This is a genomic window from Chryseobacterium sp. FH2 (genome assembly GCF_001045455.1).
In the GTDB taxonomy this organism is placed as follows: Bacteria; Bacteroidota; Bacteroidia; order Flavobacteriales; family Weeksellaceae; genus Chryseobacterium.
In genome coordinates this window covers 173,015-230,685 of record NZ_LFNE01000010.1, presented here as the reverse complement: position 1 = coordinate 230,685, position 57,671 = coordinate 173,015, and the positions used below count along the sequence as shown (strand labels likewise).

Annotated in this window: 54 protein-coding genes (1 of these 54 cut by a window edge); 21 read left to right on the top strand and 33 right to left on the bottom strand. The window is 33.8% G+C overall.

What is annotated here, in order from left to right; translation table 11 throughout:
• The 4 genes from ACM39_RS15545 to tsf form a co-directional block, all read right to left on the bottom strand.
• Window positions 1-2,737 carry the 5' portion of a T9SS C-terminal target domain-containing protein gene (locus ACM39_RS15545; RefSeq protein WP_048511953.1) on the bottom strand. The gene continues 116 nt to the left of window position 1, outside the view, so the window shows 2,737 of its 2,853 coding nt (coding positions 1-2,737); its start codon is at window positions 2,735-2,737; its stop codon lies beyond the left edge, outside the window.
• A 137-nt stretch (window positions 2,738-2,874) separates the two neighbouring features.
• Complete coding sequence (locus ACM39_RS15540; protein ID WP_048511952.1) at window positions 2,875-5,775, bottom strand: T9SS C-terminal target domain-containing protein; 2,901 nt, start codon at window positions 5,773-5,775, stop codon at window positions 2,875-2,877.
• Window positions 5,776-5,855: 80 nt separating this feature from the next.
• Window positions 5,856-9,200, bottom strand: a complete 3,345-nt coding sequence (locus ACM39_RS15535) for a T9SS type B sorting domain-containing protein (protein WP_048511951.1) — start codon at window positions 9,198-9,200, stop codon at window positions 5,856-5,858.
• 195 nt (window positions 9,201-9,395) lie between these two features.
• The gene (tsf, locus tag ACM39_RS15530; RefSeq protein WP_048511950.1) at window positions 9,396-10,223 is read right to left on the bottom strand and encodes a translation elongation factor Ts; all 828 of its coding nucleotides are present in this window, start codon (window positions 10,221-10,223) and stop codon (window positions 9,396-9,398) included.
• A 146-nt stretch (window positions 10,224-10,369) separates the two neighbouring features.
• On the opposite strand from tsf, the gene ACM39_RS15525 reads away from it, so the two are divergent.
• The 5 genes from ACM39_RS15525 (at window position 10,370) to ACM39_RS15505 (ending at window position 13,718) form a co-directional block, all read left to right on the top strand.
• Complete coding sequence (locus ACM39_RS15525) at window positions 10,370-11,086, top strand: DUF6759 domain-containing protein (protein WP_048511949.1); 717 nt, start codon at window positions 10,370-10,372, stop codon at window positions 11,084-11,086.
• Between the two features lie 270 nt (window positions 11,087-11,356).
• Window positions 11,357-11,623 carry a hypothetical protein gene (locus tag ACM39_RS15520; protein WP_048511948.1) on the top strand — a complete coding sequence of 89 codons (267 nt, stop codon included), beginning with the start codon at window positions 11,357-11,359 and terminating at the stop codon, window positions 11,621-11,623.
• A gap of 12 nt (window positions 11,624-11,635) precedes the next feature.
• Window positions 11,636-12,439, top strand: a complete 804-nt coding sequence (locus ACM39_RS15515; protein WP_082140621.1) for a GLPGLI family protein — start codon at window positions 11,636-11,638, stop codon at window positions 12,437-12,439.
• Between the two features lie 177 nt (window positions 12,440-12,616).
• Window positions 12,617-13,393 (top strand): GLPGLI family protein, encoded by a 777-nt coding sequence (locus ACM39_RS15510; protein WP_082140620.1) that lies wholly within the window; start codon window positions 12,617-12,619, stop codon window positions 13,391-13,393.
• A gap of 37 nt (window positions 13,394-13,430) precedes the next feature.
• Window positions 13,431-13,718, top strand: a complete 288-nt coding sequence (locus tag ACM39_RS15505) for a hypothetical protein (RefSeq protein WP_048511945.1) — start codon at window positions 13,431-13,433, stop codon at window positions 13,716-13,718.
• 343 nt (window positions 13,719-14,061) lie between these two features.
• On the opposite strand, the gene ACM39_RS15500 is transcribed toward ACM39_RS15505, so the two are convergent.
• From ACM39_RS15500 to ACM39_RS15485, 4 genes are read right to left on the bottom strand one after another with little or no spacing between them, the layout of a single operon-like run.
• On the bottom strand, window positions 14,062-14,418 hold the full coding sequence (locus tag ACM39_RS15500) for a helix-turn-helix transcriptional regulator (RefSeq protein WP_048511944.1): 357 nt from the start codon (window positions 14,416-14,418) through the stop codon (window positions 14,062-14,064).
• Window positions 14,419-14,426: 8 nt separating this feature from the next.
• Window positions 14,427-15,383 (bottom strand): acetyl-CoA carboxylase carboxyltransferase subunit alpha, encoded by a 957-nt coding sequence (locus ACM39_RS15495; protein WP_048511943.1) that lies wholly within the window; start codon window positions 15,381-15,383, stop codon window positions 14,427-14,429.
• A 48-nt stretch (window positions 15,384-15,431) separates the two neighbouring features.
• Window positions 15,432-16,937, bottom strand: coding sequence for a glutamate--tRNA ligase (gltX, locus tag ACM39_RS15490; RefSeq protein WP_048511942.1), 1,506 nt, complete (start codon window positions 16,935-16,937; stop codon window positions 15,432-15,434).
• A gap of 53 nt (window positions 16,938-16,990) precedes the next feature.
• Window positions 16,991-17,905 (bottom strand): hypothetical protein, encoded by a 915-nt coding sequence (locus ACM39_RS15485; RefSeq protein WP_048511941.1) that lies wholly within the window; start codon window positions 17,903-17,905, stop codon window positions 16,991-16,993.
• 101 nt (window positions 17,906-18,006) lie between these two features.
• Here ACM39_RS15485 and ACM39_RS15480 point away from each other — a divergent pair, with 101 nt between their 5' ends.
• A complete protein-coding gene (locus ACM39_RS15480; protein WP_048511940.1) occupies window positions 18,007-18,351 on the top strand; it encodes a phosphomannose isomerase type II C-terminal cupin domain in 345 nt (114 codons plus the stop codon).
• A gap of 314 nt (window positions 18,352-18,665) precedes the next feature.
• Complete coding sequence (locus ACM39_RS19115) at window positions 18,666-18,848, top strand: hypothetical protein (protein WP_131701468.1); 183 nt, start codon at window positions 18,666-18,668, stop codon at window positions 18,846-18,848.
• A gap of 68 nt (window positions 18,849-18,916) precedes the next feature.
• On the opposite strand, the gene ACM39_RS15475 is transcribed toward ACM39_RS19115, so the two are convergent.
• The 13 genes from ACM39_RS15475 to pdxA all read right to left on the bottom strand — a co-directional run bounded on the left by ACM39_RS15475 (window position 18,917) and on the right by pdxA (window position 32,056).
• On the bottom strand, window positions 18,917-19,729 hold the full coding sequence (locus ACM39_RS15475) for a DUF6492 family protein (RefSeq protein WP_048511939.1): 813 nt from the start codon (window positions 19,727-19,729) through the stop codon (window positions 18,917-18,919).
• A gap of 6 nt (window positions 19,730-19,735) precedes the next feature.
• A complete protein-coding gene (locus ACM39_RS15470; protein ID WP_048511938.1) occupies window positions 19,736-20,875 on the bottom strand; it encodes a glycosyltransferase family 4 protein in 1,140 nt (379 codons plus the stop codon).
• A complete protein-coding gene (locus ACM39_RS15465; RefSeq protein WP_048511937.1) occupies window positions 20,875-22,122 on the bottom strand; it encodes a glycosyltransferase family 4 protein in 1,248 nt (415 codons plus the stop codon). The genes ACM39_RS15470 and ACM39_RS15465 overlap by 1 nt, the downstream gene beginning before the upstream one ends.
• Before the next feature lie 87 nt (window positions 22,123-22,209).
• Window positions 22,210-23,490, bottom strand: coding sequence for a glycosyltransferase family 4 protein (locus ACM39_RS15460; protein ID WP_048511936.1), 1,281 nt, complete (start codon window positions 23,488-23,490; stop codon window positions 22,210-22,212).
• A gap of 1 nt (window position 23,491) precedes the next feature.
• Window positions 23,492-24,484 (bottom strand): hypothetical protein, encoded by a 993-nt coding sequence (locus tag ACM39_RS15455; RefSeq protein ID WP_048511935.1) that lies wholly within the window; start codon window positions 24,482-24,484, stop codon window positions 23,492-23,494.
• A gap of 90 nt (window positions 24,485-24,574) precedes the next feature.
• Window positions 24,575-25,531, bottom strand: coding sequence for a hypothetical protein (locus ACM39_RS15450; RefSeq protein WP_048511934.1), 957 nt, complete (start codon window positions 25,529-25,531; stop codon window positions 24,575-24,577).
• Window positions 25,532-25,556: 25 nt separating this feature from the next.
• On the bottom strand, window positions 25,557-26,561 hold the full coding sequence (locus ACM39_RS15445) for a glycosyltransferase family 9 protein (protein ID WP_048511933.1): 1,005 nt from the start codon (window positions 26,559-26,561) through the stop codon (window positions 25,557-25,559).
• Window position 26,562: 1 nt separating this feature from the next.
• Window positions 26,563-27,813: an ornithine--oxo-acid transaminase gene (gene rocD / locus ACM39_RS15440; protein WP_048511932.1), complete on the bottom strand. Its 1,251-nt coding sequence runs from the start codon at window positions 27,811-27,813 to the stop codon at window positions 26,563-26,565.
• 225 nt (window positions 27,814-28,038) lie between these two features.
• On the bottom strand, window positions 28,039-29,394 hold the full coding sequence (gene accC, locus ACM39_RS15435) for an acetyl-CoA carboxylase biotin carboxylase subunit (protein WP_048511931.1): 1,356 nt from the start codon (window positions 29,392-29,394) through the stop codon (window positions 28,039-28,041).
• A gap of 94 nt (window positions 29,395-29,488) precedes the next feature.
• Window positions 29,489-29,965, bottom strand: coding sequence for an acetyl-CoA carboxylase biotin carboxyl carrier protein (gene accB, locus ACM39_RS15430; RefSeq protein ID WP_048511930.1), 477 nt, complete (start codon window positions 29,963-29,965; stop codon window positions 29,489-29,491).
• A gap of 127 nt (window positions 29,966-30,092) precedes the next feature.
• Entirely contained in the window at window positions 30,093-30,296 is a 204-nt protein-coding gene (gene rpmF / locus ACM39_RS15425) for a 50S ribosomal protein L32 (protein ID WP_034678990.1), read from the bottom strand.
• A 65-nt stretch (window positions 30,297-30,361) separates the two neighbouring features.
• Window positions 30,362-30,880, bottom strand: a complete 519-nt coding sequence (locus ACM39_RS15420; RefSeq protein WP_048511929.1) for a YceD family protein — start codon at window positions 30,878-30,880, stop codon at window positions 30,362-30,364.
• Window positions 30,881-30,964: 84 nt separating this feature from the next.
• Window positions 30,965-32,056 (bottom strand): 4-hydroxythreonine-4-phosphate dehydrogenase PdxA, encoded by a 1,092-nt coding sequence (gene pdxA, locus ACM39_RS15415; protein WP_048511928.1) that lies wholly within the window; start codon window positions 32,054-32,056, stop codon window positions 30,965-30,967.
• A gap of 49 nt (window positions 32,057-32,105) precedes the next feature.
• On the opposite strand from pdxA, the gene ACM39_RS15410 reads away from it, so the two are divergent.
• From ACM39_RS15410 to ACM39_RS15400, 3 genes are read left to right on the top strand one after another with little or no spacing between them, the layout of a single operon-like run.
• Window positions 32,106-32,702, top strand: coding sequence for a riboflavin synthase (locus ACM39_RS15410; protein ID WP_048511996.1), 597 nt, complete (start codon window positions 32,106-32,108; stop codon window positions 32,700-32,702).
• Entirely contained in the window at window positions 32,692-34,146 is a 1,455-nt protein-coding gene (locus ACM39_RS15405; RefSeq protein WP_048511927.1) for a sensor histidine kinase, read from the top strand. The genes ACM39_RS15410 and ACM39_RS15405 overlap by 11 nt, the downstream gene beginning before the upstream one ends.
• Window positions 34,146-34,841 carry a tRNA1(Val) (adenine(37)-N6)-methyltransferase gene (locus tag ACM39_RS15400; protein WP_048511926.1) on the top strand — a complete coding sequence of 232 codons (696 nt, stop codon included), beginning with the start codon at window positions 34,146-34,148 and terminating at the stop codon, window positions 34,839-34,841. Before ACM39_RS15405 ends, ACM39_RS15400 begins: the two co-directional genes overlap by 1 nt.
• Window positions 34,842-34,874: 33 nt before the next feature.
• Here ACM39_RS15400 and ACM39_RS15395 read toward each other — a convergent pair whose 3' ends face one another.
• On the bottom strand, window positions 34,875-35,585 hold the full coding sequence (locus tag ACM39_RS15395; RefSeq protein ID WP_048511925.1) for a cell division ATP-binding protein FtsE: 711 nt from the start codon (window positions 35,583-35,585) through the stop codon (window positions 34,875-34,877).
• A 155-nt stretch (window positions 35,586-35,740) separates the two neighbouring features.
• On the bottom strand, window positions 35,741-35,899 hold the full coding sequence (gene rpmH / locus ACM39_RS15390) for a 50S ribosomal protein L34 (RefSeq protein WP_039365072.1): 159 nt from the start codon (window positions 35,897-35,899) through the stop codon (window positions 35,741-35,743).
• Window positions 35,900-36,137: 238 nt separating this feature from the next.
• On the opposite strand from rpmH, the gene ACM39_RS15385 reads away from it, so the two are divergent.
• Window positions 36,138-37,142, top strand: coding sequence for a DHH family phosphoesterase (locus ACM39_RS15385; protein WP_048511924.1), 1,005 nt, complete (start codon window positions 36,138-36,140; stop codon window positions 37,140-37,142).
• A 1-nt stretch (window position 37,143) separates the two neighbouring features.
• Here the strand turns inward: ACM39_RS15385 and ACM39_RS15380 are convergent, their stop codons facing one another.
• From ACM39_RS15380 to tilS, 7 genes are all read right to left on the bottom strand, one after another.
• Window positions 37,144-37,935 carry a patatin-like phospholipase family protein gene (locus ACM39_RS15380; RefSeq protein ID WP_048511923.1) on the bottom strand — a complete coding sequence of 264 codons (792 nt, stop codon included), beginning with the start codon at window positions 37,933-37,935 and terminating at the stop codon, window positions 37,144-37,146.
• Window positions 37,936-37,982: 47 nt separating this feature from the next.
• Window positions 37,983-38,807 (bottom strand): hypothetical protein, encoded by an 825-nt coding sequence (locus ACM39_RS15375; protein ID WP_048511922.1) that lies wholly within the window; start codon window positions 38,805-38,807, stop codon window positions 37,983-37,985.
• 9 nt (window positions 38,808-38,816) lie between these two features.
• The gene (locus ACM39_RS15370) at window positions 38,817-39,599 is read right to left on the bottom strand and encodes an alpha/beta fold hydrolase (protein ID WP_048511921.1); all 783 of its coding nucleotides are present in this window, start codon (window positions 39,597-39,599) and stop codon (window positions 38,817-38,819) included.
• A 12-nt stretch (window positions 39,600-39,611) separates the two neighbouring features.
• A complete protein-coding gene (locus ACM39_RS15365; RefSeq protein ID WP_048511920.1) occupies window positions 39,612-40,139 on the bottom strand; it encodes a hypothetical protein in 528 nt (175 codons plus the stop codon).
• Between the two features lie 63 nt (window positions 40,140-40,202).
• Window positions 40,203-40,727, bottom strand: a complete 525-nt coding sequence (locus ACM39_RS15360) for a biopolymer transporter ExbD (protein ID WP_048511919.1) — start codon at window positions 40,725-40,727, stop codon at window positions 40,203-40,205.
• A 256-nt stretch (window positions 40,728-40,983) separates the two neighbouring features.
• On the bottom strand, window positions 40,984-43,056 hold the full coding sequence (locus tag ACM39_RS15355; protein ID WP_048511995.1) for a protein-disulfide reductase DsbD family protein: 2,073 nt from the start codon (window positions 43,054-43,056) through the stop codon (window positions 40,984-40,986).
• Window position 43,057: 1 nt separating this feature from the next.
• A complete protein-coding gene (gene tilS, locus ACM39_RS15350) occupies window positions 43,058-44,377 on the bottom strand; it encodes a tRNA lysidine(34) synthetase TilS (RefSeq protein WP_048511918.1) in 1,320 nt (439 codons plus the stop codon).
• A gap of 86 nt (window positions 44,378-44,463) precedes the next feature.
• Here tilS and ACM39_RS15345 point away from each other — a divergent pair, with 86 nt between their 5' ends.
• From ACM39_RS15345 to ACM39_RS15330, 4 genes are all read left to right on the top strand, one after another.
• The gene (locus ACM39_RS15345) at window positions 44,464-45,297 is read left to right on the top strand and encodes an OmpA family protein (RefSeq protein WP_048511917.1); all 834 of its coding nucleotides are present in this window, start codon (window positions 44,464-44,466) and stop codon (window positions 45,295-45,297) included.
• 354 nt (window positions 45,298-45,651) lie between these two features.
• The gene (locus ACM39_RS15340; RefSeq protein WP_048511916.1) at window positions 45,652-46,299 is read left to right on the top strand and encodes an O-methyltransferase; all 648 of its coding nucleotides are present in this window, start codon (window positions 45,652-45,654) and stop codon (window positions 46,297-46,299) included.
• 69 nt (window positions 46,300-46,368) lie between these two features.
• The gene (locus ACM39_RS15335; RefSeq protein WP_048511915.1) at window positions 46,369-47,085 is read left to right on the top strand and encodes a C40 family peptidase; all 717 of its coding nucleotides are present in this window, start codon (window positions 46,369-46,371) and stop codon (window positions 47,083-47,085) included.
• Between the two features lie 15 nt (window positions 47,086-47,100).
• Window positions 47,101-48,333 carry a 3-deoxy-D-manno-octulosonic acid transferase gene (locus tag ACM39_RS15330; RefSeq protein ID WP_048511914.1) on the top strand — a complete coding sequence of 411 codons (1,233 nt, stop codon included), beginning with the start codon at window positions 47,101-47,103 and terminating at the stop codon, window positions 48,331-48,333.
• On the opposite strand, the gene ACM39_RS15325 is transcribed toward ACM39_RS15330, so the two are convergent.
• Genes ACM39_RS15325 through ACM39_RS15315 form a run of 3 tightly spaced genes read right to left on the bottom strand, consistent with a single transcriptional unit; the run spans window position 48,325 to window position 50,700 of the window.
• Window positions 48,325-48,951 (bottom strand): hypothetical protein, encoded by a 627-nt coding sequence (locus tag ACM39_RS15325; protein WP_048511913.1) that lies wholly within the window; start codon window positions 48,949-48,951, stop codon window positions 48,325-48,327. The genes ACM39_RS15330 and ACM39_RS15325 overlap by 9 nt on opposite strands.
• On the bottom strand, window positions 48,951-49,742 hold the full coding sequence (locus tag ACM39_RS15320) for a glycosyltransferase family 2 protein (protein WP_410470253.1): 792 nt from the start codon (window positions 49,740-49,742) through the stop codon (window positions 48,951-48,953). Before ACM39_RS15320 ends, ACM39_RS15325 begins: the two co-directional genes overlap by 1 nt.
• Window positions 49,723-50,700 carry an acyltransferase family protein gene (locus ACM39_RS15315; protein WP_048511912.1) on the bottom strand — a complete coding sequence of 326 codons (978 nt, stop codon included), beginning with the start codon at window positions 50,698-50,700 and terminating at the stop codon, window positions 49,723-49,725. Before ACM39_RS15315 ends, ACM39_RS15320 begins: the two co-directional genes overlap by 20 nt.
• A gap of 222 nt (window positions 50,701-50,922) precedes the next feature.
• Here ACM39_RS15315 and ACM39_RS15310 point away from each other — a divergent pair, with 222 nt between their 5' ends.
• The 6 genes from ACM39_RS15310 (at window position 50,923) to ACM39_RS15285 (ending at window position 57,618) form a co-directional block, all read left to right on the top strand.
• Window positions 50,923-51,393: a lipocalin family protein gene (locus ACM39_RS15310; protein ID WP_048511911.1), complete on the top strand. Its 471-nt coding sequence runs from the start codon at window positions 50,923-50,925 to the stop codon at window positions 51,391-51,393.
• A 187-nt stretch (window positions 51,394-51,580) separates the two neighbouring features.
• On the top strand, window positions 51,581-54,394 hold the full coding sequence (gene leuS / locus ACM39_RS15305; RefSeq protein WP_048511993.1) for a leucine--tRNA ligase: 2,814 nt from the start codon (window positions 51,581-51,583) through the stop codon (window positions 54,392-54,394).
• 240 nt (window positions 54,395-54,634) lie between these two features.
• The gene (locus ACM39_RS15300) at window positions 54,635-55,498 is read left to right on the top strand and encodes a MotA/TolQ/ExbB proton channel family protein (RefSeq protein ID WP_048511910.1); all 864 of its coding nucleotides are present in this window, start codon (window positions 54,635-54,637) and stop codon (window positions 55,496-55,498) included.
• A 60-nt stretch (window positions 55,499-55,558) separates the two neighbouring features.
• Window positions 55,559-56,167, top strand: a complete 609-nt coding sequence (locus tag ACM39_RS15295) for an ExbD/TolR family protein (RefSeq protein ID WP_048511909.1) — start codon at window positions 55,559-55,561, stop codon at window positions 56,165-56,167.
• Between the two features lie 12 nt (window positions 56,168-56,179).
• Window positions 56,180-56,749: an ExbD/TolR family protein gene (locus ACM39_RS15290; RefSeq protein WP_048511908.1), complete on the top strand. Its 570-nt coding sequence runs from the start codon at window positions 56,180-56,182 to the stop codon at window positions 56,747-56,749.
• Between the two features lie 23 nt (window positions 56,750-56,772).
• Window positions 56,773-57,618 (top strand): energy transducer TonB, encoded by an 846-nt coding sequence (locus ACM39_RS15285; protein ID WP_048511907.1) that lies wholly within the window; start codon window positions 56,773-56,775, stop codon window positions 57,616-57,618.
• The last annotated feature ends 53 nt before the right edge of the window (window positions 57,619-57,671 follow it).

The following is a 57,671-nucleotide window of genomic DNA, read 5'->3' as shown; positions in this document are numbered from 1 at the left end:
TTCCGACGTTTCCTGACCATTTATAGTCATTGCTTTTATCTCCCTGATAGATTTTGGTTCCGTATCTGTCGTAAATACTGAATACAAGATTTGTTTTACCCGCTAAAGCCGAATAATCAAGTACGTCATTTACCCCGTCACCATTTGGAGTGATTACGTTGATAATATTCGGGTTTGTATAATCTACTTCAATAGGCTCACAGTCATAAGCATCTTTTACATATACTACTCCGATGCCTCTTGGGACTTCTGTAAAGATATTAGAATCTTGCCAGTGTATATTATCTAAAGAATATCGATAAGGTGCTGATCCACCAATTACAGATACTGTAAGATTAGTGGTTGAAATTTCAATGCTTGTAATAACCGGCTGTTCTGCAGGATACACTTTTACAGTTTGTCTTGTGATACAGTCCCCTGTTTTTAGATTTACCCAATATGTTCCTACACCTACGTTTGAAATGGTCTGAGTAGTTGCTCCTGTGCTCCATTCATAGCCATTGAATCCTGGACCGGCGTCTAAAATAGTTGTATCTTCCATACAAATAATTTTATCTGCCAAAACTGTTGATTTCACTGGCGGAAGTACTACAAGTGTAACTTCTGCAATTCTATAACAGCCGTTAGCGTTGGTCACTTTCACGTAAGCTACACCATTTGGAGCAATATAGTTTGCCGGATTTGGTATCTGGTTTGTACCGTTGTGTGCATCTGTCGGAGACGGGAAATATGTCTTAGTAATTCCTGTTTGTGAAGTTACCAATGCTGCTGTAAGGTTGAATAAAGCCGTAGCGGGATTTGATTCAATGAAACAAGATCTTAAAATTGCATTTGTAACAATTGGGCTTTCAGAAATTGTTAAATTTAAAGTTACTTCTTCACAATCTGTAAAATTTGGATTATTTCCACAGAATTTATATTTAATCATATCCGGACCAATATATCCGAAAGTTGGGGCATAACTGATAACTCCGTTGGCAGGATCTATTACAGCATTTCCATTTGTAGGAGGTGTAATGATGGTTACTGTACTTGGAACTACTACCTGTGTTGAATTTGTAAACTCCGGAATGATTGTTTTCACGCCATCACAAACTGTTTCATTTTTTGTAGTTTCCACTAAACATGTATATGCTTTATATACAGGTGTCGTAATAGGAGGACAAGATCCAACCGTAATTTTTACAGTATAATTTCCGGATTGTGTGGGTGTGTATGAATTGGCATTAGCTCCCGGAATAGCAGTATTGTCCCTGTACCATTGGTAAGAATCAAAGCTGTCATCTACTTCGAGTACGATTCCCGGAATACAGTCTCCTGTTTGTTTTGCAATTACCGGAATTGAAGAGAATCCGGCGAAATATCCACCATATCCTACAACACCACTACCTCCGGAAATACCGGCTGTAACTGCTTTTGATGATGTAACGGTAACGTTTCCTGTAACTCCCGGGACCGAATAAGATACCCAAGACGTTGTTCCTAAAACAGGGTAAGGTCCTTGTGAAGCAGGAGGCGTAGCACCATTTACCGTAACTGCAGCTCCTGTTTCTGTCAGGATATTTAGTTTAACGTTGTTTGTAGTAGGAGGAAGGATGTTGATCATCCCTATTTCATCAATTTTTCTCGGCAAGTAGCAGTTCAATGGCGGGATATAGTTAAATCCAATGGTTGCATTACTTGCTGCAACTCCTGCCAACAACTGATAAACATATACATTCTTTGAAGTTTTAATGTACATATTATAATGTTCATTACCTTGATTGATGTAGTTATTATTATTCGTTTTGTTGACTCTGTAATACTCTCCTTCATTAAGGACAACTGCAGGTGTCGTTGAGTCATTAATGAAAACCTGTGTTCCGCCTTCTGTTGCAACAATTATGGCATCTTCCATTTTTTCACTGATGTTTCCGTTTCCTTTTACCACGACAAATTCATTTCCTAATCGGTCTACAGGAACAGATTGATCCATTACAATATCAGAACCATCAAAAGATCCCGTCAAAGCAAACTGTCCGTTGAAATTTCCATTGGTCACAGAAATAGGTTTGTCAGATTCTATTTTAGCTCCCATAAAACCATCTTTATTTCCGACACTGTTTCCCATGCCTTCAATAATATAAGATTGGCCTTTGTTTAATGTAAAAGTAAGGGTAGGATTAGTAAGGCCTGTATTTCCATTGGTGAATACCACATCAGGAGAATAATCTGAAACCGTAACGGTAGTATTGTCTTCGGTTGCCATAATGCCGGTGGTGAAATTCAAAAGAGGAGAGGTTGTTCCTACGGTAATATTTTCAATTGGAGAAACTACTGCATAGAATTTTGTTCCGATTCCTGCTTTTCCTTTCGAGGTTAAAATTTCACCGTGGCTTGTCACTGAGAATCTGAAGGTGGCAAAATAAGGTTTCGTCCCTTTTGTATACAATCCTTTGTTTATAGGGGTAAATAACTCTGATGAAGCTGATGTAATGATTGTATTCAAAGGAATAGTAAATGTCTGTGGGTTTCCTTTGCTGATAGTAACGGTACCAATGACGGCATTATTACTGTAAATTTCTACAGGAAACGGAGTTGTAGAATCTGTAGAAAAGTATAAAGCCTGTTGAGGGCTAGATAGAACACTTGATCTTGCTGCCATCGGTGCAAACCAGTGTTCTGTGTCTCTTTGTGCAAAAACAAAGAGTGGTATTGACATGAAAATCAATACAAAACTCAGTAAAAGTTTTTTCATAAAATCGGGAATTAGGATTGGTGCAAAAATAAAAGAATATTTAAGACTTTTAAGAAAAATTTTCAAAATAATTTAAAAAAAATAATAAAAAAACCACGATTTGATAATCGTGGTCCTTAATTTTCACTTTTAAGATGTTAGTCAATATTTTTCACTAAAATCCAGCCAGTGTATTTTATTGGGGTATTTTGCTTATTTGGCTCATTCCAGTTGATATGATACCAATATGTACCCGTTATAATTTTTTTGTCATAATGTTTACCGTCCCATTTATAATTGTTGAATTTGTCTCCGGTAAATATCTTATTTCCGTATCTGTCATAGATGACGAATGAAAGATTGTTTTTGTAAGCCAATTCGCTATAGTCAATGACGTCATTTACGTTGTCTCCGTTTGGAGTGATGGCATTAATCAAGTTAGGTACTGTAACCTCTACTGAAGTTGGTGTACAGTTGTATGTATCTTTGACGTAGAATGTATGTTGTCCTCTTGATAAACCTGTAAACACATTAGAATCCTGCCAGTTTGCAATTCCGTCTACGGCATACTGATAGGGTGGTTTTCCTCCGTTTACAATTACAGTTGCTGTATTATTTGAAATTTCGATTTGAGTAATTACCGGATCAGGTGCCTTGATTACTTTTACCGTTTGGGTAAGGAAACATCCGTTTTTACCTAAAATAACGGTATACAATCCTGGGCTGACACCCTGAATTCCCGAAGTTGTAGCTCCTGTATTCCATTGGTAAGAATCATAACCCGGACCTGCGTCTATGTTTGTCCTTGCATCAATACAGATATATTGGTCAACCAGAAGTGGAGACTTTGTGATTGGTTTTGCCACTAAAGTAATTTTAGCATTGGCTGTACATCCTTCGTTGGTCGTTACTTTCACATAAACCACTCCTCCTGCAGACTGATAATGTACAGGATCTGCAATCATATTCACTCCTGCGTTCAGGTTGGCTAATGTAAGGTAAAATTGTTTAGTTACTAAAGGATAATCTGTTACCGGTGCTGTTGTTAAATCAAATTCAGCATAAGGATTGGTGTCGTATTGACAAGATTCTATAGTAGCATCTTTTATAACGAAAGGAACTACATTCAAGTTTAAAGTCACTTGTTCGCAGTCTTTAAATTCGGCATCATTTCCACAGAATGTATAAACAATCTTATCTGGTCCTAAATATCCTGCATTTGGAGTATATGTAATGACACCTGTTGATGTATTTAAAGTTGCAGTACCATGGGTGGGAGCTGTAAGAATGGAAACAGTTCCCGGAACCGGGGTTTGCGTAGAACTCGTAAATGCAGGTGTAATAATTGTTGTTCCGCAGATTGTTACATCTTTGGTCGTCAATTTCAGACATGTCTGTACTTTATAGATTGGCGTTGTAACCGGAGGGCAGGTTCCCATTGTTACTTTTACCGTAAAGTTTCCTGATTGTGTAGGGGTGTATGTATTTACTGTAGCTCCAGTAATGGCAACACCATTTCTGAACCATTGATAAGTCTCATAGCTGTCATCTACTTCCAGTATAATGCCAGGTACACATTCTCCTGTTTTTTTTGCAATTACAGGAATTGAAGAGAATCCGGCGAAATACCCGCCATATCCTACTGCACCACTACCTCCTGCGATACCTGCAGTAACAGCTTTAGTTGAGGTTACCGTAATATTTCCTGTGGCGTTTGGTACTGAATAAGATACCCAGTCTGTAGTTCCGGCTATTGGATATGGACCTTGAGCTGGAGGTAGGGGAGCCCCATTTACAGTAACTGCCGCACCTGTTTCGGTCAGAATATTTAATTTTACAGTATTCGTAGTTGGAGGTAAAATATTTACCATCGCAATCTCGTCAATTTTTCTAGGTAAAAAACAGTTCAAAGGCGGAATATAATTAAACCCTTCTGTTGCATTATAGTTGGGAAGACCCGCTAAAAGCTGGTAAACATATGCATTTTTTGATGTTTTTATACGCATATTGTAATGGTCATTCCCCTGATTGATATATCTATTGATAAACGTACCGTTAGGACCTTCACTTACACGAAACCACTGTCCTTCATTAAGTGTAACCAAAGGAGTTGTACCATCATTTACATACACTTCAGTGCCATTTTCCGTAGCTACGATTATGGCATCTTCTACACCGTCAGTAATATTACCATTGCCTTTTACTAAAGCAAATTCATTACCTAATCTATCAGTAGGTACCGATTGATCCATAACAATATCTGTACCTGAAAAACCTCCGGGAGGGGATAATGCAAACTGGCCATTAAAATTACCGTTAGTTATTGATATTGGTTTGTCTGATTCTATTTTTGCACCAATAAAGCCTGTTTGGTTAGCACTTGGTGTACTTGGCATTTGCCCTTCAATGATATATGATTGCCCTCTGTTTAGGTTGACAGTCATTGTTGGAGTATTAGTTCCGTTTGTACCATTTGAAAATTGAACGCCTGCACCGTATCCGGAAACCGTTACAGTTGTGTTATCTTCTGTTGCAATGATTCCGGATGTAAAGTTTAAATAAGTAGCTGAGGTTAAACCTGTAACAGGACTTGAAACTACATAGAATTTCTTTCCTAATGCAGCCTTACCTTTTGAAGTAAGAATTTCACCATGACTTGTCACAGAGAATCTGTAGTTTACAAAATAGGGTTTCTCTCCGTGGGTATATATACCTTTATTTACTTTGGTAAACATTTCACCTGCGGTAGCTGTTACCATAGCAGTGGTAGGGTTTACACCCGGTATAGCTGGTGTAGTCGGGAAGGTGAAAACCTTTGGGTCACCTTTACTAATCGTAACAGTACCTATCACTACACTATTTCCGGAAGCATCATTGGTATAGATATTTACCGGAAATGGAGTAACAGAGTCTGTTGAAAAATATAAACCTTGATAAAAGGAGCTCAATGCGGATGACCTTGCTGCCATCGGCGCAAACCAGTGATCTGTATCTCTTTGTGCAAAGAGATTACTGGCTGTAAAAAAAACTAATACTAAGCTGAGTAGAAATCTTTTCATATGGGTTGGGAATTAGGATTTCTACAAAAATAATACAATATTTGAGATGTTTTTAAAAAAATGCAAAGAATATGAAAAAATTACTCACGATTCTTTACTAAAACCCATCCTGAATACGAAACTGGTAATTTCGTATCAGGCTCTGTCCACCTGATTACATACCAATATGCTGCCGTAGGAAGAGTTCTTCCGCCCGGTTTTCCGTCCCAGATATATTTTTTATCTGCAGATTTATAAACAACTGCTCCGTATCTGTCAACCACTTCGATACTGACATTTTCTTTTATCCTTAAATCAGAATAATTTAACACATCATTTATTCCGTCTCCGTTTGGAGTAATGGCGTTTACGAGATTTAATACTAAAAATTCTTTAGTCACAGGCGAGCATCCGTCTGCTCCCAAAACATATACTTTATGAGTTCCTCTTGGTAATCCTATGAAAACGTTAGATGGTTGATAATCAATTCCGTTTAGGGAATATCTGTAAGGAGGTGTTCCTCCGGTAACATAAACGGTAGCAGTAGTTCCCACGACATCAATTTTGGTAATAGTCGGAGCCTGGGCTGTATTTACATTTACATATTGACGATAGACACAGCCATTTAAGCCTAAATCTACATAATAGTTTCCGACTCCTGCGGTGATAGTTTGCGTTATTGCTCCTGTACTCCATTTGTAGGTTGTAAAACCTGCTCCTGCGTCCAAAAGTACTTGTTCATCCGAACAAATTACCTGATCATGAAGTGTATTAGATTTTTTTGGAGATTTAAAAATAATATTTAAAGTACCTACGTTCGGACATGAACTAGAGCTTGTAAATCGTATAAAATATGTGCTGTTTGAGTTAATAACCTGTGTCGCGGCAATTGCATTGGTTGCATTTTGTGCATTGGCAAGAGTGGTGTAGAATGTTAAAGTTACATTTGGCTCTGCTGTAAATAAGGCTTTATAATCATTAAGATTTACACTTTCAGAACCGGTAAGGTCATTATCACAAACATCCACATTGGCAGTATTTGTAAGTAATGTTATTTTATTTCCAATAGCAAAGTTGATTTGACCGAAAACGGTAGGGCAGTCTCCTGTCGTAGTATCTACTCTCACATATACGGTTGTATTTGTATTGAAGTTCCAGTTTACGGGAAGTGTATTGTTGTTTCCAACATTCGCATCGGCCTGGCTTAAATAATATCTTACGTTAAAGTTTGCGGGGTTTGTTACAATTTGAGGAGTAACATTGGCGAAATTCACCGCTACAATTCCATCAAAATTATCATCACAAATATTTGCATTAAAGGCAGCAGTGTTAATATTGGGAGAAGGACTTAAAGACAAGGTAATCTGGGCTACGTTTGAACATCCGTAAGCCGAGGCTACATTAGCGTAAATAGTCCCTGCCGGTCCCGTGTACGCTGTAGGAGTTGAGATCTGCCCAGTTAAGTTTGAGTTTGTAAAATAAGTAACCGTTGTTCCTGTATTGGGAGAAAGGTTTGCTGAAGTCAGGTTATAAGTTCCGTTTCCGTTTGCATTGGTACAAGATGTTAAAGATACATTATTGACCTGCAAAACATCTATATTGATGACTATTTTAAAATATTCAAAAGCAAAGGGATTTCCATTTCCTTGAATATAATAAACAAAAGTATCTGTAGTATTAGCTGTAATTCCTGCATTCGGAGTATAAGTAATTTGTCCTGTTGTAGGGTTTACGGTTGCTGTTCCTGAAGTAGGCTGAGAAATGATACTTGTAAGTGATGGAACGATAGTTTGTGTTGAATTTGTAAAAGTAGGCGTAATGACTTTTGTTCCACAAGAACCGAGAGTGTAAGTTGTTGTGGAAATTGGAGGGCACAATGTGTAATTGTATACCGCTGTTAATCTCGTTTCACAATTATTTTTCGTAACTGAACAAGTATAAGCTCCGGCTCCGTATAGTTCAGGGTTAATAGAAAAAGATGTCGCTCCGGGAATAGGATTTCCATTAAAATACCATTGATAGGCATCATAATTATTATCTACCTGAAGTAAAACTCCGGCATAACAGTCTCCTGTTTTTGTAATTGCCGGGACTGAAGAAAATCCTGCAAAATATCCTCCATAGCCCACTGCACCACTACCGGCTGCAATTCCTGCCGTCATGGCCTTGTTAGAATTTACCGTGATATTTCCGGTTACGTTTTGAATCGAGTAACTTACCCAATTTGGATTTCCTGTTACCGGATATGGTCCGTTTGCTGTTGCAATGGCATTTCCGTTCAGTGTTACCGTGGCCCCGGATTGTGTGATAATATTCAATCTTGTAGCGAAGGTTTGTCCGCCAATTCTGTTAATATACCCGATTTCTTCAATTTTATTAGGCATAAAACAACTCAACGGTGGAATAAAATTCATCCCCCCTGACGCATATTCGTTTCCGTTGGTTGCTCCTGATAATAATTGATAGACATAAACGTTTTTTGAAGCGGAAATATTCATATTGTAATGACCATTTCCCTGATTGATATATCTTGCGGACGGAACTAAATAATATTGCCCTGCATTAAGGTTGGTTGTAGCTCCTGTTCCGTTAAAAGTAACCTGGGTATTATTTTCTGTTGCGATGATAAGTGCCGTTTCCATTTGAGAGGTAACCGTTCCGTTACCTTTTACCACCACGAAATCTTTTCCTAATCTGTCCACAGGCACAGCCTGATCCATCAGAACATCATTATTGGTAAGATTTACACTTGTGTAGGCTCCGTTGAAATTTCCGTTGGTAACAGAAATTGGTTTAGTTGCTACAATTTTAGCCCCTACCAAACCTGTTCTATTGATATTAGACCAAGAACTTACAACATCTAAAATGTATGATTTCCCTTTATTAATGGTAAATGTTCTCGTAGGAGAAGAAATACCGTCTGAAAAAGTAATATTCGGATTATATCCTGAAATTGTAACAGTCGTATTATCTTCAGTTGCAGTAACACCGATAGTTGCACTCATGTGATCTTCAGAGCCTGAAATAGGTGCTACTCCTGCGAAAAAAGTGGTTCCTAGACCTGCTGCACCTTTTGAAGTAAGAATTTCAGCATGATTGGAAAGAGAGAACCTGTAATTAGCAAAGAACTTTTTAGTTCCCTTCACATTCAATCCCATATTATTTTGAGTAAATAATTGTGACTGAGTGGCCGTAATCATAAACTGATTGGGAATAATTACCTGTGCGGGATTTCCTTTACTTACGTTTACGGTTGTAAAAAGTGTATTATTATTAAAAATTTGTACAGGAAACGGAGTAGTTTCGTCTGTTGAAAGGTACAGGTAACCTTCAAGGCCATTGATTCCTGCTTTTGCAGACATTGGAGCAAACCAATGTTCTGTATCTAATTGTGCATTAGCAAATAAACAAAGAAAAGTACAAATAGTTAGTAGAAATTTTTTCATGCTTTTTAATAAGGGGCTGCAAATGTAAGTATTAATAACCAAATTTTTATATAATATTTACCTTGAGTTTGCTTAAAAGCCAGAATTGTTAAATATTTAATAATTTGTTAATAATGGATGTGTTTTCATATTTGGTGAAATAAAAAGTCCCGATGAATTTTTTTCATCGGGACTGGTATTTGTCTGAAAGATTGATTAAGCTAAGCTTACTCTTATAAATCCTGTTACTTTAAGGTCTCCGCTTACAGATTTTACATAGTCAGCAACTGAGATACCATTATCTTTGATGAAAGACTGGTGTACCAAAGTGTTGTCTTTGTAGAATCTCTGCATTTTACCTTTAAGGATATTTTCAATAATATTCTCAGGCTTACCTTCTTTTACTAAAAGTTCTCTTTCGATTTCCAATTCTTTGTCGATAGTCTCCTGAGAAACTGAAGTTTCGTCAAGAGCGATTGGGTTCATCGCAGCAACCTGCATAGAAACAGATTTTGCAGCTTCGTCACCTCCGTCTACTTTAGCAGAAAGAGCTGTGATAGCAGCGATTTTGTTTCCGGCGTGGATGTAAGCTCCCAGGAAAGGACCTTCGATTCTTTCGAAAGCACCAATTTCAATTTTTTCACCGATAACACCTGTTTGCTCGATTAATTTCTCAGCAACAGTGATTCCGTGGAAATCTGTAGCTAAAAGCTCTTCTTTGGTAGCAGCAAAAACAGCCATTTCAGCAATTTCGTAAGCCAGCTCAATGAAAGCTTCGTTTTTAGCAACAAAGTCAGTCTCACAGTTTAGAGAGATGATAGCACCTAAAGTGTTATCTTCGTTTACTCTAGCGATTACAGCACCTTCAGAAGACTCTCTGTCAGCTCTGTTAGCTGCAACTTTCTGTCCTTTTTTTCTAAGGATATCTACCGCTTTTTCGAAATCTCCTTCAGCTTCAACTAAAGCTTTTTTGCAGTCCATCATACCTGCACCTGTTTGGTTTCTTAATTTCGCTACGTCTGCAGCAACTGGTGTATAAGACATAATATCTATTTATTTTTTTATTGTAAGGTTAGTATTAATTTTTAGCTTAATTTTAAAGCAGTGCAAAGATAATGATTTTAATGACAAACTAAAAAATGACTTTTTGCGTTATTTGTATATTTAATAAATTTTTAAATAATTGATTGATGAAAAAAATCTTTCTCCTTATATTTTTATGCATTTTTACTCTAGGCTTTTCGCAAAAGAAGAAAAAATCAAAATCTAAGGCTGTTGCTGAAAAAGAGACACTTATTATCTATACTGAGCAAGATGCCGAGAGTACGAAAGAAGCCAGAATCATTGCCGGGTTTTTAAAACAAAATCCGGGACATGCCAAAACAGATTATTTTAAAAAGAAACTGATTGAAATAATTATGGCAGATAATTCTCCTGAAGCCAAACCTACCATTACTCCGCTTAACAGAGAAGAGGTGGCAAAAATTGTAAAAAATGAATCAAAAGATACTAAAACGATTGCTTCAAATGCCAAACCGGTATCCTCATCTACAGCTTCAGCTCCGGAAAGGACGGTAAATTATGCAAGTGTAGGAAATACAAGTAAAAAATCTGAACCTAGCGAAAAAAATAAAAAAACTGCTGCGATGCTGACGCATATGTTTAATAATGATCCGATGGACAAGGAAGCTTACATCAATATTAAGAACAGATCAAAATGTAATTTAATTGTAAAAATCTCCGGAAAAAAATACTACAATCTCGATGTTCCCGCAAATGGGCAAAATTTTATTTTGATTGATAAAGGAGAATATGTTTTGACAACAATGGTCTGTGATGCCAAATATTCTTCATTAAAGAATATCAGAAAGGATATCGAAATTGAATTGAATCTAAGAGATGACTAGATTAAAACTAAACGATATGTAAAAAGGTTAAGAAATTTTCTTAACCTTTTTTATTTGAAAAATAATTGAAATAAATTTTTAACACTTACAATTGATTAGGATGTTTTTATCAATGTATAAGGATAGAATAGTTGATTTTTTTAATTGTAATTGTTTGATTTGTAAAATGTTGTAAAAGCACAACAAAATTTGTTGAATTTCTTTTACAATAATGATGAGACTTTTATTCTTATGTTTGTGAAACAATAAACAGATAAATTTTATACAATTATGAAAAAAATTATTTTATTAGCAGCTTTCACAGTTGCAGGATTAGTAAGTGCAAAAACAACATCCATTACTTACAAAATTGAAGAGCCTAAAAAGGATCGAGAACAAAAAATAGAATGTAAAGATAGACAAGGAATTCAGCAACAAACACAGTTTAATTGTATTTCTTATACTTTATCATGTGGATGGCCGAGCTTTGCCTGTGGATACAGTACCATAGAAATTTTAATGGCTGTATGGGAAAATGATAGTAATGTTTGTGGGTAATTTATTAAGACTATGCGATTACTTCTTTATATAATATTTCTTTTAAATATTTGCTTTTTTAAATCACAAAATTTAAAAAGCGATGGTATGAAAATCTTTACTTATAGACTGACTTATCTTTCCGATTCAATGGATACTAATAGTAGGAAACAAGAAGATTTTGATCTGCAAATCTTGGGAAATAAATCGTGCTTTGTAAGTAACAATTATAAATTTGGATTTCAAAATATAAGAATGATGGCTGCAAGTGGACAAGGATTGGCTACTGCTACAGGAAATATTATGAAACTTCCTAAAAGTTCATTTAGATATTCTTTATATAAAGAAAATAACAATGTCATTTATTATGAGAAAGTATATTCATATGGATTAAAATATAATGAAAAGATTTCTTTTAATTGGAAATTAACAGGAGAAAAGAAAAAAATTGATATTTACAATTGTAGTGAAGCTATTACAAATTATGGGGGTAGAACTTGGATTGCGTGGTATACCGACGAAATTCCAATATCTGAGGGGCCTTATAAATTTAAAGGTTTACCAGGAATGATTATTCAGCTATATGACACGAAAAATCAATATAACTTTTCTTTAATAGAAGTACAGCTAAATAAAGATTATTCAATTTTTTATGATGATACCTTCAATAATTATAAAGAAATTTCAAGAAAAGAATTTTTTGAATCCAGCATGAATTTAAAAAATAACTATGTTAATAATATAGAGAATCAAGGAATAACTTTTTTGGTTAAAGATAAAGCAGATATTCAACGAAATATTAATAGAAAAAGTAATAATCCAATAGAATTAAAGTAATAAGGAAAGATTAAAGCTATCTCAATATTTTTGAGATAGTTTCTTTTTATAATGACTTATTAATTTTTTTTGATTTTCAATGTGTTATAAAGATATAGCAAAATTTGTGAAATTTCTTTTATAATGGTTATGAGATAAATAATATTGAACCGACAATCCTGTTAAAATAGTGTTTATATGAAAAGTAAATTAATATATATGTTGGGTTTTATTTTGAATTTTCTTCTTTTTTCCGCCCAAAATAATAGGGCAGTTATGGAAATAAATTATGAAACAAAAATTATTTCAGATAGCTTAAATAGGGACAAAATAAATATTTTCGCTTCGGTTTTAGCATGCAATAATATAGAATCAGTTTATTACAGCAAGGAAGCTAAAGCATTTTATAATGGGATTTCATCCCAAACAATAAATACAAGTTACGGAGCAATTCCCAAATATCCTAAATCTGTTGGAAGCGTTTATAAATCAAATGAAAAATTATGGGTTTCTTTACCCGTTGGGAAATACATTTTTACTTTTGAAGAACCTAAATTGAAATGGGAAATTCTTGATGATACCAGGGACATTAAAGGTTTTAAAAGCCGTTTGGCTAAAACCATCACTGATACAGGTGATTCTTTTTTTGCATGGTTTACAAATGATATTGCTATTCCTGATGGTCCGTTTCGTTTTAAAGGGCTTTCTGGATTGATTCTGGAGGTTTATAATAAAAATAAAACTATTGAAATCTATGCAACTGATATTAAGAAATCTGATGAAGTTATAGAACCATTAAATTATGGAGATGATGTCAAAACTAAATCTAAAAAACAGTTCTTAGAAGCAAGAAAAAATTACCATGAAAATCCTTCTATGTATAATGGAAATATAAGACTTTTAGACGGAAACGGTAATGATAAGACTAAAAGTATGACGGATAGAATAAAACGTATCAATACTTTTCTTGATTAAAATAACAATACAATACTTTAATTTTAAAAATTCAACTATGAAAAAATTATTTTTTATCGGAGCATTAGCCTTTTCAGCGTTTACATTTGCTAATAAAAAAGAACTAAAAACTGAAGTTAGACAAGAAAAAATTTCTGTAATGAAAGAGCTTACAAAAGAACAAAAAAATGTATTAGCCTTACTTATTCAGTGGTGGTCTGTTTCATATACCAATGCTTGTGGAGGAACCAATACTGTATTTTTTCAATCGAATAATGCAGATGGGAGCGCTGGATTTATTAGAGAATTAGCTTTTGCTGTAAATTCAACTTACGGAGATTGTTAGGGTTAAATTTGTTTATCTCAATTAAAAGGCATGAATGGTTTCGTTCTGCTTTTAGTATTTTTATGAAAACATTACTTGTGTTTTATTATTTATCTTTTCAACCAAGTCTGAACAAGAATTTCTACTTTTATGAATAGCAAAATAAAATAGAAGCTATTTCAATGCCTTGTATGAGCTCATCGGAATGATCTTCTATGAGCCTAATGAAAAAAGAAGAGCAGAGCAATTCAATCAAAAAGAATAAAAGAACCACAACTATATATTGAATATGGTTGATATAATAAAAGCCTTGCAAAATTTGCAAGGCTTTTATTTTTATCTTTAAGTCAAATCAATGAAAAAATTATTTCTGATTGATAAGCTTTTCTAATTGTTCGCTAAATTTTATGGCGGATGACTCATCAGTAATTATCATATTTATTATGACTTTTCCTTTTTGCACTCCAACACCTCCTGCACCAGTTTTATCCTTGTTTTCAATATTATTGGTAACCTGAATTTTCTGGTCATCTTTAAAAAGATCAGAGATTTCCACATCAAGAATTTCCGCTAATTTGGGAATATATTGAGATTTTACATCAAAAGTTTCGTTTTCCCAATTGATATAAGTAACTCTATCAATATTTAACCTGTCTGCAATTTCTTGCTGAGAAAGTTTAGTTTTGTTTCTTAATCTTTTAAGATTTGTGCCTATTCCCATAATTATTTTTATCCTTTAAACTGGCCCATTGCGATGAATTTATCCTGTCTTTGGGTTTCAAGCTCTTTTCCTGTGAATTTTGAGAAAGCTTTGATATTCTGTAAAATAGAAGTCTTTAAGTTCAGATAAGCAATCTCAGGATCGTAGTGTGCTCCTCCAAGTGGTTCCTCAATGATTCCATCAATGAATTTCTCTCTTAAAGCATCTTTTGGAGTAAGATTCAATGCATTGGCAGCATCTTCTTTGTGATCCCAGTTTCTCCAAAGGATTGATGAGCAGCTTTCAGGTGCAATTACAGTATACCAGGTATTTTCAAGCATATAAACTTTATTTCCCACACCAATTCCCAATGCTCCGCCACTTGCTCCTTCACCAATGATGTATGTGAAGATTGGTGTTTTTAGCTGTACCATTTCGAAAATATTTCTCGCAATAGCTTCACCTTGTCCTCTTTCCTCGGCTTCCAATCCCGGATAAGCTCCCGGTGTATCAACTAAAGTCACCACGGGGATCTGGAATTTTTCAGCAAGTTTCATTAATCTTAAAGCTTTTCTGTATCCTTCAGGATTTGGCATCCCGAATCTTCTGTGTTGTCTTTCTTTAGTTGTTCTCCCTTTTTGGGTTCCTATAATCATTACTCTCTGACCGTCAAGAGTGGCTAATCCACCTACCATTGCCGGATCATCAGCAAAATTTCTGTCTCCGTGAAGTTCTAAAAAACTTCCTTTATCTGCGATCCCTTTGATATAATCGAATGCGTAAGGACGATTCGGGTGACGAGATAGTTGTACTCTCTGCCAAGGTGTAAGATTGCCATAGATTTCTTTTTTCTTTTCTATGATTTTATCCTCTATTTGGCTGCATGCTAATTTTACATCAACACCACTTTCTTCTCCTACCAAAGAACATGTCTGAAGTTGATCTACTAGTTCTTTTATAGGAAGTTCGAAACTTAAATATTCCATTTCTTGAAGTAAATTAAATCTTTCAAATTTATGAAAAATTATGAGAACCTATTTAAAATTATTTATGGCATTGTTTATTCTGGTGATACTTTCTTGTTTTCCAAGGATTTCCAGGATATCCGGAACATCCGGTCCCTTCAATTCTCCTACTAAAGCTAAACGTAGCGGCATCATCACTTTACCCATTCCTAAACCTTTTTCTTCGGCCAGCTCATGCATTGTTTGTTTTAAAGTTTCGGCTTTAAAATCTGCAAGTTCTAATTTTAAGATAAGATCTCCTAAAATTGCTGAAGTTTCATCGTTCCATGCTTTTTTTGATGCTTTTTCATCATAGGAAGCCGGTGCTTCGAAGAAAAACCTTCCGTTTTCATAAATATCGTTCGGGAAAGTAGCTCTTTCTTTCATCAAATGAACGATTCTTAAAAGCTTTTCGTCTTCAATATGTATATTTAAATCAGAATTTTTTAGAAGTTGTAGCAGCTCTTCGTCAGATTTCATCTGAATATACTGATGGTTAAACCATTCTGCTTTTTCTTTGTTGAATCTTGCTCCTGCTTTGTGAACTTTATTTAAATCAAATTCTTTGGCCATCTCATCTAACGATAAAATTTCTTTATCATCAGCAGGCGACCAGCCCAGAAGAGCAACCATATTGATGAATGCTTCCGGAAGATAACCGCTTTCTCTGTACCCTTGAGAAATATTTCCGGTTGCTGGATCCGTGAAATTCAACGGGAAAACAGGAAAACCGAATTTGTCGCCGTCTCTTTTGCTTAATTTTCCTTTTCCTTCCGGTTTTAAAATTAGCGAGAGGTGCGCAAACTGTGGCGCTTCCCAACCCATTGCTTCATACAATAAAGTATGCAGGCCTAAAGACGGCAACCATTCTTCGCCACGAATAACGTGAGAAATTTCCATTTCGTGATCATCGATGATATTGGCAAAATGGTAAGTCGGCATTCCGTCATTTTTTACCAATACTTTATCATCTAAAGTATTGGTATTCACTGACGATTTTCCGCGAATAATGTCTTCAAGATTTAATGTTCTGTCAACCGGCATTTTGAATCTTACAACGTAAGGTGTTTTTTCTGCCAATAATTTTTGAACCTCCTCTTCAGAAAGTGCAATGCTGTTTCTTAAACGGTTTCTTGTTCTGTTGTCATAAGAGAAAACATCTCCCTTAGCTTCATATTCAGCACGAATGGCATCCAATTCTTCCGCTGTATCAAAAGCGATATAAGCATAATCTGTTTTTAGGATCTGCTCCGTATATCTGTCATAAATATCTCTTCTTTCAGATTGCCTGTAAGGAGCAAATCTGCCCCCTTTTTTAGGACTTTCGTCAGCGATGATTCCACACCATTCCAAAGCTTCTTCAATATATTCTTCAGCGCCTTCTACATATCTTGCGGTATCAGTATCTTCTATTCTTAATACAAATTCACCTCCCTGATTTTTAGCGAAAAGGTAATCATATAATGCGGTCCTTACGCCTCCTAAATGCAAAGGTCCTGTGGGACTTGGTGCAAAACGCACACGGATTTTACTCATAATTATATCTTAATGATGCAAATTTAAATAGAGTTTCTTGTAAAAAAAGAATTCTATTTTGGATTTTTGATAAGAATATAGTTTTTATATTCTCCAAAACGGATATTTAATAAATCTTCTATCGGTTGCAGATATTTATCTTTCTTTTTCCAGACAGCCTGAGAAGTGTCATGATTAAAAACAAAATCATAGTTGGCAATAGCTTCTGCCATTACTTTTGGGTGGCTTCCTTTGAATTTTGTAACTCTGTCTACTGTATTATAATTGAATTCATCTTTTGGGGCTTTCTCTAATTTCTTTTCAGTATGACCATAATAGTATACAAAATTATTAGCCTTTAGAGACATGGTTCTTTTAGATTTCACAGAACTGTAATGGTATACAGGTGCATTTAACGCTAATACTCTCAGTTTTTCACCTTTTTCAAAGCCATTTTCATAATTTTCGACAGAATTGAATTTTCTGAATCCCTGAGAATCTATGTAAGCCCTTATATTCGGATTGTATTTGAAAATTCGTATTTCATTTTTATGGACTCTTCTGCTGTTGCGAATACTGTTGTAATCTCCCCAAAAATGAATGAAAGGCTGAAGTAATCCTTCAATTTCTTTATATTGATTGGCTTCCTCTATTTTTTTTAAGATTAAAGGATAGTCATTTTCATGTAGCACTTCATCTGCCTGAATATGAATCACCCAATCTGTTGGTTTTGAAATATTAGTGAATGCGATATTGCATTGTTGAGCAAATATTTTACCTCCTTTGGTCATAGAATCATCCCAAACTGTGTCAATGATTTTGATTTTTGGATCTCCAATATTTTCAATAGCTTCCCTTGTTCCGTCTGTAGAATCTCCCACAGCAATTACAAATTCGCTACATAAAGGAAGAACTGATTTGATTGATTCTATGAAAGGAACTCCATAGGTAAAGCCATTTCTGACATAGCTGAATGCACTGATTTTCATTTGAAAAAATTTGGAATTAGCAAAGGTCTTATTTTTTTCCTAAATTACAATTTATTTATAAAATTTAATTTTATTTTTGTTATCAATAAAAAGTTACAGATATGTTAGAAATAGGAGAGAGACCTTGGGGAAAGTATTATGTTTTAGCTGATGAACCAAACTATAAGCTAAAGAGAATTGAGGTAAATCCTGGTCAGAAATTATCTTATCAATATCACCACAAAAGACAAGAGCAATGGACTGTGATTGAGGGTGATGCAACTGTTGTTTTAGATGATAAAGAAATCAAATTAGCTTATGGTGAGAGTATTTTTATTCCATTAGGAGCAAAACACAGAATGATGAACCTTTCTGACAAACCTGTTGTTTTTATTGAAGTGCAGACCGGGACTTATTTTGGTGAGGATGATATTGTGAGGATTGAGGATGAGTATGATAGAGAATAAAGCATTCATAGACTAAGAATGTCAATTCATAATAAATAAGCAAAATTTGTCATTGCTTTTGCTTCTATTCTTTTCGCTTTTTTGCTCAAAACAAGAAGAGAGTTATTCGCTGAAAATATAGAGTCTCTATCAAACAATAATAAAGGTTATATGGGGCACAGATTATCTGACCGATATTGGGACTATTAATGTTCTTGCGAATGGGAATTATCCTAGACAAAATAATGTTGGAGTAGCCGGTGCAGATACTAATACTACGAGATATGAAAGCTCTACTGTTCTCTCAAATGATGGATTAAACTGGGCTTCTTCAAATGGAACTTTATTATTCAACAGCTAATGCTAGTACAGTAGGTGGTGAATGTAAAAACAATGGCATTTTATTCTATGCTTATTCATATCAGAAAGTCGGAAGTGTTCCGATTTATCAATATTGGAATACTAATAATAGTGATCATTATTATAATGTAGATAATTTACCTATTTACTGTAGGTGAAGGTGTAAATGGGTGAATGAAAGGTATGACATTTTATGCTTATCCTGCCAATTAATTGTTTATAAATATTAAAATAGTTTAAATCTTTTTGTTTTCTTTTTCCAATTACTCTGAAAAATAATACCTAAGTACATTTTTTTTAATTTATCAATATTGTGAAACTTTTTTTCTAATATATATTGTTTTTCATAATGATATACTTTAAAAAAACCTTCAATAGGATAAATGTCTATAAGTTTGCTTTTTAAAAGATATTCTCCATAAATTACACATTCAGAAGGAGATGTTACTGCATCAATTTCATTAAAGAAATCTATAAAGGTTTTATTACGTTGTTTTAGATATACTTCTATAAAATGATTCCAAACCTTGCAGCTCCATAAATAAGGAGAAGGTCCATAATCCCATTCCTTACCTTTATTTCCGAATAGAGTACGAGTAGTTCTTAAAGCTTCCTTAAAAAAAATATTTTCAGAGTCGAGTCCTATATTTTCCATGGTTTCTAAAAACGGCTTGGATTCATGCATTATTGTATAAGGGGTTTCGTCATCATAAAGGAAATCTGAATAATAAAAATCTTTAATAAATTCTGAGTCAGAGTCGATACATAAATAATTTTTGCAAATATCCAATCGGTATACATGAGATTTGATTATCTGTTGATACCTCCATCCATCAGTATTATTTGCTGTAATGATATCAGAATCTTTATAAAGATTATAATCTTTAAATTCGCTTTTAAAAAAATCAAAATCTTCATCATTAACAGAAATAATGACTGGAATTTCATCTTTATTGTACTTTTCTATTGATTCAATAAGATTTTTTACCCTATCAAAATCAGGCCTATATGTCTTAATAAATAAAATTAAAGAATGCATTGGCTATTAGTTGTTTATTATGCTTTCCCAAAGCTTTGTTATCTTATTTTCAGAAAAATTACTTTTAAAAAAATCTACAGCTTCCACCGCTAACTTCTGGTATTCTGTTTGATTAGAGAGAAGTTTTATAATCATTTCTGCAAAATCATTTTCATTATATGCAGTACAGCAACCATTTGCTATTTTTTGAGAAAAGCCGTCAAAAGCTTTTTCATTCCCTACAACAGGTAATCCAAAAGAAAGTGCTTCAACAACTTTTATTTTTATACCAGTTCCTCTCAACATCGGGCAGATAGCAATTTTGCTTTGTTTATAATAAACTTTCAGATCTTCTGCAAAATCGATTTTTCTTATATTTTTATGCTTTGGAATATATTTACAAACTCTTCCTATTACACATATTTTTACTGTTGCAGGAAGTAAGGGCAAAACTTTCTCTAAAAACCAGCCGATTCCTTCTATATTAAAAGGATTATCAGAGCCTGTGAAAATAAGGTCATAGTGTTTTTCCTCATTTTCATAAGAAAGATTTTCTGGGAAGCTTGGAGGGATATTAATTACTTTATCCCCAAAGAAACTTTTGAAAATAAAATATTCATCATTTGAAATGGTAACTACTTTATTAAACTTGGAAAGATTGTTTATTTCCTCATTAAATCGCTTACCAATGTCTAATGATTTATTTTTGTAAAACTCATTTAATGTAATCCAGTCATGAGTATCTATGATTTTTGTGCTGTTTTTCATCGAGTCATCTAATAATCCGGCCCAAAATTCATAATTAATGATAATTACATCATATTTTTTCTTAGCAAAAATATCTTTGAATTCTTTCTTGATAAAGTTTGTTAAAGAAGGATTAGATTGATTTGTCTTTTTATAAGATTTTAAGATTTTATACTTCCAATATTCTATTGATGTTTTTTTCTTAGGAGGTCTTGGAGTAATGAAAAATAAATTATCAACTATATTTCTATCAACCTCAATAGTATCCTGCATATCATTATAGATATGTCTGACTCCTACCAAATCAATTTGATGTCCCAATTTTTTTAAAATAGAGAGCGTACTTTTTGCCCTTGTCACATTTCCCGCTCTATTAGAAAACGGATTTTCCGGGAAAAAAAATAGAATTTTTTTTGACATTACATTGATTTAATAGCTGAATTGAATTTGGTTATTATAGTATTCCATGAATAATTTTTCAAAACATAATCTTTTGCTTTATCACCTTCTAAAATTATATCATCCTGTGTTTGTTTCATATAAAAAGTGAGAGCTTGAGAAAACTCTGTGCTGTTAGTAAAACTTTTCCCAGTTTCACTTTTTTTAATATGAGAGTACAGAACGTCACATTTTCTGTTTACAATTACAGGGATTTTCAATAACATCGATTCTAATGTTATTAATGACAGGCTTTCATAAAATGATGGCATTATAAGTGCAGCAGCATTTGTCAGCAAAGTGTTTTTTAAGATGTGATCTACAAATCCGGCTAAGATAATATCGTCACCTTCGGTAAATTTTTTATCAAGAGAATTGTTGCCAACCAACACTAGCTTTATATCTTGGTATTCCGGATGTAGTTTTTTGAAGTTTTTAAAATATTCAATCATCATCACACAACCTTTGTCCTCGACAATTCTTCCGATATAGATAAAATATTTTTTAGGAGAAAGATATTCAGGGAGTTTGCTGACAGTAGCATCATAATCGTCAAACCCAATTCCCGCAATCTCTGATTTTGTGTTTTTTGCTTGAGGATATACCTTTTCTACAAAATCTTTTTCAGTCTGCGTATTATACACAATAAATTTTGGCGAAGAGAATAGTAATGCGTAACCGTCAAGATAGAATTGAGGCTCGTCGTGAGCTGTTGGAATGAGAATGCTTTTTTCAGCAACCTCTTTGATTCCGAAATTAGTGGGATGGTATAAATAGGTGAAAAAAATAAAAGCCTTATAATCTCCTTTTTTTGCTTTTATAAAATGAATTAAATCAATAGAAAATGGGCCTTGTGTTTCCAGCCATTCATTAAAATTGAATGTTTTTTTATTGTATTTTATCCTTTTATAAAGTAAATAAGGAAAATTTAAAATATTTAATTTCCGGTTATTATATTTATATAAGTTACGGACTATTTTGCTAAGTTGATTAAATCTTTTTAAATCTTTTTTTGAAGTTTTAAACCTTCTTACTTTAATATTGTTTATAATTTCAATTCCTTCAGGATAATGGTTATCCCAAAATTCATATTCTACTGCACAAGTTGTTATAATTTCAACATCGTAAATAGCAGATAACTTTTCAGCAAGCAACCGTGCATGAAGCTCAGCTCCTCCATTTATCTCTAAACCATATCTCTGGACAACTATAGCAATTTTATCTTTCATATAAAATTATAAGCACTTTAATTAAGATAATTCATTCATTATTAAGCTTTAAAATAAACGAACAATGGTAATCATTCTCTTCCGGGATTAACTTCTGCCTTTTATTTTTTTTAAAATTTCGTTTACTTTTTTTCTTGCTTTATTATAAAACCCTTTTTCTAGATATTTGACTCTTTTTTCTAAAATCTTGTTTTCGCTTACTATTTTTAATAAATTATTTTTGGCTTCAAAGTCATCTCTTTCTGATAAGATTGTTTTTTCAATAATATCCAATCTTGTTTTCATTCGTGTTCCTATGGCCTCTAAGGAAAAATAAGTTTGTATGTCTTCTTTTGCTTTTTTTCCTATTTCAAATGCCTGATCTTGATTTTCAAATACAAATTTCATTAATTCGGCTGCATGATCTGTATTGGGTTCAGACCAATAATTATTTTTAGGAAGAACGCTTAAATCAACCTCATGCTTTACCATTTTATACTTAACAAGGAAAGAGTTATTTGTATTTGTAAAGTCTAAATTTCCCGAATAACCGGTTGCAATTACAGGTTTTCCAAGAGCCATAGCTTCTGCCATAGTAAGCCCAAACCCTTCAGAGCGGTGCAGTGAGATATAGCAGTCGGCCTTATTGATTAATGCTAGTAATTCGGGTCTGCGAAGCATTTCTTCTTTGTAGATGATGCTTTTGTTATCTCCAATTCTTTCAACAACTTTTCTTTTAGATTTTGAGTGCTGATTAGAAAGCGATGTCTTTAATATAAGTTTTACCTTTTGATTATTTATCCCAAATGCCTTTTCATAAGCATCGATTAATCCTACAGGATTTTTTCGTTCAATTAAACTGTTATAATCAAAAACAAATAAAAAATTAAAACAGTCATCCGGTATTCCCGTTTCAAAATTGGTATCGATATCTTCTGTTTTAATATCAATCGGATGGGGAATATTCACAACCGGAATAGGTGATTTTAATGACATTGAATCTAAACAATACCTGGAGCAAGTCCATATTTCATCGTAAAATTTGAAATATTCAGCATATATATCAGGAAACTCTTCCATTTCCCAGGCCCAATATCCAATATTATATTTTCCTTTGAAATAATCTGAAGATTTTTCCTGAAGAAAGCTTAGAATAGCATCCATATTCAGGTGTACAATATTAACGGGATAATTGTTGACATTGTCATCAAAACTTACGGAAGTATCATTAAGACGATTTCTAACATTTAAATTGAAATTAATTGGTTTAGCGGGAACACCTACTTTTTTCAATGCATTCAAATTGCTGCGGATAGCTTCTCCAAATCCAATTTCTGCATTAAAAAAGCCAGACATATTTACACCAAATACTTCTTTATTATTGTCCATATCAATCAATTCTAAAAATTTCCTTTAATTTTTTTTCAAATAAGGCCTCTTCGCCCAAAACTACATCTTTATAAACTTTAAACTGAGAAATATGTTGCGGATAATTCTCCAAAACATCTTTTATTTTTTCTAAAATTTCAGGAATTTTATTCTCGCTGAAATCAAATTTATATTCTTCGGGAATCATAAGGTCTTCATAATAAGCAGAGGAACCATTTCTTCCTGAAACAATACAACAGCCTTGGGAAACAGATTCTCTCAACATTTTATCTCTTCCCGGATTCTCCCCAAAATCAACATATAACAGTGATTTTGCCATTAAATCCTTTATTTGACTGGCATTCATGTTTTGAATAGGAATCCATGTCAATTCGGGTGAGTTTTTAATTAATCCTGATATTTCTTTTTTTCCTTTTTTAGGGTTATATAATATAGTTTTGTTAGACAGATCTTTTTGTATAGGCTGACTATTCTCTAAAAAGATAGGATTTATATAATCGCATACATAATCTATCTTACTTTCCGGAATATGATGTTGTTTTAAATAAACACCGGATCTATATGATTGTGCCCATTGGAAGACATTGGGAAGTTGCTCAAAATGATATTCCCTATCATCTTGGTTATAAAATAATTTTGTAAAAAAGCTTTGTTTCCTTATTCTGTAATCCATTAAGATTTTGTAAAAATCAACACTCAGCCACCATATTATTTTTTGACTGAGAGGATATTTTTTTATCAAAAATGTCATAGATTCCGGAATTATCAGAATGTTTTCCGGGCTGTCTTCAATAGTATTTATTTCCTGGGTTTTATAAATATCATAATTTTTTGGCTTTGCATTATTTCTTTTAGGAATATAATGCATAAACACATTTTTATAATCCAGCTGATACAGTTTATTTGATAATTGGTGCAATGCTTCCGGACCGCCTGTGACTTTTCTTGGGGGACAGAATATGATGATTTTGGAAGTATTTTTATACGAAATCATAAAGAAAATGAATTAAAAAATAGGTTTTTGAAAATATTTCATCAATTACCAAGCGCTATAATACCATTTAATTTTCAAAATTACAATATATTAATCAATCAATTCATTTACCCAGTTATCTATCAGGTATTTATTAAAGATATCTTTTGGGATTTCAATATAAGGCGTTTCGAAGAAAGATTCAGGGATACTGATATTGTCAATATCTTCAATGACAAAGATATTTTCAGGACTATAAAAATCGTAGGTTACGATATCTTTATTGGTAGTTATCAATTTTTTCTTTAATCCCATACTTTCAAAAACTCTGAAGCTCAAACCTTGTTGTCTGCTTCTGTTTACATCAAGCATTATCTCTGACTGTTCCAAAAAATCATTAATCTCCGTAATAGATAATGTACATTTTGAAAATTCTATATAAGGTTCTTTATTTTCCTTTTTCGTAAAAATAATTATTTTACTTTTTACTTTCATTTTATATAAAGCTTCGGCTATTTTCTTTAGAATAGGAAACCTTTTATCGTATGAGCTGATATTGAATACTTTATATTTGTACTCCGTTGGTATTTTATCAACAGTTTTATAAATAAAATTTGTTTTAAAGCTTAAATTATATTTTTTGCAGTCCTTTTTTTCAAAAGAAAAAACCTTATCAAAAAGAGAAAGTATATTCTTTGTTTTCGGATACCTGTTAATAGAATCACTGATTATGAAAACTGATTTACGTGATTTTTTATTAATAGCTTCTATCGTTTGTTGAGATAAAAAGTCTGCTTTTATGTAAATACTGGTGTCTATTGACTTAATATCCTTAATTTCATTCAAAATAATTTCATTATAATGAATATGTTTAAGATTAGAAATTCCCAAATTTTTTGTGAAAAAATTAAGTGCTTTATGTTGGAAGCTAGGATATGTATAACGGAAGCTATGGAAATTAATATGTTTTACTTCATATGATTTTCTCTCCAGAGCATCAGCAATGTATTGGTTGTATCCCCAATTATCGTAGGTGATTAGAAGTATGAGCTTTTTGTTTTTCTGCATTCTATCTTTCTATTCTTACAATTAATTACATGAGTGTTTTGTCCAAAAATTCTTCTAAATCATTTTTCAAAAATAAAGGTTTGAAATCTGAGTAGTTTTTCGAATCAGGTACAAAATCTGTAACATGCAAAAATCTATCCATTTTTGGATTACTGCTCCACGCCCAATCTGATAGTTGAATGTGAGGTGAAAAAATTGTAAAAGTAGGAATATCTAACGCTTTACTGACATTAGTTGCGCCTCCTTCATTGCCTATGAGACATTTGCAAAGACTTGTCACGGCAGCAAATTCACGTAAATTTTTAGTATCGAAGTTTTTTATAATTGATTTTTTAGTGTCAGCAGATATCAAGGCAAACAGTTTTTCAAACAGTTCCTTCTGAGAGGGAAGATAATTGCATAGAATTTTAGCATCTGGCTTGTAATTGGCAATATAATCCAGCAATTCTGCCATATATTCTATCGGGTACGTTTTTTCTTCAGAACTCCCGAAGGTACTTATCATAATCAGATTATCATTTGCAGATAAGCCGTTATTAGCAAGAATTTTGTGAGCAGCCTCAACTTCTTCCTCCAATAAATATACTTTGGGGAAAACTTCCTGGAAGGGAATATGTAATGGTTCTAATAATAGTAAGCGATGTTCAATACCTAAAGTGGTATTTTCTGATTTTACTTTTTTATCTCTTTTTACGGGAAAGTTATAAAAAAACTGAGTGTATTTTTTGAAAAAGCCGATTCGTGTTTTTGCGCCTGAAAATAAAGTGATAAGCCCCGTTTCTACTTTTGAATAAAGGTCAATGACTAAGTCAAATTTCTGTTTTTTTACTTCTGATAAAGTATTAATCATGCTATCTTTAAAAAAGATAACATGATTAATATAAGGATTTCCAATTAAGATTTGAGCATGTTTCTCATCGAGAAGGAAACTTATTTCTGCATTGGGATATTTTTTTTTCAGTAAGGGTAAAATTGTACTCGTGACAAGCACATCGCCCATGAATTTTTTTTGAATTATTAAAATTTTCATATTATCCTCCAAACTCCAAGACTGTTTTTTCAATAATTTTCACACAGTCTAATAATTGCTCTTCCGTAATTACCAATGGTGGGGCAAGTCGGATGATATTTCCATGAGTTGGTTTCGCCAATAATCCGTTTTCTTTTAATTTTAAACAAATATTCCATGCTGTACAGCTGTCTGGAGTATCATTGATTAAAATAGCATTTAATAAACCTTTACCTCTTACTTTCGTAATAAGGGTTGATTTATCAATCACTTTTTCAATTTCAGCTCTGAATAATTGGCCCAATTCTTCGGCTCTTTCGGAAAGTTTTTCTTCAGCAACAACATCCAAAGCAGCAACTGCAACAGCGCAGGCAATCGGGTTACCGCCAAAAGTAGAGCCGTGTTGACCGGGTTTAATAACGGTCATAATTTCGTTATTTGCCAATACTGCAGAAACAGGGTACATTCCTCCGGAAAGTGCTTTTCCTAAAATTAAGATATCCGGCTGAACATCTTCATGATGACAAGCAATTAATCTACCCGTTCTTGCGATTCCTGTTTGTACTTCATCGGCAATGAAAAGTACATTATGTTTTTTACAAAGCTCAGAAGCATTTTTAAGGAAATTTTCATCTGGAACATATACTCCGGCTTCCCCTTGAATAGGCTCAACCAAAAATGCGGCAATATTCTGGGCGTCCTGAGCCAAAACTTCTTCCAAAGCTTGAATATCATTGTAAGGAATTTTAATAAATCCCGGAGTAAAAGGTCCATAATTCTGATTGGCATCAGGATCGTTTGAGAAAGAAACAATTGTAGTGGTTCTACCATGGAAATTATTTTCGCAAACGATGATTTTTGCAGCATTTTCAGAAATTCCTTTCACCTCATAACTCCATTTTCTGGCTAATTTTACGGCGGTTTCCACAGCTTCAGCTCCGGAGTTCATTGGTAAAACCTTATCAAAACCGAAAAGTGAAGTGATTTTTTGTTCATATTCTCCCAACTTCGAGTTGTAAAAAGCTCTTGATGTTAATGCTAATTTTTTAGCCTGCTCTACTAAAGCTTCTACGATTTTTGGGTGAGAATGCCCTTGGTTAACAGCAGAATATGCTGAAAGAAAGTCATAATATTTTTTGCCCTCCACATCCCAAACAAAAACGCCTTCTCCTTTGTCTAAAACTACCGGAAGGGGATGATAATTGTGTGCTCCATGTTTATCTTCAAGGTCAATAAAATATTGTGAATTTTTTGCTGTTTCTACTGTTGACATATATTTTGGTTTTCTACAAAGTTAAACATTCTTATTGAAATTCATAAACAGAAACCTTATGCTGTAGAAAGGCTTGGTTTAAGATGTATTTTAATGTTGATCAATGTGGAAAGGGTATCTTGTTCAAATTAATTATTTATTAAAGTTATATTATTTTTTTTTGAAATGATATAATAGAAAACTGCCTCAAAATGAGGCAGTTTAAAGTTTTTATTTTAAATAATCTTAGTGATTATCATATTTTCTATCCATTACAAAATCTTCCATGAATTTTGTAGTATAGTTTCCTGCAAGATAATCTTCGTTATCCATCAATTGTCTGTGGAACGGAATGGTAGTTTTTACTCCTTCAATATAGAATTCTTCCAAAGCACGTCTCATTTTTGCAATTGCTTCCTCACGAGTTTGAGCTGTCGTAATTAGTTTTGCAATCATTGAGTCATAGTTAGATGGAATTGTATATCCCGAATAAACGTGAGTATCAACTCTTACACCGTGTCCGCCCGGAATATTTAATCCTGTGATTTTCCCCGGAGACGGTCTGAAGTCTGCGTAAGGATCTTCTGCATTGATTCTACATTCGATTGAATGTAATTTCGGATAATAATTGATTCCTGAAATAGGAGTTCCTGCAGCAAGGAGAATTTGTTCTCTGATCAAGTCATAATCAATAACCTGCTCGGTAATTGGGTGTTCCACCTGAATTCTCGTATTCATTTCCATGAAATAGAAATTTCTGTGCTTATCAACCAGGAATTCGATTGTCCCTACACCTTCGTATCCAATAAATTCTGCGGCTTTTACAGCTGCTTCACCCATTTTTTCACGAAGCTCGTCAGTCATAAAAGGAGAGGGAGTTTCTTCCGTCAGTTTCTGATTTCTTCTTTGAACAGAGCAGTCTCTTTCAGAAAGGTGGCAAGCTTTACCAAATTGGTCTCCTGCAACCTGAATCTCAATATGTCTAGGCTCTTCAATCAATTTTTCCATATACATACCTCCGTTTCCGAAAGCAGCTACAGCTTCTTGAATTGCAGATTCCCAATGATCTTTAAGGTCTTCAGCTTTCCAGACAGCTCTCATTCCTTTTCCGCCACCACCTGCAGTAGCTTTGATCATTACAGGGTATCCTGTTTCTTCAGCTACTTTTACAGCGTGTTCGTAAGATTCAATAAGACCGTCAGAACCAGGTACACAAGGAACACCTGCCGCTTTCATGGTAGCTTTGGCATTCGCTTTGTCTCCCATTTTCTCGATTTGCTCTGGCGAAGCACCAATGAATTTGATACCGTTCTTTTGGCAGATTCTTGAGAAGTTAGCATTTTCAGATAGGAATCCGTAACCTGGGTGAATTGCGTCAGCATTTGTAATTTCTGCGGCAGCAATGATGTTAGGAATTTTTAGATATGAGTCTTTACTCATTGCAGGGCCAATACAAACAGCCTCGTCAGCAAATCTTACATGAAGGCTGTCTTTGTCGGCAGTAGAGTATACTGCAACAGTTTTGATTCCCATTTCTTTACAAGTACGTAAAATACGCATTGCAATTTCGCCACGATTGGCAATTAATATTTTTTTGAACATCTCTCCGAAATTTTAAATTATAAATTTTGAATTTTTAAATTATTTTAAATGAAAAGCATTCATCTAAAATTTATAATCTTTAATCTAAAATTCCTTAAGATGGATCTACTAAGAATAAAGGTTGGTCGTATTCTACAGGCGTAGCATCGTCTACTAAAATTTTAACAATTTTTCCGCTTACCTCAGATTCGATTTGGTTGAATAATTTCATTGCTTCGATTACACAAACTACTTTTCCGTTAGAAACTTCGTCACCAACATTTACAAATACGTCTTTATCTGGGGATGGCTTTCTGTAGAAAGTACCGATCATTGGAGATTTAATTGTTACATACTTGCTGTCATCAGATGCAGCTTCGGCTTTTTCAGCAGGCGCAGCAGTTGCAACAGGTGCAGGAGCGACTGCTTGCTGAGGTGCAGTATGGTAAACTGCAGGTTGTGCATAAGCAACTTCGCTTCCAGCTAATGGAGTTTTAATAGTGATTTCGAAATCTTTAGTTTTATATTTCACTTCAGAAACCTCTGCCTTAGATACAAACTTAATAAGATTTTGTATGTCTTTAATGTCCATAAATTTAATATTTGATTTTGTCCCAAAGATACCAAAAAAACACAAAAAACAACAAAAAACCGCCAAATTTTATCAAAATCGGGCGGTTTTTGTATTAAAACGAGTGTTTTTCAGTGAAAATCGACTCTTAGTTTTCTTCAGTAGTTGCTACTTCTTTTTCCAATACTACTTTACCTCTATAGTAAAGTTTTCCTTCATGCCAGTGAGCTCTGTGGTAAAGGTGCATTTCTCCTGTTGTTGCATCTTTAGCTAATTGAGGAACTACAGCTTTGTAGTGAGTTCTTCTCTTATCTCTTCTTGTAGACGACTGTCTTCTCTTTGGATGTGCCATTTTGTAATAACTTTTTTAATTTGATGAGCGATGAGATTCATCATCTCATCATCTTTAAATTATTTTTAATTTTTATTCTTTAAATTTTTTAACGCGTCCCATCTGGGATCACTTTTTGGTTCTTCTTCAGCTTCTTTTGGACTGAATTTTTCAAGAATTTCCAAATCTTCATCACTTATGTTGGGCGAAACCTTTTTCATCGGAATGGAAAGGGCAACATTTTCATAAATCAGTTGTGCAATATTAAAAGCATGGTCGTTAGAAGGAATGGTGATAACATCTTCTTCGCTGTCGTCATATTCCTCTCCAAATTTTACCAATACACCGATTTGGTTTTCAATAGGATAGTCAAAGTTTTCATTTGTGATATCACAAACCAATTCTACCGTCCCATTTACTTTTATTTCAAATTCTAAAAAAGTTGTGTGCTTATCCAATAAAACATCCACCGTTATTCTAGGATTTGTAAATTCCTGTTCAGTATCAAATAATTGAAAGAACTCTTTATCTATCTCAAACCTGAACTCGTGCTTGCCGGTTTTTAATCCGGAAAAGCTTACGTCATAGTTTCTTAACTTGTCCATAAAATGAGTGTGCAAAAATATGCAATTTTTTTATAATAACAAATAATTTCTCTAACAAATTAATTTAAAATTTGTTTCAAAGATTTAACCTTCAGCTTCCTCCGGCAAATCTTCATCTATTCCGTTATCCACAGCCATTTTTCTTGGCTGTAGGCGGTTGCTCATCAAATCATTGTATTCACTTCTATTCTTGAAAATTTTAATAGCCGTGAAAATTGCTTCGGTAAAACTCTGTTCATCGGCAATGTTTTTTCCTGCAATATCATATGCAACTCCGTGATCGGGAGAAGTTCTTATAAATGGAAGTCCTGCTGTATAATTTACACCTTCTTCATATGCTAAAGTTTTGAATGGAGCCAGACCTTGATCATGATACATCGCTAAAACAGCATCAAAACTTTTATATTTACTAGGCTGGAAAAAGCTGTCTGCAGGGAATGGGCCAAATGCCAAAATTCCATTATCCGAAAGTTCTTTGATTGCCGGAGAAATGATTTCTATTTCCTCGTTTCCGATTACACCGCCATCTCCGGAATGTGGATTTAATCCCAAAACGGCAATTTTGGGTTTTGAAATATTAAAATCCTCAATTAAAGTCTGATTTAAAACTCTGATTTGTTTTTTTATTTTTTCTTTAGAAATGTTTTCGGCAACTTTTGCAATTGGGATATGATGAGTAGAAACAGCAACTTTTAAATCTTCTGTTACCAAAAACATCAATCCTTTTCTGTTGAATTTTTCTTCAAAATATCCTGTATGACCTGTATGTTTGAAGCCCATTTTTACCATTTCATCTTTGTTGATGGGAGCAGTCACAAGAACGTCGATCTCCCCTTTTATTAAAGCTTCGGTTGCTGCTTCAAGAGAATCAATTGCCATTTTTGTAGACTCTTCTGTAGGTACGCCCAATTCTACATTTACGTTTTCTTTCACCAGATTCAGCATATTCAGTTTTCCGGGCTGCGCTTGTGAGGCTTCATTGATATAATGGAAGTTTAAATTTTGCTTAAAAATATTTTTTTGATAGGTAAAAAGTTTTCCCGAACCAAAAATTACAGGTGTGAAAAAATCCGTAATGGTTTTGTCTTTCAGGGATTTCATGATGATTTCGGGACCGATGCCATTGAAATCGCCGATTGAAATTCCTACTCGTACTTTATGGTTTTTTGGGCTCATTTTGATTATCTTTGAAGATTATAATTTTACAAATTTAGCAAAAAATAATATGTTCACAGGAATTATTGAAGCGGTTGGAGTTATTGAGAAGATTGAAGAAAATGGAAGTAACATTAATTTTACTCTTACTTGCCCTTTCACCAACGAATTAAAAATAGATCAAAGTTTAGCTCATAATGGTTGTTGTCTGACGGTTGTTGGGATTGAAGGTGATAAATATGTTGTAACAGCCATTAACGAAACCCTGGAAAAAACAAATCTTGGAAAATGGGAAGTAGGAACTGTTGTGAATCTTGAACGTTGTATGAAAATGGACGGAAGATTAGATGGGCATATCGTTCAGGGTCACGTTGATAAAACGGGTGAAGTTGTCAGTATTGAGAATAAAGATGGAAGTTATTTTATTACCATAAAATACGAAAATAATGGAAGTTTTGTGACGGTTCCTCAGGGTTCAATTACTGTAAACGGAATTAGTTTAACGGTTGCAAAAAGTGAAGATTCTCAGTTTTCCATAGCAATTATCCCTTATACTTGGGAGTTTACAAACATGCAACATTTAAAAGCTGGTGATAAAGTTAATCTGGAATTTGATATAATTGGTAAGTATATTGCTAGGTTAATTAATAAACAGAATGTCAATTAATATTTATAAAGGATATAGCTTAAGAAACCGGGTATTCTTCGGTTTCTTGCTGGTATGTCTTTTGAGTGTGGCGGCTTCTTCGTTGGTGCCTTATTTTGTATTGAGAAACAACTCTTTAGAACAGAGTAAAATAGACATGCAGGATAAAACCAATGCCGTAATGGGCTATCTGGATTATGCTGTGAGCAGGTCGGTTGTTCAGACAAAAGATCTTCCTTCGGTTTTGGGGAGTAAAATTCTTGAAATTGCGGATATCAATCAGCATGATATTGTTATTTATGATTTAAAGGGAAATTACCTTCTTTCTAATAGAGATCCCAGTTTGATCGAACAAAAAGCAATACCTATCAATATTGTTAACAAAGTTTTGTCTACTGATGCCAGAGTAGATATTCGGGGATATGATCAGGCAAAGGATGCTGTTTTTACATCTTCTTATTTGTTGTTGAAAAACAATGTGTTAGAGCCGGTTGGTATTGTTTATATTCCTTTATATCATAACGAATCTGCTTATCTTGAAGTTCTTCATAAATATGTAAAATATATTCTTTTAGTTGATATTTTTTTAATTCTTTTCAGTATTTGGCTGAGTTGGGTAACTTCTAATAATTTGGCTAAAACAATTACCAAATTTTCTGATATGATTACACGTATAACGCTGTTTGAGAATGAGATGAGGCCTATACGGTATTATAAAAATGATGAATTAAATGCTTTGGCGAGGGCTTACAACAGAATGATCCTCCAGATTCAGGATCAAAAGGAGAGACTCCGTTTTAAAGCTTCTGAAGAAGCCTGGCGAGAAATGGCAAAACAGGTTGCTCATGAGGTGAAAAACCCTTTGACACCAATGAAATTGACCATTCAGAATTTTGAAAGAAAGTTTGATCCGGAAGATCCAAATATCAGGGACAGGGTAAAACAGATGAGTAAAACAATGGTTGATCAAATAGATCTAATTGCCACTGTTGCGTCTGCATTTTCAGAATTTGCCAAACTTCCTGAAAAGAATAATGAGATTATCAATCTGAATTCTGAGGTGGAAGATATTCTTCGTGTTTTCAATGACGATAGTATTTTTATGCATTCGAATAAAAATAATATTATGATTAATATGGATAGGATTTATCTTTCCAGAATCATTACAAATCTTGTGACCAATGCAAAACAGGCCGAAAGCGACAAACGAAAATTAATCATTAATGTAGATGTAGAACAACATCAGAGGAGGGTGATGATTTCCGTCCAGGATAACGGAATCGGAATTGATGACAATATGTATGAAAGGATTTTCGAGCCTAATTTCACCTCTAAAAACAGCGGAATGGGTCTTGGTTTATCAATGGTAAGAAAAATGGTTGAAGACTATAAAGGAGAAATTACCGTAAAATCTGAGCTTGGAAAAGGTTCTACATTCACCATCACTTTGCCTACAAATTTATAGTGAAGCCTTTTAAGTTTAAACAATTCGAAATCCGGCAGTCTAAAGATGTCTTCCGTGTAGGAACAGACGGTGTTTTGTTAGGTGCTTTGGCGAATGTTGATAATGCTTCCAAAGTTCTGGAAATCGGCACAGGAACAGGTTTGATTTCGTTAATGGCAGCTCAAAGAAACTTAACTGCAGAATTTTTGGGAATTGATATTAATGAAGAAGCAGTACATATTACTCAAATTAATTTTGAAAATTCACCTTTTAAATCGAGGCTGAAAAGTATTCATCAGGATTTTAAAACTTTTGTAACGAAAAACAAATTTGATTTAATTATTTCAAATCCTCCATATTTTGAAGAATCTGGTTCTGAAAAAGATAAAATTGCGAGGCAAACGGTTGAACTGAATTTTAGTCAATTAATTTCAAAATCTGCAAAATTACTTTCTGAAAAAGGAGTTTTTTCAGTGATAATTCCTGTGGAAATTGGCGAAGGTTTTATTGAAATTGCTAAAGAAAATCAATTGTTTTTAATAAAAAAAATCAATATTAAAGGTATTGAAAATTCAAAAACAAAAAGACTTATTCTTGAGTTTTCTTTGATTGAAAAAGGAATTGAAGAACAGGAATTTGTAATAGAAAAAAGTCCGAGACAATACTCGGACCAATATCTTAAACTCACTAAAGAGTTTCATGTTTTCGGTAAATAATATGAACAAACGATAATTCGTAATGTTCTGTTTTTATTCAAATAACTCCGCCGTATCCAGCACAGACACTTTTCCGTCTTCACATCTGATGGCTTCACCGGGGAAGTTCTGAATCATATGGTAATCATGTGTTGCCATTACTACAGCAGCTCCGTTTTCAAGGGCAACCTGCTTCAATAATGTCATAATTTCGTTTGATGTTTCAGGATCGAGATTTCCTGTTGGCTCATCTGCTAAAATCAGATCCGGATGATTCAGTAAGGCTCTTGCTATGGCAACACGTTGTTGTTCACCTCCGGATAATTCATGAGGCATTTTGTGTTTTTTACTTTTCATATTTACGCTTCCAAGAACCTCATTAATGCGGTCTTCCATCTTTATTTTGTCACTCCAGCCTGTTGCTTCAAGAACGAATCTCAGGTTTTTCTCAACCGTTCTGTCAGAAAGCAACTGGAAATCCTGGAAAACAATTCCTAACTTCCTTCTCAAATTTGGAATATCTGAAGTTCTCATCTTTTCCAAATCGAAACCGACCACTGCTCCATGCCCTGAAGCTAATGGAATATGTCCGTACAATGTCTTTAAAAGTGAACTTTTCCCGGAACCGGTTTTTCCGATAAGATAACAGAATCTCCCTTTTTTGATGTTAAGATTAACGTCAGAAAGAACAGTAAAGTTTTTTTGTGCAATTTTTGCGTGTTGCAGACTTATGATGTTATCTCCGGATATATTTGTATGTGGCATAATTCAATTTTAAAGTAGCTATTTCTAACAATATTTTTCAGCTTTTAAAAATAATAAAAAGAACTCTAAGGAACGTAAATTTTAGGAAAATTTAACAACAAAAAATGCTTGAAAAACTTCTTTTCAAGCATGATTTGTATATGATAACTAAAGAATTATCTCTTAGCGCGTGCAGCACTTACAGTTAAACTCTTTCTGCCTTTAGCTCTTCTCGCAGCCAAAACTCTTCTTCCATTTGGCGTAGACATTCTTTCTCTGAAACCGTGTTTGTTTCTTCTTTTTCTTTCTGATGGCTGGAATGTTCTTTTACTCATTACTATATGTTTAAATCGTAATTATCTATTAATTTTCAGGTTGCAAAGATATAGATTTTTTTATTAGTTACAAATTTAATTATCTTTTTTTTACAAATAATTAGAATGTTTTTCAGTGAAATATTAATAACATCCGTCTGCAAAACGAATTCTGCTATATGTAAAAATAATATTAATGATTTGTATAAAAGCTCTATCTTTGGAAACTCAAAATTAAAGAAAAAAAATAAACATAATGATGTTTACACCTGTAGAACTTTTAGAAATCAATACATTACTTACTCCAGAAAATAAAATAGTAATTCTTACTCATTATAATCCTGATGGAGATGCTATTGGTTCTAGTTTTGGGTTAAAACATTATTTAAAAGCAAAAGGGATCCAGGCAGAGGTGGTTGTACCGAATGACTTTCCCAAGTTTTTGAAATGGATGCCTGAATCTAAAAAGGCGGTTATCGGTGAATACAAAAGAAAAGCAGCATTTGATTTAATCAATGAAGCGGATGTTATTTTCTGTCTTGATTTTAATTCACCCTCAAGAATAGGTCTGTTAGGAGATTGGTTGACAAAAGCTAAAGCAAAAAAAATTCTTATTGATCATCATCAGCAGCCGGAAAACTTTGATTATGTTTATTCAGATACAATAATCCCTGCGACTTGTCAGATGATTTATCATTTTATTGAAGCAATGGATGATGAAAAATTGGTGAATAAGGATATTGCGGAATGTCTTTATACCGGAATCATGACAGATACAGGCGGTTTTAGATTCCGATCTACGAGTGCCACAACCCATAGGATTGTAGCAAATCTTATTGAAAAAGGTGCCGATCCTGCGATGATCACTTCTAATACTTGGGATACCAATACTGTTTCACGTCTTCATCTGTTAGCTTTGATTTTAGGAAGAATCGAGGTTGTGAAAGATGGAAAAGTTGCTGTTTTATATCTTACAAGAGACGAGCTTAAGGAATATGGATTCCAGAAAGGAGATACTGAAGGCTTTGTAAATTATGGACTGAGTATTCTTGGTGTGAAAATGGCGGCCTTCTTTATGGAAGATTTGTACGAAGACTTTATCAAAATTTCTTTCAGAAGTAAAGATGATATGGATGTAAACCAATTTTCCAGGAAATATTTCAATGGAGGAGGGCATATTAATGCGGCCGGAGGAAAATCTGATGAATCTTTACTGGATACTATTGAGACTTTCAAAGAAAAAGTAGAGAAGGAAAATTTATAATTTAAATTTTTCGATATCCTTTATCTTCCAGTTCTTTACAGGTGTATTCGTACACTTTCTCAAACATGATATCAAGGGATTTTTTATTGAATAAACTGAATTTTGTCATTTTTGGGGGATCCAGAAAAATATCACACGAGCTTACTTTAGAATAAACAGATTTGGCTATTGCTAAATGCAAAATCCTGTCAAATTCTTTCATTAAGCTCATCTTTCCCAGACTGTCATAGCTTATTGAATTTACATGGGAGGCAATCAAAAAATCACATTTGTCAATAATTGGTTCTATGGGAAGATTGTCTAAAACCCCGCCGTCCACATATATTTTTTCACCAACCCGTACCGGAGGAAGTACAAACGGAACGCTTGAAGAGGCGAGAAGAGGCCAAAAAAGCTCGCCTTCTGAAAAGAAATCTACAATTCCGTGAGTCATTTCTGTGGCGGTTACATATACCGGAATTTTTAAAATTTTAAAATCATCTTCAGGAAAATGATCTTTGAACAGTTTTAGAATAAAATTTGAACTAAAAATCCCGTTTTTTGATAGTCTTAAATAAGATCTTGAGAAAAATGTAGTCTGTCGTACGATTTCCATCATTTCGTCAGGTGTTTTGCCAAAAGAGTAAAATGCTGCGATGATAGAGCCTGCGCTGGTTCCTGAAATAATCTGCGGTTTCAAATCGTATTCTTCCAAAGCTTTTAAAACTGCGATATGTGCTATTCCGCGCATTCCCCCGCCCGAAAGAGTCAGGCCGATAATTGGTTTCTTTTTTTTGAAAGTGAAAATCCCCATCAAGACAATTAAACTTTAAAGATACAAGATTTTTTGATAAAGCTTTACTAAGGTTCATCACATTCTGAATCTATCTTTATGAAAAGCGAATTGAATTTTTCATACATTTTTTCATCATGTTCAATTCTTTTAAGCCCGTCATTGGCACAGTTTTCCCATCCGAAAGTAATCAGATCAATAACCGCGTAATCTTTTTTATTTGGAGAATTGAGATGCTCTTCAAATTCATCCATGATTCTTTGCGGATTTCCGTTTCTTTTGCTCATCTCTTTGCGAAGTTTTCTCCATTCTTCAATCATTTGAGCATCGTTGGAATTTAATGCTTTTGCAAAATTTTCACAGCCTTTTGAAAGTTTATGATTGAGGAGGATTGACGGATTTGAAAAAGCCTGAATTTCAGTTTTTCTGAATTCATATTCATCGATAAGCTCCTGTATTTTTTGAATTTTTATATTTTCCCAATAAGGATCTTTTACAATTTTTAAGTTTTCTAAAATTTTTTTTTGCCTGGTGAAATCTTCATCAAGCTTAGCTAAAATTTTATCTTTTTCCGCTCTGACTTTCTGAAGACTGTTACTATTAAAAACAGAAGGCGTACTCAATAAAACTCCGCTCATTGTGAACCAAAGTTTGTAAGTACCTTCCAGCTCTTCTTTTGAGTATTTATAAGAATCGAAATGTCCCTTATTATCACAAAGCTCAGTCGTGAAATTAAATATTCCTTCTTTGGTTTGTGGAGAAATTGCTGTAGAATCTTTTTTAGTGTCAGAAATATCTTTGACAGCATCATGTTGCGGAATATTGGAAATGGTATTTTCTTTTTTACAGCTTAAAACAGTAAGAAAAAGGGTGAAGAGCAGCCAATTTTTCATAAACGAAATTTATAAAATCAATTTTTTAGGAAGATTATGAAGAAGTTCCGTATTAATTATTTCTGCACAAATGCTTGGCTTTTCCCAATGACCGTTGTGTCCGCAATCTAAAACGTAAGATTTGATATTAGTCCTGTCCGGAAGGTTTTTTATCATGAGTTCTGTTTTTACGGCATTATCATGTTTTCCTGCAAGAACCAGAATTTTAGCTTCAAGATTTTCAAGAACATGTTTTTTGTCGGTTCTTTCCACCATTCCTTTTACAGAAGCCAAAGCTCCCAGATTATTTGTAGAAAGCGCAGTTTCCAGGGCAGTTTCTATTTTTCCTTCTAAAACATCTCTCTCGTTAGGATTAAATAAATTGGGAACACCGGCTCTTACATAGTGTGGAAAAGCATCTTTTATGATTCTATAGCTTTTGATGCGCTGTTCTTTTTTTTCAGCGTCATCGGGAAGATATGTGGAGAAAAATAATGTTAAACTTTTAAGGTATTCAGGGTACTTTTCAGCAAATCCTAAGGAAATATAACCTCCCATAGAATGTCCCAATAAATGAACTTTCTCTAGTTTTTGGTCCTCTAAAACTTTCTTTACTTCTTCTGCAACCAATTCCATGGTCTGAACTTCGGCAATAATGTCAGACTGGCCATGTCCCGGAAGATCAATCTTTAATAGTGAAAAATTTTCAGAAAGATGAGGCTCCATGTCGCTCCAGATAGAAATGTTTTCCATGAAGCCATGAAGTAAAACCAAGGTTTCTTTTCCGTTTCCTTTTTTCTCAAAGTTTAGCATGATTTTCAAATATTAAAAGTGAATGTCAATATAATCAACAAATCCCGAACCATTTACCATATCCTGAAGTCTCCACGTTTTTCCGCCGTCTTGAGACATGAAAGTTTTAGTGCCTTTTCTTGTATATGGTTTTCCGTTGTTGTTTTCAGAAATACTTTGAGTAATTTCTCCGGTAAAATTCATGTGTTTATCAGAAACGACAGCCATAAAACCTTTAATATCAACATTATTTTTAGCGGATTTTATATTTCCGGACAGTGTATAATGGTCTCTTTCGCCGTCAACCTTTGTAAATTTTACAAATCCGGAGTATTGGGGTGAACTGTCATTCTGATAAGTAAATTGATGCGTTCCGTTAAAATCTTTAAAACGGTTTTCGTTGTTTTTAGCTTTGGTAATGTCGTTGATCTTTGTCCTTGCAGCGTTGATGGAATCAATGATTTTTGTGCTGTCTGTTTGTTTTTGAGTAGATTGTGTTTCTTTTTTAGAACACGAAATAAGTAAAGCTGATAAAGCAAGTACAGTTATTAGGTTTTTCATCAAAAAATAAATTAAAACTCAAATTTAAATAAAAAAAGAGCATTGTTGAAATGCTCTTCTGTATTATTTGGTTAATTCTTCGTAAACTTTCTTTTCCCAAGGTTTTATATCTGTAATTCCGTATCTTTCTTTCTTGGAAATTGCGATATTATCCAGTACATCTACAAAATTTTTATAATTTGCATCGTCTGTTGGTTTTATAATAATCGTAAAAATATCTTTTCTTGGAGCTTTATTATATGCTTCAGAAATAATTTTTGAAATTTTTATTCCGCCAAAATCTGTCTCTTTTAGATTGTTTTTATTCAAACTCTGTGCATCATTTTGATGATAAAAAACTCTGTCGTTTTTTCCTAAAATGAAAGTCACCTGATTTCTTAAATCAATTACATTCTCTTTTATTCTTCGTTCAGGATCTTTTGCAGGTAATCCCAAATCCATCACGTTCGGTTTGGTAAAATTGGTGGTAAACATAAAAAATGTGATTAATAAAAACCCTAAATCTACCATTGGAGTCATATCTACACGAATTGGTTTTTTTCTTTGTTTGCTTCCTCCTTGTTTTTCTTCTGCCATTACTTCAGCCATAACTTTATATTTTTAATGTTAAAAATTCTTGATTTAAAATGTTGAATCAATATTGATATGTCGAAATTAATACAAAGTTTGCGCCGATAGATAAAGATTTTTATTGGCTTTACTTGTTTTTATAAATTACAGTGTAGATGGTGTTATGGATTTATAAATTCATTGATTTTTATATGTTATTGTAATTCAATGAAAGTCCGTAATATAAAAAAAACTCATACTTCTCAGCATGAGTTTTAAATAATATTTAAGGTTTTTACTTATTTTTTTTGTAATAATTTACCCCACATTCAAGGAACTTTTTAAAATCCTCTTTTGGCATATACCCGGAAACCGGAGTGTTAATTACTTTTCCGTCCGGAGTTACCAATACATAATGAGGTTGTGAGTTATTATTAAAATTCACCTGTTGGAATAAACTCCATCTGTCACCGATAGTTTTTACTTTTTTCACCTGTCCGTCCCCTAAATCAATTTTAGTTTTTTGCTCTTCAGGTAGTTCTTCTTTATCATCAACATATAAAGATGAAAGAACAACATCATTTTGAAGAATTGGTAAAATATCCGGCTCACTCCAAACGAATTCTTCCATTTTTCTACAGTTTTCGCAACCGTAACCAGTGAAGTCAATTAAGATAGGTTTGTCTTCTTTTTTAGCTAATTCAATCGCTTTAAAGAAATCATGTTCTGGATGCATTCCCAAAATTCCGTCTTTCTCGTCATGGAAATAACTTACATTCAGAGGAGGTAAAATTCCGCTTAATAATTGCAGTTTCGGACGTTCAGAAGGAATTAGGCCCTGAACTAAATATATAACAAATCCGATTCCCAAAGCTCCTAAAATTTTTCTTGTCAACGAAATTTTAGGCTTTTTATCATCATGCGGGAATCTGATTAATCCAAATAAATATAATGCTAATCCAACTGCAATAATAATCCAGAAGGCGATGAAAAGTTCTCTTTTTAAGAAAAACGTTTTAGAAACTAGGTCTGCTTTTGATAAGAATTTTAATGCTAAAGCCAATTCCACAAAACCTAAAACAACTTTTACGGTATTCATCCAACCTCCAGATTTTGGGAGGCTTTGTAGTGCTTGTGGGAATAAGGCCAACAATCCAAAAATAATTGCCCAAGCCAATCCGAAACCTGCTAAAGCAAATGTCAATAACATCGGAACGTTTGCAGAACCAGTTACCGCACTTCCTAATAAACTTCCCAAAATAGGCCCTGTACAAGAGAAAGAAACGATTACCAACGTCAATGCCATAAAGAAAATCCCGATGATTCCACCTGCTTCTTCCGCTTTTGAAGATTTATTGGCAATCGAACTTGGTAACGTAATATCGTAATATCCGAAGAAACTTCCTGCGAAGAAAATGAATATGATAAAGAAGGCAATATTCAGCCAAACACTTGTAGAAATTTCGTTGAAGATATTTCCTGCAATTCCATCAATAATATGGAAAGGAATACTTAATAAAACAAAAATTAAGAAGATAAAAAATCCATAAATCAGGGCATCTCTTTTGCCTTTTGCTTTGTTTTTACTTCCTTTTGTAAAGAACGAAACGGTCAAAGGAATCATTGGGAAAACGCACGGTGTCAACAATGCAATCAATCCTCCGATAAAACCTAAAAATAAATAAGTCCAATAATTTTCGTCAACTTTTGTAGAGCCTGTCCCGCAATCTGTCAAAGGTTTTTTGAAATCAATTGATTCAATTTTTAAATTTTTGGGGTCAAGTTTTGAAGTTTCTGTTACAGCAGCTTCTCCTTTTGCAGGATTTTCTGCAACAGTCTCAACCGTTGTTTTTACAGAATCTTTTGCTGGTTCTGCAGTAATTTCCGCGACAACTTCTTCAGTTGCTCCTTTGGGTGTAACTTTTTGGTTAAACTCTAAGGTATTCGGAGCTAAACAAACTCTGTCATCACAAGTCTGGTATGTAATTTCAGCAATTACATCTCCTGGCTTTGTGTCATCCTTTAGCTTAAATTTTTGCTTGAAACCTGCCGAATTGGAGTAAAAAACAATCGTCCCTCCAAAAGCTTCGGAAAATTCTTCGTGCTTTTTACCCGTTTCGGTGAACTTCCCAATTAGCTCAATATTTTTTCCCGAAACTTTATATTCAGTCGGAATTCCTGTATCTTCCGGAATATCTTTAGAATAAATATGCCACCCTTTTTCCATGGTTGCATTCAATACAGCTTCGTATTGATTATTTCCTAATTCGTTAATTGTAAATTTAAATTTTACAGGATTTTTGATTTGTGCATTAATTCCTGACGCTAAAAACAGCAGAATTAATAAAAACCAGTTTCTAAATTTCATGTTACTTTTCATAAAAAATTTTGAGAATTTTATTTGTCTTCTCATCCCTCGCATTCCTTCTATCTTGTCTGAACGGGATAATCCCCAGTACGGAATCATTGCTGTCAGTCAGTATCCAAATTTTTTGCCTCGCTAAAATAGATAATTTTTTGTCCCTAAAAAACTTAGAAACTTTCTTTTTCCCTGAAAACCCCGACGGATAAAACTCATCGCTATCCTTTTGTCTCCTCAATCGCAATGGGAAATGGAGTTTCTCGGCATCAAAATTCCATTCAAAAGATTTATTGATTCCGTCAATGTCTTCAATAGTATCTTCGAGATTAATGGTGATTTGGTTTTCGGAAAAATCAAAATTTTCAATCAAAAGGATTTCTTCTTGCTTCCAAATTTCAGCTTGTGCCCTTTTGCTGATAATCAATTCATCCCGATAAATAATTAATTGAAAGTCTTTTGAAAAAAAAGAACTTCCGCTTTCAGCTTTAAAAATTTTTGGTATTTCCTCTTCTTGGTTAAAACCATACTTTTTTAAAATTTCAAACTTTACAAAGCCGCTTTCCAGGTTCAGCTGGTCTTTTGATAAGATTTTATGGTCTTTGTTAAATGTTGTTAGCCGATTTTCTATTTCCTGAATCTGTTTTTGAACAAAATCTTTGGTGTGATTGATATATAATGAGCTTTTTTTGAAATTTTCCAAAAAATGTTCGTTGGTTTCAAGAAGTTTCGGAATAATTTCGTTTCGGATTTTATTCCTTAAATAATCACTTTTTTTATTGGAAAGATCTTCGCGGTAGTCAATACTATTTTCTTTCGCAAAACTGTAAATCTCTTCTTTTGTAAAATGTAAAAGAGGTCGCAGAATATAATTGTCATTTGCCGGAATTCCACTCAAACCGTTGATTCCAGCAGCTTTGGAAAGGTTAATGATAAAGGTTTCCAGCTGATCATTTAAGTGATGTGCCGTCACCAAAAAATCCAGTTTTTCCTTTTCCTGAATTTTTTTTAAAAAATTATATCGCAATTTTCTCGCCCAAAGCTGAATAGAATTTTCAGGCTTATTATCTTTTTCCGAAACCTGATATACATGAAATTTAATATGATTTTTGTCACAAAAATCCTGCACTACTTTCTGATCAGATTCAGAATCTTCACCACGAAGTTTGTAATTAATATGAGCAACCTGAAATTTAATGCCCAAATCGTAGAACAGATGTGCTAAAACCATGGAATCTGCACCTCCGCTCACCGCCAAAAGATAGGTGTGATTTTCGGGTAGGTGAATAAGATTTTCTAATTGACTTCTAAAGCTTAATTTTTTCAACATATATGTTGAGAATTTCTTTTATGCAAAGATACTCCATAAAATTCAATTGAATTTTGCTACCTTTGGTCGTCTAAAAATGATTATTTATGAAAATTTTTAAAGTCTTAGCAGTTTCTGCAATGGTGTTGGGATTAACATCTTGTGTAAGCAAAAAGCAGTACGACGCTTTGAGTTCAAACTACAAGCAATGTATTGAAAACATTGGAGAGAGACAAAGAGAGATCCAAGATTTAAAATCTCAAAATTCTGCATTGTCAGGAGAGAATAATTTACTAAAAAGCCAACATGATGCTTTAAAATCATCTTTGGATGCTTGTTTATCAAATACAGGAAAAAGTTCTGCGAATATTGATAAATTGGTTGGGGAAATCAACGCATCAAACTCTTACATCAAACAATTGATTTCCAATAATGCTAAAAATGACAGCTTAAACTTAGCATTGTCAAACAAGCTTAAGAGATCTTTGGATAACGTAACGGATGATGATGTACAGGTGAAAGTTTTGAAAGGAGTTGTAATGATTTCACTTTCAGACAAAATGTTATATAAAGTAGGAGATTACAATGTATTGCCTGCTGCTCAGGAAGTACTTGGAAAAGTAGCAAAAGTTATCAACGATTATGATAAATATTCAGTGTTAATCGAAGGTAATACAGATAATTCGCCTTTAAGCTCCGCTAATTTGCCAAAAGACAACTGGGATCTTTCTGCTTTGAGAGGTACGGCGGTTGCTAAAGTTTTACAGACACAGTTTGGAGTTGATCCGGCTAGAATTACAGCTGGTGGACGTTCTGAATACAACCCGAAAGCGACAAACATGAGCGTTTCAGGAAGAGCTGAGAACAGAAGAACTGAGATTATTATTATGCCTAAACTTGATGAATTCATGAAATTGATGGATATTGCTCCTAAAAAATAATTTCATATCAAATAAAACATAACAAAAATCCCGAAGAAATTCGGGACTTTTGTTTTTTAATCAAATTAATTCTTCTTTTTTCAATAAGGAAATAATTTGTTGCAAAAATGAATTGGATATTCCGGTATTAGTTTTCTTTGAGGTTGAAATCGATGCGTCGGTCGGTTCCTTCGATTCCTGTTTAATAATTTGATTTTTCATTGCTTATTGTTTTTACCCTCTAGTGTTTAATTCCCTGTTGCAAATGTATTCGCTTTTCGAAAACAAAACCACCGTATTTTTACGGTATTTTATATGGGCTTTTCCCTGGGTTTGATTATATTTAAGTAAATTTGAATGACAAAAAATTGTAAAATGAGCTTTTTTGAAGAAAAGAATCCTGAAATGGACAGGTATTTAGAAAATCATGCTTCCTCGGAGCCGGAAATTCTGAAAAAATTAAGAAGGGAAACTTATCAGAAGACAACACAGCCCCACATGATTTCAGGGTATCAGCAAGGGAGATTATTAACGATGATTTCTCAGATGATTCAACCTAAAAATATTTTGGAAATCGGAACTTTTACAGGATATGCAACACTTTGTCTTACAGCAGGCTTGGTAAAGGATGGAAAAATCACAACACTGGATGTGAACGAAGACTTAGCCTATTTACCGAGAAAATATTTTGCTGAAAGTGAATATTCAACCCAAATTGATTTTAAGCTTCAGGATGCAAAAGAGTTTTTAAGAGAAACCGATGAAATTTTTGATTTGGTTTTTATTGATGCCGATAAGGAAAACTATGTAGAATACTTTAAGCTCATCAAGCCAAGAACAAAATCAGGTTCGGTAGTAATGTTTGATAATGTTCTTTGGTATGGTAAAGTTTTGGAAGAAAATTCTAAACAAAAATCTACACAAGTAATCAAGGAACTGAACGATTTGATCGCAAAAGATGATGACTTTGAAAATCTTATTCTACCTTTGCGGGACGGAGTAAATTTTCTGAGAAGAAAGTAATTAAAAGATTAAAGAATTGGGAAATTAAAAAAAATAATTTCTCAAATTCTTAATTTCTAAATTAATAACATGAATAAAGGAATTTGTATTGTTACGGTAGCGCCTGTTCGTGCCGAAAATTCTGACAAAGCAGAAATTGTTACAGAAATATTGTTTGGGGAAAGCGCAGATATTTTGGAGGTCGATAAAAACTGGACTAAAATAAAAATGCACTACGACGGGTATGAAGGCTGGATGGACACAAAACAGTTGAAATCTGTAACAGAAGAAGAGCTGGCAAAACGGAAAGTTACAATCGTCACGGAAGATTTTTCTTCTGTGTTGACAAATGATGGTAAAACCTTACTTTCTATCGGTTCAGAAGTGGAGTTTCCGGCTGTGGCGTCTAGGAGAAGTCATGATTTGAGGGAAAGTATAGCTTTAACGGCCAGAGAATTCCTGAATGTTCCTTATTTATGGGGGGGGAAGAGCTTTTTTGCAGTTGACTGTTCGGGCTTTACACAATTGGTTTATAAAGTTCATGATATAAAATTACCAAGGGATACTTATCAGCAGGCAGAAGTAGGTGAGCCTTTAACATTTGTGGAAGAAAGCCGGCTTGGTGATTTAGCTTTTTTTGAAAATCCTGAAGGAAAAATTATTCACGTCGGAATCATGCTTGAAAATCAAAAAATTATTCATGCTTCCGGAAAAGTAAGAATTGATACACTTGATTCTACGGGGATTTTTAACAAAGAATTAAATAAGCACACTCATAAATTAAGAGTGATAAAGAGTATTATTTAAATTAATTAGGACAGTTTGAAATTTCTTTACAATATATTCGTCAGCCTTTTCATTTTCGGGATGAAAGTTTTTTCGTTATTCGATGATAAAACTAAAAAAGGCGTTGAAGGGAGGAAGCAGTCTTTAGATTTGGTAAAAGCAAAATTTTCAAAGTTTGATAAAGTAATCTGGATGCACGCTGCAAGTTTAGGCGAATACGAGCAGGGTTTACCTGTTTTAGAACATTTAAAAAAATCATTTCCTGCCCATAAAATTTTAGTGACATTTTTCTCTCCTTCAGGGTATGAAAATGTTATTAAAAGGAAGAATATCGCTGATGTAATATGCTATCTGCCTTTTGATAAAAATAAAAATGTAAAAGAATTTATATCTCAGTTTTCTTCCGAACTATTTTTTACGGTGAAGTATGATTACTGGTACAATTTATTAGCTGAATTAAAGAAGCAGAATACTAAAACGTATGTTATTTCTGCGTTGTTTTATGAAAGGCAATTATTTTTTACTTCTTACGGCCGGTGGTTTGTGAAGCAGTTACAGGAAAATATTGACTGGTTTTTTCATCAGACCCAGTTTTCTTATGTTTTGGCTAAAAATATAGGGTTAACAAACTCTTCTGTGACCGGAGATACAAGATTTGACAGGGTAAAACAGCTTCGTGAAAGAGAAACTCATGTGAATTTTGTAGAAGATTTTATAGGTGGTGATAAAGTGGTTGTTTTCGGCAGTTCTTGGCAGACAGAGGAAAAAATTGCAGAAGAAATTTTTGAAAAAAGCCAGTTTACTAAACTTATTATTGCTCCTCATGACCTGAAAAGAGTGAATAATTTGAAAGTGGTTTTTCCTGAGGCTATCTTATATAGTGAAATCAGTCACTCTTTACTTGCTGACTGCAAGACAAAAGTTTTGATTATCGACAGTATAGGGCTGCTGTCAAAACTATATTCTTACGCCGATATTGCTGTCGTAGGCGGAGGGTTTCATGATGCGGGGCTTCATAATATTTTAGAGGCGGCAACTTTTGGTGTTCCTGTGATTTTTGGAAATAAATACAGGAAAAACCCTGAAGCAGATGAATTAGTTTCTGTAGAAGGCGGGAAATCTTTTGAAAATGAAAGTTTAGCAACGAGTTATATTCTTTTCCTTCTTGAAGATAATGAAATGCGTGAAGCGATGTCTGAAAATGCTGAAAAGTTTGTAGATGGCAAACCTGATTCTACTGCATTGATTCTAAAGAAAATTCTATCTTAAAAATCCTTGACTTTTAATGTCTTTGATGATTAAATCGATATTGTCAGGAATATTTTCACATTGTAGCCAATTGAAATCTAAACTGTTGTTGATGCAAAGCTTTTGGAGATAGTGATTGTTTTCTATTTTCTTTTGAAGTTCGCTTAAAAGCACATCAATTTCCATCCAGTAATCTTCATCCAGTTTTTTCGTTAAAGTTAATGCTTTGAAAACCTTGTTGATAAGATAAATGTAAAGTTTGTAAACATTGTCAAATCTTTGGGTGCGAAAATCTTCGTTGTAATCTAAAATCTTATTGATTAATAACAAATTTAAAGAAATATCACCGAATTTGTCAGTCGTGATTTTTACGTGCTCTGTTATTTCAGCGCTTATTTTTCGAATAATCCCTAAAAAATATTTTTGATTTCCGATATATTTGGAAGCCAAAAAAACTTTTTCGGTTATAATTTCTTCCATTTCTTCTCTCTTATCGTCTGTAGTTTCAGGATCAATGAGTTCAAAGTACAGTTTTTTGGATAAAAGCTTATCCTTTTTTAATAATCTGAAAATCAGTCGATCTTTTTCTATGGAAGAAAAATTGCTGAGAGCGGTTTTGAATTCTTTTGAATACTCCATTAATTGAAAATTTTAGAATATTTTAAAAATCCGTTTATTGCCCAGTTTGTGGTATAATACAAAGATTTCAGCGTGGAAAATCCCATGAAATCTTTATAAACCAAGTATTGGTCTACGATAATATTTTTCTTTTTTCTGGAGACACTGTTTTCGCGCATTCTATATTTTGCAAGTGTTTTTTTTACAGGATGGCCTGCAGGGATTTCTTTAAGTAAATTAAGCCACATCACATGATCTTCACGTTTGCTTTTTATAGGGAAAAAAAATTTTCCGACTCTTCTGGTGTCATACATTGTAGAAACGGGTGCGAGCCTGCAGGTTTTTAGAAGATTTGAGAAAGTGACAATTTTATCTGCTAAAAAATCTTTGAGAACAGGCTGCATTGTATGCTCGTCACATCTTGAATAATTGCTGTAAACCAATTCGACATTATTTTCCTGCATATAACCCGTCATGGTTTCCAAATATTCAGGATACCAGAAATCATCAGAATCAAGGAACGCGATGTATCTTCCCTGAGCTCTCTCAAGGCTTTTATTTCGGGCATTTCCGGCCCCTCCGTTTTGCTCAAGAACTTCCAGTTTTATTCTCGGATCGTTATATTTTCGGATTATTTCTACGGTGTTATCCTTAGACAAATCATCTGTAATGAGCCATTCCCAGTTTTCACAGGTTTGATTCAAAACGGACTGTATCGTTTCTTCTATAAACTCAGCGGAGTTGTAGCAAGGCGTAATGATGGAAACAAGATCTTTCATTTGTGGTGTAAAATTATAAAAATTTCTTTTCATACAGATGCCATGATGCAATTCCGACTCCAATGACAACGAGCATACATACAAACCCCATAAAGTAAGGATTATAGTCGGCGAAAAGCCCTAATGTTGCAAATACTCTGATTATCGGAAAGTGGAAAATGTAAATTCCATAGGTAAAATCTCCATATTTTCCGAAATTGTTTAAAAATTTAAATGAATAAGCAATGTAAAGAACAATAATACTTATCATAATAGGTGAGAATAATTTAATTTTAAAAATTAAATCAATCCAAACCGTAATAAAAGCAATGATGAAGAGGACATTTTTATATTTGATGAACTTTTCGAAGTTAAAATAAATCAGCATTCCACCAATAAAATAACATAATGCCCCCGGAATTTGTCTGGAGATTTCTACTTTACCGATCATCTCAAAATAATTAAGATAGATAATAGAAAGGAAATAAAATATAATTAAACTGGTATTTCTGTATTTATTCTCTTTTCCAAAAAACAGGAAAAGAACAGGAACTAAAAAATAAAAACACATTTCAATTTTTAAAGTCCAAAGTGCTCCGTTTACCGCACCGTTGCCAAAAACTCCGGGAAGATTGGGAGCCATGAAGTTCATAAATGCAGAGTTCCAGAAAAAATATTTATATGTTTGAGGACTGCTGAAGTATTCTGCAAATGAAACCGTACTTACCAGAGACAATAATACAGTGCACAAAACCACAACCAGCCAGTAGCCGGGAAGAATCCTGTTAAGCCTTTTTTTTATATATTTTTTTAAAGTACTTGTCCTTTCATAGCTTCGGGCAATCAAAAAACCACTGACGATGAAAAAAGCAAAAACGGCAACTTCTACAGGACTGTGTTTTAAAACTTCAAGTGAGGGAGATGCGCTTAGGTAACCTAAATGGCCTACGAAAACGATAAAAGCTAGGAGAACACGGATGAAATCAAAATTATTTTTCGCAATGTCTTGCATTTGTATTTGTATATTTTTAGCAAAAATAGTTTTTTTTGCGGAAGTTTGTAGCAAGCCAACAATTAGTAACCCAGTTTTGTGGTGATCTCCTGGATTGAATTTTTTTTATCAAAGTATCACTTTTTTGAATATCTTTGAAAATGTAAATTGCAACAACATTTTTTATAAAAAACTATTAAATAAAATAAATTAATTATAATTTTAAGGCCTGAAAAATTTGATATGAAGAAATTAGCATTACTATTTGCAGGAATATCGTTATTAGCAATGAGCGGATGTAAAGACGATGATAACACTGAGCAGGTATTTCCATTGGTAGGAAAGTGGCAGCCAATAAAAGAAGTGAGAACGGTAGTCGAAACAGGAGAAGATCCTTATTCTGATACAATTGACTATACTGACTGTCAGAAATCTTCAAGATGGGATTTCTTCGAAGCAGGTAACGGGAAAAGAACTGACAGAGAAGAAGTAGGTTCTCTGGGGACCTGTACTGCTGTAGCTGATTACAACTTTACATATATCTACGACAGAGATACAAAAGCTATTCAGATAAAATATCAGGGAGTCGTAGAACCGGATAAAGGAAAAATAACACGTCTCGATGCTACAACGCTAAATCTTACTATCGAAGATACTTCAGACCCTACAGAATATAAATCTGTAACATATACATTCAACAGAATTCCGCAATAATAAGAAAAGAATTAAATGTAATAAATATAAAGGTCTCATCTTCGGATGAGATTTTTTGTTAAAAACCGGGTTGTATTTAATTTAAAATTAAAGTTACATTTCTTTTAAAATCATTAATTTTGTGAATCTTGATTTTAGATTAATTAAATCTAATATCTTGAATCTAACATCTAATATCTATAATAAAGTGTTTTACGATCATCAGCAGATAGAAAAAAAGTGGCAGAAATACTGGGAAGAAAAACAAACGTACAAAACTTCCAATAACACAGACAAACCGAAATTTTATGTTCTCGACATGTTTCCGTATCCATCAGGTGCAGGGCTTCACGTAGGCCATCCGCTGGGATATATTGCGTCAGATATTTATGCGAGATATAAAAGACATCAGGGTTTCAATGTTCTCCACCCGGTTGGTTATGATAGTTTTGGCCTTCCTGCTGAGCAATATGCAATTCAGACGGGGCAACATCCTGCGATCACTACTGAAAAAAATATCAACAGATATGAAGAGCAATTAAGAAAAATCGGTTTCTCTTTTGACTGGAGTAGGGAAGTAAGAACTTCTGATGCATCCTATTATAAATGGACACAATGGATTTTTATTGAATTGTTTCATTCTTGGTATAATAAAGATACTGATAAGGCAGAATCTATCTCAACCTTGATCAAATATTTTGAAGAAAAAGGAACAGAAGGTTTAAATGCCAATCAAAATGATGAATTAAATTTCACGGCAGAAGAATGGAAAGAAGCTTCTGATATTGATAAAGAAGATATTTTATTAAATTATCGTTTGGCTTACAGGGCGGAAACGACTGTAAACTGGTGTCCTGCTTTAGGAACAGTTTTAGCTAACGATGAGATAAAAGACGGAAAATCTGAAAGAGGAGGGTTCCCTGTTTTCCAAAAGAAAATGATGCAGTGGAGCATGAGAATTTCTGCATATTCGGAAAGATTATTACAAGGATTAAAAACTCTTGACTGGCCACAGCCTTTAAAAGATGCTCAGGAGTATTGGATTGGAAAATCTCAGGGAGCCCAGGTTAAATTTAATGTTGACGGGCATAATGAAACCGTTGAGGTGTTTACAACAAGACCAGATACTATTTTCGGTGCAACATTTATGGTATTGGCTCCGGAAAATCCTTTAGTGGAAATTATTACTACTCAAGAACAAAAAGCTGAGGTAGAAAATTATATTGAAGAAACTTCCAAAAAAACAGAAAGAGACAGAATGTCTGATGTGAAAAACGTTTCTGGAGCTTTCACGGGAAGTTATGCAATCAATCCGTTCAGCAATGAAAAAATGCCTGTCTATATTTCAGATTATGTATTGATGGGTTACGGGACGGGAGCTGTAATGGCTGTTCCGGCGCACGATGAGCGTGATCACAGATTTGCAAAGAAGTTTAATTTAGAAATTAAAAAAGTGGTGGAAACTGATGGAGATGTTCAGGAAACTTCTTTTGATTCTAAAACAAGTGTTTGTGTAAATTCGGATTTCTTAAATGGAATGAGCTATGACGAAGCGAAAGCTTTGGTAATTGCTGCCGTAGAAAAAAGAGGAATCGGGCACGGAACTACAAATTACAGACAGCGTGATGCGATTTTCTCAAGACAGCGTTATTGGGGTGAACCTGTTCCTATATATTATAAGGATGGAATGCCTTATACATTGCCAACCCCTGCTTTACCTTTGGAGCTTCCTGAAGTTGAAAAATATTTGCCAACAGAAGATGGAGACCCTCCTTTAGGGAACTCAAAAAACTTTGCTTGGGATGAAGCGAACCAGAAAGTAGTTGCCACATATTTAATTGATGATAAAACGGTATTCCCGTTAGAATTGTCTACAATGCCCGGTTGGGCAGGAAGCTCATGGTATTTCCTGAGATATATGGATCCAAATGATGATGAGGTTTTTGTTAAAAAAGAACTGGCAGATTACTGGGGACAAGTAGATTTATATATCGGAGGTAGTGAACACGCAACCGGCCACTTACTATATTCTCGTTTCTGGAATATGTTTTTAAAGGATAGAGCATATATTAATCATGATGAGCCTTTCCAAAAATTAATCAACCAGGGGATGATTCTGGGAATGAGTGCTTTTGTATATAGAATTGATGGTACTAATCAATATGTATCTAAAAATTTATCGAAAGAATATAAAACTCAACAAATCCACGTTGATGTATCTTTATTAAAAGGAACCTCTGATGAATTAGATACGGAAGCTTTCAAAGCTTGGAGACCAGATTATGCCAATGCAGAATTTATCTTGGAGGACGGAAAATACATCACGGGTCGTGAAGTTGAAAAAATGTCTAAATCAAAATACAATGTTGTAAATCCAGATGATATCTGTGAAGAATACGGAGCAGACGGATTAAGATTGTATGAAATGTTCTTAGGTCCATTGGAACAATCCAAGCCTTGGAATACGCAAGGATTAAGTGGAGTGTATGGTTTCCTGAAAAAATTCTGGAATCTATATTTCAACGGAGATATATTTGAAGTTTCTGAGGAAGAGCCTACGAAAGCAGAATATAAAATATTACATACATTAATAAAGAAGGTGGTTTTTGATATTGAAAACTTCTCTTTCAACACATCTGTGTCTTCATTTATGATTGCTGTAAATGAATTGCAAAAAATAAAATGCAACAAACGCAATATTTTAGAACCTCTTGCCGTTATCATCTCTCCATATGCACCCCACATCTGTGAAGAGCTTTGGAGTTTGCTGGGTCATGACACATCAATAGAATTTGAAAAGTTCCCTGTATTGAATGAAGATTACTTGGTAGAAGATGAAATTGAGTATCCGGTAAGTGTAAATGGAAAAATGAAGTTCAAAATTTCGTTTTCTGCCCAGCTTTCTGCAAAAGAGGTAGAAGATTTGGTGATTCAGGATTCAAAAATACAGCAGATTTTGGAAGGTAAAACACCGAAAAAAATCATCGTAGTGCATCACCGAATTGTGAATATAGTAATTTAAAAAAAAATTAACATTGGTAAATTAAAAAAAATGAGGGCTTAAATTTTTTAATTTTTTAACGTAAATGTTAAAATTGAGAAAAATATCTAATTTTTTTTAAAATAATTATAATATCGAAATCGTATTAAAATTTCTTTATCAAAAAAAAGTAAAATGTTTATTTAAGACTCTTGTATTTTAATTAATTTTGCCTTTAATTTACACATTGTAAAATTTTAAAACAATATAATTTAGTTAAATATGGAAATGAATGTTTCAAAAAATGATGAGCAAGTAGTTGCTAGAAAAGCAGGAGGTTTAAACCCGGCTGTTATTATTCCTATTTTATTCGTTATAGGAGTTTGTATTTATTTATTTGTTCTTGGTAATCCAGGAAACTTTAAAGACGCAGAAAAACTAGGGAGTGGTTCTGTTGCTTTCTCAAGTGTTGAAGGAAAAGACATTCACCCAGAATCGTTTTTAGGTATTATCTACAAAGGAGGGGTTATCGTACCTATTTTGATTACTTTCATGATTACTGTAATCGTTTTCTCTTTTGAAAGATATTTTGTACTAGGTAAAGCTGCTGGAAAAGGAAACTTAGACAACTTCGTGGTACAGGTAAGAAGCTTGTTGAACAACAACAAAATCGACGAAGCTTTAGAAGAGTGTGACAGACAACAAGGTTCTGTAGGTAACGTAGTTAAAGAAGGTCTTACTACTTACAAAGCTCTTTCTCATGATACTACTTTAAATAAAGAGCAAAAAATGGTAGCTCTAAACAAAGCTATCGAAGAGGCTACAACTCTTGAGATGCCAATGCTGGAAAAAAACATGATGATTCTTTCTACATTAGGTACTGTTGCAACATTGATCGCACTTTTAGGAACGGTAATCGGGATGATTAAAGCATTCTTCGCATTAGGTTCTGGAGGTGGTACTCCTGATGCTGCTGCACTTTCTACAGGTATCTCTGAAGCCTTGATTAACACGGCATTAGGTATCGGTACTTCAGCTATCGCTATCATCCTTTATAACTTCTTTACTTCTAAAATTGACGGATTAACTTATAAGATTGACGAGATCGCTATGAGTATCCAGCAGTCTTTCGCTGAATTCAACTAAGAATTAGCAAGGAATTTGCATTAAGTAAAAACGAAGTTTAATTAAAAATCATTAATAATAATGGCGAGAGTCAAACCTAAAAGACATGGAGTAGTTACGGATATGACGGCAATGTGTGACGTTGCGTTCCTACTACTTACGTTCTTTATCTTGACCACTCAGTTTAAAAAACCTGACGTGGAGCAGATCAAACCGCCATCTTCAATATCAGAGAAGTTACTTCCTGATGCAAGTTTGATGACTATCAACGCTACTCCGGACGGAAAATTCTATTTCCAGCCAGTAGAAAATGCATCTGAGAGATTACAGCTTTTGGACAATATGGGTAAAAAGTACGGTGTTACTTTTGACAATAACGAAAAAGCTGCATTCCAAAAAGTACAGGCAATTGGGGTTCCTATGAACCAGCTAAAAAGCTATCTTGATTTGTCAGATGAGGAACAAAAGAATTTTAAGAGTCCTACCGGGATTCCTATGGATAGTACAAATAAGCAGTTAGTTGACTGGGTAAAAGAAAGTTTAAGCATAAATCCTGATTACAAATTAGCAATCAAAGGAGATGTTACCACTGAATATCCAAAAGTTAAAAGCCTATTTGAGGGTTTAAGAGATATTGATTTTCTTAAATTTTGGTTGATTACATCACAAGAAGGTAAACCTAATGAATAATATCATTTAGAAATGGCAGAAGTACAAGTACAGGAAAAAGGCGGGAAAGGCGGGAAAGTCCGTTCCAAGAAGCAGAATACCCGCGTAGATATGACTCCGATGGTGGACTTAGGGTTTCTTTTGATTACCTTCTTTATGTTTACGACCACATTCTCTAAACCGAATGTAATGGATTTGGGTCTTCCGGCAAAACCGAAAGATGAAACAAAAAAACCACCTCCAACAGAGATTAAACTTTCGAACTCTATTTCTATATTATTAGGTAAAGACAATAAGATTTTCTGGCACCAACAAGATAATACATCTTTAACGGATCAAAATCTTAATGAAACTACTTTTGATAGAGAAGGAATTAGAAAAGTAATTGAGCAGGCAAAAGCAAATGCGGCTGATAAAACTAAATTTACTGTTATTATCAAACCGACTGACGATGCTGTATATAAAAACTTTGTAGATATTCTTGATGAAATGGCAATTACTAAGAGTGAGCAGTACGGTGTTACTGATTTGAAACCTTGGGAAAAAGCTATTTATGATAGAAAAGTTGGTAACTCGGGTGCGGCAGCTCCTGCTACAAAGTAATTTAACCATAAAATTGTAAATCTATGGCAGATGAAAATGTATACAATCAGAATCTTACTTTAGATGAGATTGTATTTGAAAATAGAAACAAGGAATATGGTGCATACGATTTAAGACATCAGTATCCAAGATTATTGACAAAATCTTTTATCGTTGGAACAGCATTATTCCTAGTTGCGGCTTTATCTCCTTTTATTTATCTTACTATTAAGAGACTTACAGAACCACCTAAACAAGAAGTGAAGGCAGATCTGGTTGAGATTCTTCAGGAAGATAAAATTATTGAGCAGCCAAAAGAAGAAGAACCACCTCCTCCACCACCACCACCAAAAGAGGAGGAAAAAATTGAAATAATCCAAAACGTGGTTCCGGAGCCTGTAAAAGCTCCAAAAATTGAGACACCACCTCCGCCAATTTCTAAACAATTAGAAACTACAACTGGTTTGGTAGCTCAGGAAGGTGTAAAAGCCCCGGCTTATACTCCACCACCTCCACCGCCATCTACAGGTACTAAAACTTCAACAGCTGAAGTTAAACCTCAGGTGAGTGATACTCAGGTTTATACCGAGGTGGAGCAAACTGCAGAATTCCCTGGAGGGATCAATGCTTTTAGAAATAAAGTTTCTAGTAACTTTGACGGTTCTGCAATGAATGGAGATGAAGGTACGGTAAAAGCTGAAATCACTTTTGTAGTAGAAAGAGACGGAAGTATCACCGATGTAAAAGCTACAGGTTCTAGCTCTGACTTCAACGCTGAAGCTATCAGAACTATTAAGTCTATTAAAAATAAATGGACTCCGGCTAAGATTAATGGCCAATCTGTACGTTATAGATTCAGATTACCTTTGACTATGAATTTTGAAGGATAATTTATCTTTAAATAATGATTAAAAAAGAGAAGCATATGCTTCTCTTTTTATTT

Excerpts from the sequence above, each read along its gene's own strand:
- ACM39_RS15540 (WP_048511952.1), bottom strand. The coding sequence starts at position 5,775 with ATGAAAAGATTTCTACTCAGCTTAGTATTAGTTTTTTTTACAGCCAGT.
- ACM39_RS15535 (WP_048511951.1), bottom strand. The coding sequence starts at position 9,200 with ATGAAAAAATTTCTACTAACTATTTGTACTTTTCTTTGTTTATTTGCT.
- tsf (WP_048511950.1), bottom strand. The coding sequence starts at position 10,223 with ATGTCTTATACACCAGTTGCTGCAGACGTAGCGAAATTAAGAAACCAA.
- ACM39_RS15525 (WP_048511949.1), top strand. The coding sequence starts at position 10,370 with ATGAAAAAAATCTTTCTCCTTATATTTTTATGCATTTTTACTCTAGGC.
- ACM39_RS15520 (WP_048511948.1), top strand. The coding sequence starts at position 11,357 with ATGAAAAAAATTATTTTATTAGCAGCTTTCACAGTTGCAGGATTAGTA.
- ACM39_RS15515 (WP_082140621.1), top strand. The coding sequence starts at position 11,636 with ATGCGATTACTTCTTTATATAATATTTCTTTTAAATATTTGCTTTTTT.
- ACM39_RS15510 (WP_082140620.1), top strand. The coding sequence starts at position 12,617 with ATGAAAAGTAAATTAATATATATGTTGGGTTTTATTTTGAATTTTCTT.
- ACM39_RS15505 (WP_048511945.1), top strand. The coding sequence starts at position 13,431 with ATGAAAAAATTATTTTTTATCGGAGCATTAGCCTTTTCAGCGTTTACA.
- ACM39_RS15500 (WP_048511944.1), bottom strand. The coding sequence starts at position 14,418 with ATGGGAATAGGCACAAATCTTAAAAGATTAAGAAACAAAACTAAACTT.
- ACM39_RS15495 (WP_048511943.1), bottom strand. The coding sequence starts at position 15,383 with ATGGAATATTTAAGTTTCGAACTTCCTATAAAAGAACTAGTAGATCAA.
- gltX (WP_048511942.1), bottom strand. The coding sequence starts at position 16,937 with ATGAGTAAAATCCGTGTGCGTTTTGCACCAAGTCCCACAGGACCTTTG.
- ACM39_RS15485 (WP_048511941.1), bottom strand. The coding sequence starts at position 17,905 with ATGAAAATCAGTGCATTCAGCTATGTCAGAAATGGCTTTACCTATGGA.
- ACM39_RS15480 (WP_048511940.1), top strand. The coding sequence starts at position 18,007 with ATGTTAGAAATAGGAGAGAGACCTTGGGGAAAGTATTATGTTTTAGCT.
- ACM39_RS19115 (WP_131701468.1), top strand. The coding sequence starts at position 18,666 with ATGGAACTTTATTATTCAACAGCTAATGCTAGTACAGTAGGTGGTGAA.
- ACM39_RS15475 (WP_048511939.1), bottom strand. The coding sequence starts at position 19,729 with ATGCATTCTTTAATTTTATTTATTAAGACATATAGGCCTGATTTTGAT.
- ACM39_RS15470 (WP_048511938.1), bottom strand. The coding sequence starts at position 20,875 with ATGTCAAAAAAAATTCTATTTTTTTTCCCGGAAAATCCGTTTTCTAAT.
- ACM39_RS15465 (WP_048511937.1), bottom strand. The coding sequence starts at position 22,122 with ATGAAAGATAAAATTGCTATAGTTGTCCAGAGATATGGTTTAGAGATA.
- ACM39_RS15460 (WP_048511936.1), bottom strand. The coding sequence starts at position 23,490 with ATGGACAATAATAAAGAAGTATTTGGTGTAAATATGTCTGGCTTTTTT.
- ACM39_RS15455 (WP_048511935.1), bottom strand. The coding sequence starts at position 24,484 with ATGATTTCGTATAAAAATACTTCCAAAATCATCATATTCTGTCCCCCA.
- ACM39_RS15450 (WP_048511934.1), bottom strand. The coding sequence starts at position 25,531 with ATGCAGAAAAACAAAAAGCTCATACTTCTAATCACCTACGATAATTGG.
- ACM39_RS15445 (WP_048511933.1), bottom strand. The coding sequence starts at position 26,561 with ATGAAAATTTTAATAATTCAAAAAAAATTCATGGGCGATGTGCTTGTC.
- rocD (WP_048511932.1), bottom strand. The coding sequence starts at position 27,813 with ATGTCAACAGTAGAAACAGCAAAAAATTCACAATATTTTATTGACCTT.
- accC (WP_048511931.1), bottom strand. The coding sequence starts at position 29,394 with ATGTTCAAAAAAATATTAATTGCCAATCGTGGCGAAATTGCAATGCGT.
- accB (WP_048511930.1), bottom strand. The coding sequence starts at position 29,965 with ATGGACATTAAAGACATACAAAATCTTATTAAGTTTGTATCTAAGGCA.
- rpmF (WP_034678990.1), bottom strand. The coding sequence starts at position 30,296 with ATGGCACATCCAAAGAGAAGACAGTCGTCTACAAGAAGAGATAAGAGA.
- ACM39_RS15420 (WP_048511929.1), bottom strand. The coding sequence starts at position 30,880 with ATGGACAAGTTAAGAAACTATGACGTAAGCTTTTCCGGATTAAAAACC.
- pdxA (WP_048511928.1), bottom strand. The coding sequence starts at position 32,056 with ATGAGCCCAAAAAACCATAAAGTACGAGTAGGAATTTCAATCGGCGAT.
- ACM39_RS15410 (WP_048511996.1), top strand. The coding sequence starts at position 32,106 with ATGTTCACAGGAATTATTGAAGCGGTTGGAGTTATTGAGAAGATTGAA.
- ACM39_RS15405 (WP_048511927.1), top strand. The coding sequence starts at position 32,692 with ATGTCAATTAATATTTATAAAGGATATAGCTTAAGAAACCGGGTATTC.
- ACM39_RS15395 (WP_048511925.1), bottom strand. The coding sequence starts at position 35,585 with ATGCCACATACAAATATATCCGGAGATAACATCATAAGTCTGCAACAC.
- rpmH (WP_039365072.1), bottom strand. The coding sequence starts at position 35,899 with ATGAGTAAAAGAACATTCCAGCCATCAGAAAGAAAAAGAAGAAACAAA.
- ACM39_RS15385 (WP_048511924.1), top strand. The coding sequence starts at position 36,138 with ATGTTTACACCTGTAGAACTTTTAGAAATCAATACATTACTTACTCCA.
- ACM39_RS15380 (WP_048511923.1), bottom strand. The coding sequence starts at position 37,935 with ATGGGGATTTTCACTTTCAAAAAAAAGAAACCAATTATCGGCCTGACT.
- ACM39_RS15375 (WP_048511922.1), bottom strand. The coding sequence starts at position 38,807 with ATGAAAAATTGGCTGCTCTTCACCCTTTTTCTTACTGTTTTAAGCTGT.
- ACM39_RS15370 (WP_048511921.1), bottom strand. The coding sequence starts at position 39,599 with ATGCTAAACTTTGAGAAAAAAGGAAACGGAAAAGAAACCTTGGTTTTA.
- ACM39_RS15365 (WP_048511920.1), bottom strand. The coding sequence starts at position 40,139 with ATGAAAAACCTAATAACTGTACTTGCTTTATCAGCTTTACTTATTTCG.
- ACM39_RS15360 (WP_048511919.1), bottom strand. The coding sequence starts at position 40,727 with ATGGCTGAAGTAATGGCAGAAGAAAAACAAGGAGGAAGCAAACAAAGA.
- ACM39_RS15355 (WP_048511995.1), bottom strand. The coding sequence starts at position 43,056 with ATGAAATTTAGAAACTGGTTTTTATTAATTCTGCTGTTTTTAGCGTCA.
- tilS (WP_048511918.1), bottom strand. The coding sequence starts at position 44,377 with ATGTTGAAAAAATTAAGCTTTAGAAGTCAATTAGAAAATCTTATTCAC.
- ACM39_RS15345 (WP_048511917.1), top strand. The coding sequence starts at position 44,464 with ATGAAAATTTTTAAAGTCTTAGCAGTTTCTGCAATGGTGTTGGGATTA.
- ACM39_RS15340 (WP_048511916.1), top strand. The coding sequence starts at position 45,652 with ATGAGCTTTTTTGAAGAAAAGAATCCTGAAATGGACAGGTATTTAGAA.
- ACM39_RS15335 (WP_048511915.1), top strand. The coding sequence starts at position 46,369 with ATGAATAAAGGAATTTGTATTGTTACGGTAGCGCCTGTTCGTGCCGAA.
- ACM39_RS15325 (WP_048511913.1), bottom strand. The coding sequence starts at position 48,951 with ATGGAGTATTCAAAAGAATTCAAAACCGCTCTCAGCAATTTTTCTTCC.
- ACM39_RS15320 (WP_410470253.1), bottom strand. The coding sequence starts at position 49,742 with ATGAAAAGAAATTTTTATAATTTTACACCACAAATGAAAGATCTTGTT.
- ACM39_RS15315 (WP_048511912.1), bottom strand. The coding sequence starts at position 50,700 with ATGCAAGACATTGCGAAAAATAATTTTGATTTCATCCGTGTTCTCCTA.
- ACM39_RS15310 (WP_048511911.1), top strand. The coding sequence starts at position 50,923 with ATGAAGAAATTAGCATTACTATTTGCAGGAATATCGTTATTAGCAATG.
- ACM39_RS15300 (WP_048511910.1), top strand. The coding sequence starts at position 54,635 with ATGGAAATGAATGTTTCAAAAAATGATGAGCAAGTAGTTGCTAGAAAA.
- ACM39_RS15295 (WP_048511909.1), top strand. The coding sequence starts at position 55,559 with ATGGCGAGAGTCAAACCTAAAAGACATGGAGTAGTTACGGATATGACG.
- ACM39_RS15290 (WP_048511908.1), top strand. The coding sequence starts at position 56,180 with ATGGCAGAAGTACAAGTACAGGAAAAAGGCGGGAAAGGCGGGAAAGTC.
- ACM39_RS15285 (WP_048511907.1), top strand. The coding sequence starts at position 56,773 with ATGGCAGATGAAAATGTATACAATCAGAATCTTACTTTAGATGAGATT.